The 57671-nt window shown below is 53.9% G+C and carries 52 protein-coding genes and 1 pseudogene (2 of these 53 running past the window's edge); 29 read left to right on the forward strand and 24 right to left on the reverse strand.

What is annotated here, in order from left to right:
• Positions 1-61, forward strand: the 3' portion of a protein-coding gene (locus ACIP8I_RS02480) for a low affinity iron permease family protein (protein WP_007961001.1). The gene continues 389 nt to the left of window position 1, outside the view; 61 of the gene's 450 nt are visible here — the last part of the coding sequence; its start codon lies beyond the left edge, outside the window; the stop codon is at positions 59-61.
• A gap of 324 nt (positions 62-385) precedes the next feature.
• On the opposite strand, the gene ACIP8I_RS02485 is transcribed toward ACIP8I_RS02480, so the two are convergent.
• Positions 386-1054: an isochorismatase family protein gene (locus ACIP8I_RS02485; protein ID WP_007961000.1), complete on the reverse strand. Its 669-nt coding sequence runs from the start codon at positions 1052-1054 to the stop codon at positions 386-388.
• A gap of 251 nt (positions 1055-1305) precedes the next feature.
• Between ACIP8I_RS02485 and ACIP8I_RS02490 the strand changes: the two genes are divergently transcribed.
• The 3 genes from ACIP8I_RS02490 to ACIP8I_RS02500 all read left to right on the forward strand — a co-directional run bounded on the left by ACIP8I_RS02490 (position 1306) and on the right by ACIP8I_RS02500 (position 4246).
• Positions 1306-1569, forward strand: a complete 264-nt coding sequence (locus tag ACIP8I_RS02490) for a hypothetical protein (RefSeq protein WP_007960998.1) — start codon at positions 1306-1308, stop codon at positions 1567-1569.
• A 655-nt stretch (positions 1570-2224) separates the two neighbouring features.
• Positions 2225-3715, forward strand: a complete 1491-nt coding sequence (locus ACIP8I_RS02495; RefSeq protein ID WP_400758384.1) for a diguanylate cyclase — start codon at positions 2225-2227, stop codon at positions 3713-3715.
• A gap of 258 nt (positions 3716-3973) precedes the next feature.
• A complete protein-coding gene (locus ACIP8I_RS02500) occupies positions 3974-4246 on the forward strand; it encodes a hypothetical protein (protein WP_400758385.1) in 273 nt (90 codons plus the stop codon).
• Between the two features lie 199 nt (positions 4247-4445).
• On the opposite strand, the gene ACIP8I_RS02505 is transcribed toward ACIP8I_RS02500, so the two are convergent.
• Positions 4446-4685, reverse strand: a complete 240-nt coding sequence (locus ACIP8I_RS02505) for a hypothetical protein (RefSeq protein WP_081755178.1) — start codon at positions 4683-4685, stop codon at positions 4446-4448.
• Positions 4686-4862: 177 nt separating this feature from the next.
• Here ACIP8I_RS02505 and ACIP8I_RS02510 point away from each other — a divergent pair, with 177 nt between their 5' ends.
• Positions 4863-5192 carry a hypothetical protein gene (locus ACIP8I_RS02510; protein ID WP_400758387.1) on the forward strand — a complete coding sequence of 110 codons (330 nt, stop codon included), beginning with the start codon at positions 4863-4865 and terminating at the stop codon, positions 5190-5192.
• Positions 5193-5383: 191 nt separating this feature from the next.
• On the opposite strand, the gene cydB is transcribed toward ACIP8I_RS02510, so the two are convergent.
• The 3 genes from cydB to ACIP8I_RS02525 all read right to left on the reverse strand — a co-directional run bounded on the left by cydB (position 5384) and on the right by ACIP8I_RS02525 (position 8298).
• Complete coding sequence (gene cydB / locus ACIP8I_RS02515; RefSeq protein ID WP_400758389.1) at positions 5384-6409, reverse strand: cytochrome d ubiquinol oxidase subunit II; 1026 nt, start codon at positions 6407-6409, stop codon at positions 5384-5386.
• Between the two features lie 12 nt (positions 6410-6421).
• Positions 6422-7798 carry a cytochrome ubiquinol oxidase subunit I gene (locus tag ACIP8I_RS02520; protein ID WP_400758390.1) on the reverse strand — a complete coding sequence of 459 codons (1377 nt, stop codon included), beginning with the start codon at positions 7796-7798 and terminating at the stop codon, positions 6422-6424.
• Positions 7799-8040: 242 nt separating this feature from the next.
• A complete protein-coding gene (locus ACIP8I_RS02525; protein WP_400758392.1) occupies positions 8041-8298 on the reverse strand; it encodes a hypothetical protein in 258 nt (85 codons plus the stop codon).
• A gap of 224 nt (positions 8299-8522) precedes the next feature.
• On the opposite strand from ACIP8I_RS02525, the gene ACIP8I_RS02530 reads away from it, so the two are divergent.
• From ACIP8I_RS02530 to ACIP8I_RS02540, 3 genes are all read left to right on the forward strand, one after another.
• Positions 8523-9044, forward strand: a complete 522-nt coding sequence (locus ACIP8I_RS02530; protein WP_400758393.1) for a cupin — start codon at positions 8523-8525, stop codon at positions 9042-9044.
• A 474-nt stretch (positions 9045-9518) separates the two neighbouring features.
• Complete coding sequence (locus ACIP8I_RS02535; protein WP_400758567.1) at positions 9519-10961, forward strand: ATPase domain-containing protein; 1443 nt, start codon at positions 9519-9521, stop codon at positions 10959-10961.
• A gap of 23 nt (positions 10962-10984) precedes the next feature.
• Positions 10985-11347 (forward strand): response regulator, encoded by a 363-nt coding sequence (locus ACIP8I_RS02540; RefSeq protein WP_007960977.1) that lies wholly within the window; start codon positions 10985-10987, stop codon positions 11345-11347.
• 129 nt (positions 11348-11476) lie between these two features.
• On the opposite strand, the gene ACIP8I_RS02545 is transcribed toward ACIP8I_RS02540, so the two are convergent.
• Positions 11477-12616, reverse strand: coding sequence for an ATP-binding protein (locus ACIP8I_RS02545; protein WP_400758395.1), 1140 nt, complete (start codon positions 12614-12616; stop codon positions 11477-11479).
• Between the two features lie 175 nt (positions 12617-12791).
• Here ACIP8I_RS02545 and ACIP8I_RS02550 point away from each other — a divergent pair, with 175 nt between their 5' ends.
• A complete protein-coding gene (locus ACIP8I_RS02550; protein WP_045121948.1) occupies positions 12792-13151 on the forward strand; it encodes a response regulator in 360 nt (119 codons plus the stop codon).
• Between the two features lie 419 nt (positions 13152-13570).
• Here ACIP8I_RS02550 and ACIP8I_RS02555 read toward each other — a convergent pair whose 3' ends face one another.
• Complete coding sequence (locus ACIP8I_RS02555; RefSeq protein WP_400758397.1) at positions 13571-14740, reverse strand: ATP-binding protein; 1170 nt, start codon at positions 14738-14740, stop codon at positions 13571-13573.
• On the reverse strand, positions 14730-15548 hold the full coding sequence (locus ACIP8I_RS02560) for an alpha/beta fold hydrolase (RefSeq protein ID WP_400758399.1): 819 nt from the start codon (positions 15546-15548) through the stop codon (positions 14730-14732). Before ACIP8I_RS02560 ends, ACIP8I_RS02555 begins: the two co-directional genes overlap by 11 nt.
• 174 nt (positions 15549-15722) lie before the next feature.
• Between ACIP8I_RS02560 and ACIP8I_RS02565 the strand changes: the two are divergent.
• Positions 15723-15863: pseudogene (locus ACIP8I_RS02565) on the forward strand (transposase domain-containing protein); the annotation flags it as partial.
• 406 nt (positions 15864-16269) lie between these two features.
• Here the strand turns inward: ACIP8I_RS02565 and ACIP8I_RS02570 are convergent.
• Both ACIP8I_RS02570 and ACIP8I_RS02575 read right to left on the reverse strand, forming a co-directional pair.
• On the reverse strand, positions 16270-16635 hold the full coding sequence (locus tag ACIP8I_RS02570) for a histone-like nucleoid-structuring protein, MvaT/MvaU family (protein WP_007960970.1): 366 nt from the start codon (positions 16633-16635) through the stop codon (positions 16270-16272).
• 168 nt (positions 16636-16803) lie between these two features.
• The gene (locus ACIP8I_RS02575; RefSeq protein WP_400758401.1) at positions 16804-17103 is read right to left on the reverse strand and encodes a hypothetical protein; all 300 of its coding nucleotides are present in this window, start codon (positions 17101-17103) and stop codon (positions 16804-16806) included.
• Between the two features lie 435 nt (positions 17104-17538).
• Between ACIP8I_RS02575 and ACIP8I_RS02580 the strand changes: the two genes are divergently transcribed.
• From ACIP8I_RS02580 to ACIP8I_RS02590, 3 genes are all read left to right on the forward strand, one after another.
• Positions 17539-17970, forward strand: coding sequence for a LexA family protein (locus ACIP8I_RS02580; protein ID WP_400758403.1), 432 nt, complete (start codon positions 17539-17541; stop codon positions 17968-17970).
• The gene (gene umuC, locus ACIP8I_RS02585) at positions 17957-19237 is read left to right on the forward strand and encodes a translesion error-prone DNA polymerase V subunit UmuC (RefSeq protein WP_400758404.1); all 1281 of its coding nucleotides are present in this window, start codon (positions 17957-17959) and stop codon (positions 19235-19237) included. Before ACIP8I_RS02580 ends, umuC begins: the two co-directional genes overlap by 14 nt.
• Positions 19238-19554: 317 nt before the next feature.
• On the forward strand, positions 19555-20340 hold the full coding sequence (locus ACIP8I_RS02590) for an HNH endonuclease (protein ID WP_400758406.1): 786 nt from the start codon (positions 19555-19557) through the stop codon (positions 20338-20340).
• 76 nt (positions 20341-20416) lie between these two features.
• Here the strand turns inward: ACIP8I_RS02590 and ACIP8I_RS02595 are convergent, their stop codons facing one another.
• From ACIP8I_RS02595 to ACIP8I_RS02605, 3 genes are all read right to left on the reverse strand, one after another.
• Entirely contained in the window at positions 20417-21211 is a 795-nt protein-coding gene (locus ACIP8I_RS02595; RefSeq protein ID WP_400758408.1) for a hypothetical protein, read from the reverse strand.
• Between the two features lie 420 nt (positions 21212-21631).
• On the reverse strand, positions 21632-24463 hold the full coding sequence (locus ACIP8I_RS02600) for a TrlF family AAA-like ATPase (protein WP_400758410.1): 2832 nt from the start codon (positions 24461-24463) through the stop codon (positions 21632-21634).
• 266 nt (positions 24464-24729) lie between these two features.
• Positions 24730-25605 carry a DNA-binding protein gene (locus ACIP8I_RS02605; protein WP_400758412.1) on the reverse strand — a complete coding sequence of 292 codons (876 nt, stop codon included), beginning with the start codon at positions 25603-25605 and terminating at the stop codon, positions 24730-24732.
• Positions 25606-25683: 78 nt separating this feature from the next.
• Between ACIP8I_RS02605 and ACIP8I_RS02610 the strand changes: the two genes are divergently transcribed.
• From ACIP8I_RS02610 to ACIP8I_RS02620, 3 genes are read left to right on the forward strand one after another with little or no spacing between them, the layout of a single operon-like run.
• The gene (locus ACIP8I_RS02610; protein ID WP_400758414.1) at positions 25684-26856 is read left to right on the forward strand and encodes a site-specific integrase; all 1173 of its coding nucleotides are present in this window, start codon (positions 25684-25686) and stop codon (positions 26854-26856) included.
• A 40-nt stretch (positions 26857-26896) separates the two neighbouring features.
• Entirely contained in the window at positions 26897-27748 is an 852-nt protein-coding gene (locus ACIP8I_RS02615) for a hypothetical protein (protein WP_400758416.1), read from the forward strand.
• A 4-nt stretch (positions 27749-27752) separates the two neighbouring features.
• Entirely contained in the window at positions 27753-28586 is an 834-nt protein-coding gene (locus tag ACIP8I_RS02620) for an ATP F0F1 synthase synthase (protein ID WP_400758417.1), read from the forward strand.
• A 222-nt stretch (positions 28587-28808) separates the two neighbouring features.
• On the opposite strand, the gene ACIP8I_RS02625 is transcribed toward ACIP8I_RS02620, so the two are convergent.
• The 9 genes from ACIP8I_RS02625 to ACIP8I_RS02665 all read right to left on the reverse strand — a co-directional run bounded on the left by ACIP8I_RS02625 (position 28809) and on the right by ACIP8I_RS02665 (position 38603).
• Positions 28809-29000, reverse strand: coding sequence for a hypothetical protein (locus ACIP8I_RS02625; protein ID WP_400758419.1), 192 nt, complete (start codon positions 28998-29000; stop codon positions 28809-28811).
• Between the two features lie 266 nt (positions 29001-29266).
• Positions 29267-30502, reverse strand: a complete 1236-nt coding sequence (locus ACIP8I_RS02630; protein WP_400758421.1) for a hypothetical protein — start codon at positions 30500-30502, stop codon at positions 29267-29269.
• A 208-nt stretch (positions 30503-30710) separates the two neighbouring features.
• Positions 30711-31673, reverse strand: a complete 963-nt coding sequence (locus tag ACIP8I_RS02635) for an ATP-binding protein (RefSeq protein WP_400758422.1) — start codon at positions 31671-31673, stop codon at positions 30711-30713.
• The gene (locus ACIP8I_RS02640) at positions 31673-33658 is read right to left on the reverse strand and encodes a hypothetical protein (RefSeq protein WP_400758424.1); all 1986 of its coding nucleotides are present in this window, start codon (positions 33656-33658) and stop codon (positions 31673-31675) included. Before ACIP8I_RS02640 ends, ACIP8I_RS02635 begins: the two co-directional genes overlap by 1 nt.
• Entirely contained in the window at positions 33655-34287 is a 633-nt protein-coding gene (locus tag ACIP8I_RS02645; protein ID WP_400758426.1) for a hypothetical protein, read from the reverse strand. The genes ACIP8I_RS02640 and ACIP8I_RS02645 overlap by 4 nt, the downstream gene beginning before the upstream one ends.
• Positions 34288-34531: 244 nt before the next feature.
• Positions 34532-35047 carry a cupin domain-containing protein gene (locus tag ACIP8I_RS02650; RefSeq protein ID WP_400758428.1) on the reverse strand — a complete coding sequence of 172 codons (516 nt, stop codon included), beginning with the start codon at positions 35045-35047 and terminating at the stop codon, positions 34532-34534.
• A 140-nt stretch (positions 35048-35187) separates the two neighbouring features.
• Positions 35188-36297, reverse strand: coding sequence for an alpha-xenorhabdolysin family binary toxin subunit B (locus ACIP8I_RS02655; RefSeq protein ID WP_400758430.1), 1110 nt, complete (start codon positions 36295-36297; stop codon positions 35188-35190).
• Positions 36260-37459, reverse strand: a complete 1200-nt coding sequence (locus tag ACIP8I_RS02660; protein ID WP_400758432.1) for an alpha-xenorhabdolysin family binary toxin subunit A — start codon at positions 37457-37459, stop codon at positions 36260-36262. Before ACIP8I_RS02660 ends, ACIP8I_RS02655 begins: the two co-directional genes overlap by 38 nt.
• 223 nt (positions 37460-37682) lie before the next feature.
• Positions 37683-38603, reverse strand: coding sequence for a helix-turn-helix domain-containing protein (locus tag ACIP8I_RS02665; protein ID WP_400758434.1), 921 nt, complete (start codon positions 38601-38603; stop codon positions 37683-37685).
• A 161-nt stretch (positions 38604-38764) separates the two neighbouring features.
• Between ACIP8I_RS02665 and ACIP8I_RS02670 the strand changes: the two genes are divergently transcribed.
• The 5 genes from ACIP8I_RS02670 (at position 38765) to ACIP8I_RS02690 (ending at position 45088) form a co-directional block, all read left to right on the forward strand.
• Positions 38765-40123 (forward strand): glutamine synthetase family protein, encoded by a 1359-nt coding sequence (locus ACIP8I_RS02670; protein ID WP_400758436.1) that lies wholly within the window; start codon positions 38765-38767, stop codon positions 40121-40123.
• A 156-nt stretch (positions 40124-40279) separates the two neighbouring features.
• The gene (locus ACIP8I_RS02675; RefSeq protein ID WP_400758438.1) at positions 40280-41368 is read left to right on the forward strand and encodes a polyamine ABC transporter substrate-binding protein; all 1089 of its coding nucleotides are present in this window, start codon (positions 40280-40282) and stop codon (positions 41366-41368) included.
• A complete protein-coding gene (locus tag ACIP8I_RS02680) occupies positions 41365-42666 on the forward strand; it encodes an NAD(P)/FAD-dependent oxidoreductase (RefSeq protein ID WP_400758440.1) in 1302 nt (433 codons plus the stop codon). The genes ACIP8I_RS02675 and ACIP8I_RS02680 overlap by 4 nt, the downstream gene beginning before the upstream one ends.
• A gap of 198 nt (positions 42667-42864) precedes the next feature.
• Positions 42865-44520, forward strand: coding sequence for an intermembrane transport protein PqiB (locus tag ACIP8I_RS02685; RefSeq protein ID WP_400758442.1), 1656 nt, complete (start codon positions 42865-42867; stop codon positions 44518-44520).
• A 16-nt stretch (positions 44521-44536) separates the two neighbouring features.
• Positions 44537-45088 (forward strand): membrane integrity-associated transporter subunit PqiC, encoded by a 552-nt coding sequence (locus ACIP8I_RS02690; RefSeq protein ID WP_400758444.1) that lies wholly within the window; start codon positions 44537-44539, stop codon positions 45086-45088.
• Here ACIP8I_RS02690 and ACIP8I_RS02695 read toward each other — a convergent pair.
• Complete coding sequence (locus tag ACIP8I_RS02695) at positions 45046-46356, reverse strand: sensor histidine kinase (RefSeq protein WP_400758446.1); 1311 nt, start codon at positions 46354-46356, stop codon at positions 45046-45048. The genes ACIP8I_RS02690 and ACIP8I_RS02695 overlap by 43 nt on opposite strands.
• A gap of 451 nt (positions 46357-46807) precedes the next feature.
• Between ACIP8I_RS02695 and ACIP8I_RS02700 the strand changes: the two genes are divergently transcribed.
• From ACIP8I_RS02700 to ACIP8I_RS02725, 6 genes are all read left to right on the forward strand, one after another.
• Positions 46808-47350, forward strand: coding sequence for a histidine phosphatase family protein (locus ACIP8I_RS02700; RefSeq protein WP_400758448.1), 543 nt, complete (start codon positions 46808-46810; stop codon positions 47348-47350).
• A 295-nt stretch (positions 47351-47645) separates the two neighbouring features.
• Positions 47646-49367: a lipid IV(A) 4-amino-4-deoxy-L-arabinosyltransferase gene (arnT, locus tag ACIP8I_RS02705; protein ID WP_400758450.1), complete on the forward strand. Its 1722-nt coding sequence runs from the start codon at positions 47646-47648 to the stop codon at positions 49365-49367.
• Positions 49364-50881, forward strand: coding sequence for an ArnT family glycosyltransferase (locus ACIP8I_RS02710; protein ID WP_400758451.1), 1518 nt, complete (start codon positions 49364-49366; stop codon positions 50879-50881). Before arnT ends, ACIP8I_RS02710 begins: the two co-directional genes overlap by 4 nt.
• Positions 50882-51067: 186 nt before the next feature.
• The gene (locus ACIP8I_RS02715; RefSeq protein WP_400758453.1) at positions 51068-52081 is read left to right on the forward strand and encodes an iron ABC transporter substrate-binding protein; all 1014 of its coding nucleotides are present in this window, start codon (positions 51068-51070) and stop codon (positions 52079-52081) included.
• A gap of 3 nt (positions 52082-52084) precedes the next feature.
• Positions 52085-53680: an ABC transporter permease gene (locus ACIP8I_RS02720; protein ID WP_400758455.1), complete on the forward strand. Its 1596-nt coding sequence runs from the start codon at positions 52085-52087 to the stop codon at positions 53678-53680.
• On the forward strand, positions 53677-54735 hold the full coding sequence (locus ACIP8I_RS02725) for an ABC transporter ATP-binding protein (protein ID WP_400758457.1): 1059 nt from the start codon (positions 53677-53679) through the stop codon (positions 54733-54735). The genes ACIP8I_RS02720 and ACIP8I_RS02725 overlap by 4 nt, the downstream gene beginning before the upstream one ends.
• On the opposite strand, the gene xerC is transcribed toward ACIP8I_RS02725, so the two are convergent.
• Positions 54736-55626 carry a tyrosine recombinase XerC gene (gene xerC / locus ACIP8I_RS02730; protein WP_108182683.1) on the reverse strand — a complete coding sequence of 297 codons (891 nt, stop codon included), beginning with the start codon at positions 55624-55626 and terminating at the stop codon, positions 54736-54738.
• A 438-nt stretch (positions 55627-56064) separates the two neighbouring features.
• On the opposite strand from xerC, the gene arnB reads away from it, so the two are divergent.
• The gene (arnB, locus tag ACIP8I_RS02735) at positions 56065-57213 is read left to right on the forward strand and encodes a UDP-4-amino-4-deoxy-L-arabinose aminotransferase (RefSeq protein ID WP_103367174.1); all 1149 of its coding nucleotides are present in this window, start codon (positions 56065-56067) and stop codon (positions 57211-57213) included.
• A protein-coding gene (arnC, locus tag ACIP8I_RS02740) for an undecaprenyl-phosphate 4-deoxy-4-formamido-L-arabinose transferase (protein ID WP_400758459.1) crosses the window boundary here: on the forward strand, positions 57210-57671 show its beginning. It continues 570 nt past the right edge of the window; the window shows 462 of its 1032 coding nt (coding positions 1-462); the start codon lies at positions 57210-57212; the stop codon falls past the right edge of the window. Before arnB ends, arnC begins: the two co-directional genes overlap by 4 nt.

Consider the following 57671-nt stretch of genomic DNA (forward strand, 5'->3'; position numbering starts at 1 on the left):
TATTGTTGCTCCTATTGATTCAACGGATCTTGAATCGGATACGAACCGTATGCAGCGGTAAGGGTCTCGACTTGTCCCCAATTCATGCCACGTGGGGAGGAGATGGAAAGAAGATATAGAGTGCGAATCAATGTTTTGAGCTACGATTTGATCGTTCCCCTCGCTGTTCGCAGCTCGATCAGCTCGTCCCTGATGCGATCGGCGAGGAGGACACTTCCCTCCCCTGTTGACTCGTCGGTTCCAAATGTTGAAAAGGTGCTGTTTAAATATGCACCTCTAGGTCGTGCTCAGTATTCATGTCATGACGGAGCTGAAAAAGGGCGCCGAAGCGCCCAGCGTTGCAAACGTCCTGTCAATACCCCTAGCATCTGAATGATAGGAATTTTTACCGATATTTATCCAGGTGAGTCTCTGCGCCCTCCTTTACCACCGCTTGAGCTTTACCAAAGCTTTCCATCAGACACTTGTATTCTGGGCACACGTGATCAGCGAGTATTTCAGCGAAACGCGAACCTTCTGCGCGATTCCAGGTCTGCATCAATTCAGCCACGATGGCGAATGTATCAGTCGGAATCGCCCCAGCCTGAACTACGCGAGCGATTGTGGTATCAGTTGCCAGCTTGCTCCAGTTCCCGGAAGCGTCAACAACACAATACGCCTTGTAACCCGCTTGAACCGCGCTGACTGCAGGAAAGGCCATGCAAACGCTTGTAAGCGTGCCAGCGATGATGAGCGTCTTTCGACCAGTCTTCTCAACCGCCTCGACAAAGAGAGGATTGTCCCATGTGTTGATTTGGCCTGTGCGCGGTACATATACCGCGTGAGGAGCATGCTGATGGATTTCGGGAATCAGTGGGCCGTTTGGCCCGTCAGGCACCGACGCTGTGGTGATCACAGGGATGTTCAACAGTGTCGCCGTTTTTGCGATAGCTATCACGTAATTACGGAGATCGGGGATGGGCACGTCCCGTACAGTGTTAAATAAACCACTCTGGTGGTCGATGAGCAAGATGACAGCATCGTCTGGGTCTAGCATTCCATTTTGGGTGGTCATGTTATTGCCTCGTCTGTCTGTGTTTGACGCTGAAATACCTCACCAAATGCATGAGGCCATTCAACTCTAGACCAACAAAACGATTGCGTGTGGAAGGCACAATGGAGACATCCTCGGCCTAAAACCATGGCGCCTATGATCGGCAAGGCGAGCAGTACGCTACCCCAACGTGGGTCGTGACTCGTATAAATGCGTGGCATGCTCTAGAGATACATTTGATACCTGCATGTTCGAAATTCTGGAGGGTTGTGATGCCATTGAGCTACAAAAAGCGTGCAACCTACGATGTGATGTCAGGGCACGTTCCGATCGGTCGCATAATCGCCGGGCAATACTATGATTGGCCCTACGACGCTTGGGAGCGAGGTGAAGGGCCGGATCTTTCAACCGTCACGGGCACCTTCGACGGGAAATTTTTTCGCTACAACGGCAGTAAGAATGCTCGCTTCCAGAACGGAGTGCTCATTCGTGAAAGCGACAGTGCCATTTTCAAGCTTGTGGAGTTAGAGCCCTAAGCCGTATGAGCGAGACTCGGTTTGCAATTTAAGAATGCTCGCCCTCGCTTTTGTCTACTACACTGCAAGAAATACGGAGGGCGGATATGAAATTTCTCGTCTGTGGCGTCGAAAGTATAGTGCAGGTAAAATTAAGTGGGTTAGGAGTTGCTGCAATCAAGGATGTCGGAGCTTTCGCATCTTGGTCAATTTTGTTGAAAAGATCGTTTATTCAAAACCGGACTTCAGCATCTGAAATACAAGAAGCTAGTTTGAGCAAATTCCACTCGACACTTAAACTAATCATACATCTTGTTAGGATTACAACGTGCCAATACTCGAAGACCCTCGACATTGATAATTGCATCAAAGCCCATCATTTAGACATTCTTTCAAGCAAGCAGTTACATGTCTCGCGAATCACCTGCAAAAATCAGCACCTTTGCATAAGCAAGGCCAAGCGAGCGACCGCCCAAGCAAAGCCCAACTTTCATAATAAATTTGAGCTACCTTTTATGCATCGAGAATCTTGACGCTTTTTGATACCAAATCATTTTTTTCATGTCAAGAGTAAATTTAGAGATTTTTATAAACCTACACCATGGTAATGATCATGCTGACGGTTGAACGAGACCACGCTAACTTACGCAGGCAAGGTTTTTCATAAGGAAATGATGTGAAGCGTGACATCCATCTTGTTCTTCTGTTATTAGCCATCATTGGTCTCTCCCTTGTTTCTCTGACTACGTGGAAAGTGGGGACTTCAAGAGAAAGGGCCTTGCAAGAGGCTGATACTCATGGCTTGAATATTGCTCAGGCATTGACTACCTACTCGGAAGGCGTTGTTAGACAAAGCTCGCTGCTTTTGCTTGACCTAGTGGAAAGGCTTGAAACCGAGGGTAGTGAGCCAATTACAATCAAGCGATTGAACGCTCTCATTGAACAGCAACAGCCGCTAATGCCCCAATTAAGCGGCATCACTATTTACGACCGACAGGGCCAATGGTTGCTATCTTCAAACCAAGCCATTCCCGCTGGGGCGGACAGCAGTGGTCGAGCCTTTTTTATTCACCACTACTCTGACCCATCTCGCGAAACCTTTATTGGTTCGCCCATTCGCAGTCACTCAAATAAAGAATGGGTCATTACCATCAGTCGCCGCTTCAACGACACCCACGGTGCCTTCGCTGGCGTGGTAGCAGTTACTCTAGGCGTTGAAAACTTTCTAAAGCTTTTTGGAAAAATCGACCTCGGACGAGATGGAGCCATTGGGCTATCTTCCACCGATGGAACACTTTTAGTTCGGTATCCATTTCGAGAGGAAGACATGGGGCGCAATTTTTTGCATTCGCCGATTTATGAACGTTACCTGGTAGATCAGTCAGCAGGAACGGCATCGTTCATATCGAGTCTGGACGGTGTAGAGCGACTTTATGCTTTTCGCAAAAGCGATGAACAACCATTAATCACCACTGTCGCTCTGGGTAAGCGAGAAGCTTTGACCGCCTGGCGAATGGAGGCAATGTTGTCCTTTGTAGTGGTAGGAAGCCTGATGGTTATCACCGCTATTATCTGTTGCTTGTTGATTAGGCATATTCACAGACGGATCAAAGTGGAAGCGGAATTGCGGATCACTCAGCAACAGCTTGTTTCATCTAATCGGCAATTGGAATTGCTGGCAATGAAAGACGCATTGACGGGACTCGCGAACAGACGCTGCTTTGATGAGACTCTGGCAATAGAAACACGTAGGTCTCGCAGGGAAGGCGTTTCCTTGGCGTTATTGATGATCGACATCGACCATTTCAAGCTTTTCAACGATTCCCTTGGGCACATTGCAGGTGACGCTTGTCTACGATTGGTCAGTAGACTGCTAGAAGAATGCGTACGTCGCCCGCAGGACTTGGTCGCGCGTTATGGTGGAGAGGAGATGGGCATTATTATGCCCAATACTGATAGGGCAGGTGCTACGGTCGTAGCAAAAATGATTTTGAATCGGCTGTTTAAAGAGAATATTTTCCATCCCAGCAGCCCTTTCGCGCGCGTGACGGTGAGTATTGGCATTGCGGTTGCCGATGGAGGCCTGATCCAATCACAGCAGTTGGTCGAAGCAGCAGATGCGGCGCTCTATGAGGCTAAAGCGGGAGGTCGAAATCAGTTCCAGTAGCTTGGCCCCTACGAAAAAAGCTATTTTGAACTGCCCATGCAAATCCCGAAGATCCGCAAACGTCAGATTTGGGGTTCCTGAGGCATTCAGCAGTCCATTTGCACCTAAGCGCAGAACGCTTGCACTGATCAGCGAGCCACTTTACTTGCAGACTGTTTTTGCTTTCGTTGCGTGAACCTGTTTGAAAGTTGCCAGCACACCCGACACGCTTTCCAAGCGTACGCTATGATGAAAGGGAATTAACCATAAGGAAGTGACATGCCAGCCATCCGGATGACTGCCATTCTCACGCTTGCGGTGACAATCTCAGCTGCGGCTATTTCTGCTCGTTTCGTAGGAGAGCAGATTGAGTACCTTTATGAAAAGCTTGCTCCACCCGCACAGAATTTTGATTTCGCTACCGATTTTTTGCCCACTGTCAAACCTCTTCCATCCCTGGAAGACCAGCTGACGCAATCTTTTCAGAGCACTGCTTCACCAGCAATGGTGGATTTTCGTATAGAAAAAGCCTTGATTCGCTCATCACAATAATTTCACATTTCCTGGTGTACCGTGGCGAAAGCTCCTTCTGGTTGATCGTCGGCCCGCACCCCCTTGCGGGCCTTTTTTTAGCTGAACATCGTTCAATCGCTATAAGCCCTTCCTCACCTCTCGCGGGTTTCACCCTGTGCTGGTCGTACACCGTGCGCCTTTTCTCAAGAAGAGGTTCTGGCATAAGCTAGGTTCGCCTTCAGCGAGGATCCTGCTGTTGATCCATTACAGCATTGTCAGTTTCTTCCTTGATTCGATCAGGATCGAGTCCGACGTCGTCGTCATCAAGCGGGCGTTCACCTTCATTATCGGGAAGTTCGTCTATCCCGCCTTCTTTGCTTGGGTCGACCTCTGTACGGCCTGGACTCAATGGATCGGGCGATGTTGGTACCGGATCATCCTCTTGCTTACCGCCTTGTAGTCTCGGATCATTGCTCATACACACCTCTCATTACCCCCAATATTGGGGGCGTGTAGGTTGGAGAAGCTTACGGATAGGGGCGTTCGATTTATTGGCGTACCGATTGTCGACAAGCATACACCTGCCTTTTGGTCATCTCGCTGGAACGTAACATCTAGCCTTTTCTCTACCTCTTACGTAGGTAGGAGGTGATGGATGAAAATAGTTACACCAGACGGTCGTTATTTCGTTGTCAAGGGCCAGCTGTGGCGTTGCAGCAATCCTTCGCTGACAGAAGAACTTCGGCAGAAACTCGTAAGCGAGCTTATGGCCGCACGGCGTGAGGTAAAAGAAGCTAAGGCTTCGCAGGATACATCGCGAATGAAACACGCTCGGGAAAGAGTACAAAAAGCCAAGGTGGCGCTCGGTGAACGAGGCCCTGTATGGTGGATAGATGGCAGTCCCGATCTCAACAGGCATCGGGTTAGTAAATCCCCTTATGCCGCGTGGCTCAGCACGGTGCCTGAACGCGCGAATAAAGACTGAGTGTCCTATAAACGTTCCGTGCCGGTTGCTGACCACAGCATGGGAATACTTCACCGGAACGGCTTGCCGTGTTCAACGCCGTAATCCCGCCTCCAGTACGCGATTTTGCTTTCGATTTCAGGCAACAGCTTGATATAGCACAAGGCTTGCTCAGATCCGTGAGCTAAAGGCCAAGTTAATCCTCGGCTGCCTCACCGGCGTTCTTGGCTTTCCCGTCTCTTTACACCCACCCGAACCTTGCCGCTAAAAATGCTGAAACCGAAGGTGTTGTAAAGAAGAGTTATAGGAATCAACACAGCAAAACCTATAAGCATGAAAACTTGGCTATTGGGACTCGATGCAGCAGCATCCAACGTTAGGTGTGGTGGAACAATGAGTGGGTAGAGTGTCACGATCATCAAAGCAAAAGCCAATGTGAAAACGCCCAATGCAGCAACCAGTGGAAGAAAATCAAAACGACTTCTCAGTCCCGTCAAAAAACAGATCAATAAAGACATGACTGCTGCAGTTGCGGGTATCCACACACTAGGAGCTGTAAGGCGTTGCGCGTATCGACTGTCCAGTGTCGTAGTCCACCCGACCAAAACCATTAATAAAATGAGCGCGAGAACAGTCAATGCCTCAGCATGACGCCGGGATCGGCGCTGCAGTTCCCCGAACGTGCGCCAATAAAGCCAGCAGGCCCCCAACCATGTGTAGCCGACTACCAACACCACCCCGCAGTAGAGTGGAAAGGGATTAAGCCATTCATCGCCACTTCCCGCGTATTGGCCAGCGTCATCGGGTACACCCTGTACAAGCGTACCTAGCACAATGCCCTGCGCCCCGCCAGCGAAGAGACAGCCGCACATCTGAAAGCAGTCGACCATACGTTTGATACGCTCATTGGGTGCGTGATCACGATACTCCAATGCCATCGCGCGCAATATCAAAGCCAAAAACATCACGATAAAGGGGATATAGAGGGCGGGTAGCAAGATAGCGTAGGCCATCGGAAAAAGCGCAAGCAAGCCGCCTCCTCCCAATACAAGCCACGTTTCATTTGCATCCCATATCGGCAAGATCGTAACAGCCATCGCTCGCCTCTCCTCAGGCCTCGATGTGAGTCCCATCAACACCCCAACACCAAGATCGGTGCCATCGAGCAGCACATAGTTGAGCGCCGAAAAAACTAGGGCTCCGGCAGAGAGCAAGATTACCCAGTCGTTATCCAACATGGGATTGGCTCCTCATGAGCGATCAGTCTCGTCTGCGAGGGACGGTTGCGGCCCTACTTCGTCTTCACCCGGTGGCTCTCGCAGTGTTCTTATCAATACCCAAAAGCCAATGCCGAAAATAAGTAGGTAAAAAACCAGAATGATCCAGGTTGAATGAATGACTTGGTGACGTGAAACTGAGGACAAACTATCCGATGTGCGCAGCAAACCGAAAATGGTGAATGGCTGACGTCCTACTTCGGTCACTACCCAGCCACTGAGCATTGCAAGAAACCCGGCGGGAGCCATCAGCACACATCCTTTAAACATCCAGCGCGCCGAATACAATCGCCGCCGCCACCGTAACACCAGGCTGACTAAACCCATACCGGTCATCAGCAGACCAAAACCGACCATAACGCGAAAGGCAAAAAACACCACCGGCACTGGAGGAATCTCGTCAATCGGGAATTCATCCAGTGCAGCAATGGTGCTAGTCAGATCGTGGTGGAGGTAGAGAGAACCAATGCGTGGAATTGCCAATTCCCAAAAATTGCGTTGCTCAACCATGTCTGGGATGGCGAACACCCGTAGAGGTTCGCCCTCACCCTCTGCTGGGCGCGTCCAGGAGCCCTCTATGGCTGCGACTTTCTGCGGCTGCACCTTGAGGCTGTGCTGCCCGTGAAGGTCACCCACAATCATCTGCAACGGGGAAAATGCAACGACCATCCAAAGAGCCATTGAAAACTGCAGCCGCGTTCGGGAGTTCTGAGATTGGCCTAATAGTTGCCAAGCGCTTATGCCGGCCACCAAGGTGGCAGTACCCAGAAACGCAGCCAGCGTCATATGAACTAATCGATAAGGAAATGAAGGATTGAAGATGATTGCCCACCAATCATCTGCAATGAACCGTCCGTCTGCACCGATGGTGTAGCCAGCAGGCGTTTGCATCCAGGAATTCGCCGCAAGTATCCAAAAAGCGCTGATCAGCGACCCGACGGCAACAGCGCAGGTGGAAAAAAAATGCAGGCGGGGGCCAACCTTCTTCAGGCCGAACAGCATAATGCCGAGGAAGCCTGCCTCCAGAAAAAAAGCAGCTAGTACCTCGTAAAACATCAACGGCCCTAAAATATCGCCAGCTTGGGTCGAAAGCCGTGACCAATTCAAACCAAACTGATATTCCAGAATCAAGCCGGATGCAGTACCAATTGCGACGTTGAGGGCAAACACTTTCAGCCAGTAAAGGTAGACGTCCAGATAGATCTTTCGCCCGCGCCAAAGCCAAAGTGCTTCGAGCACCATCAAAAAATTCGCCAGCCCGATCGTTAGCGCAGCGAGCACGATATGAAAACTGATAGTTATCGCGAATTGCGCCCGTGCAGCAACCAACGCCGAATCAATCGAATTCATATTTACGCTCACGTGGGGTCATCGAAAGCTTCCCTTACGATCAAAGGTGGGAAAACGACGTCCACTGTCTACGAGCGAGACGTCTCCGCTCAAGCTCGAAGGGGGCGACTGCGGCCTGAAGGGGATAAGTTTCCAACAAAGGTATATCCGCAGTCATGCAGCCGGTGCGTGCCCACAGAGGTCACATGCTCATGCCCTACGCTCCTTCCTGAAATCGTAGAACGATTCAAGCCCCCTCCTTTTCACTCCCGCTTGGCAAAAGAATCGCAGCCCGCGACGGCTTGGAGATACGCCTGATCTGCCTCTTTTCGCAGATCTCTGTGCTCCTCCCAACTGACGAGATGTTGTCGATCCATCTCATCGGCCTGGCGTAGCAATTCTTCGTGATAGGCATCCGGGCAGTTCATTCGCAGAACGCTATTTTCCAACGCCCGATGCCATGATTCCAAGGCATTCAGTTTTTGTTCCTGCTCTCGTGTCAGGGTGTTGTAAGCGTTCATGACTGAATGCATTCCGGAGTGTTTTTGTTTGGATGGGACGGCAGCGATAGGCGTTCAAGCCGCCTGACCAAAGGTGTCATCCATCGGCTGGTATCAACTCATTTGAATTTTCATTTCAAATGCTCGCTCTCATGGATATATCAATAAAAATTCGGATGGCCTTCATGACGTTCCTCCCAGGTTCTGCCAAATAAAGACTATCGAAACCAATCGGAGAAACTTTCATGGCTAGAGCGCAATCCATAAATTCGCATGTGCAGGCACTATTATTGGAGCGTAACGACTGGGTGCCTAATAACCCAAAGCTTGCGGTACTCATTTATTTCCAAGCCGTGCGCTATGACAAAGTCGATCCAGCAGGTTTTTTCGAGGAAATCTTTGAGTCAAATGGATGGCCTCCACAGTGGCGATATGGCATCTACGATTACCACCATTACCACACAAAGGGACATGAGGTTTTGGGTGTCGCAAAGGGCAATGCACGTTTGATGCTAGGTGGCCCTGGAGGCCAGGTATTGGAGGTCACCGTTGGCGATGTCCTATTGCTCCCTGCGGGCACAGGCCACTGCAATATAGGATCGAGTGATGATTTTCTGGTAGTCGGGGCATATCCTCCGGGGCAGAGCGCGGATATTTGCCGAGAAGCGCCGACATCAGATCAATTGGCGAACATTGCAAAATTACCCTACCCCAAACGAGATCCCGTTCAAGGCTTCGAAGGTGCGGTGCTCCGATACTGGACTTGAATGACTTTTTTGATTTTCAAACCCAATTACATCAAGGTCACATATTATGTGTATTTATACGGATACCTTGTAATTTTCAACGCTCATCTCTTCTGCGGCTAACCATTTTTCAGACTGCACGGTGAATACGTCACTTCCACATGTTTTCGGTCATTTCCCCAACACGGCCAAACACAACCTTAGGCGTGTGCAAACATTTCGACGTTGAGAGCATTGGCTCTTTTGGCTGGCTTCTGGACACTTTTTTGCCTCAGGTTGCCCTTCCCAACACCTCCCTTGTGGATAGATATCCAACGCTGGCAAAGCGACGATTGAAGCATAACCGTCGCTAACCGACCGAAAGTAGTGTTCACGTGCCCATTTCACGGGATCAAAGGGATAGGTAGCTCACGCTTTCGAGACGGTCTGAATAGCTCCCAAGCGAAATTGGCGGTAGCATCCTATAAATAGATAGTTTTTTTGGATCAGGGTCGCATTGTGGAACAGCTAAAACGCCTTCAAAGTGGAATAGAAGGGCTCGATGCTCTGCTCAAGGGCGGCCTAGTCGAGGGAGCTTCATACATAATCCAAGGACGCCCGGGGTCTGGAAAAACGATCCTCGCCAACCAGCTCGGGTTTCATCATGCAAAGAATGGCGGACGGGTTCTGGTCGCCACACTGTTGGCTGAATCCCATGATCGCCTTTTTCAGTACCTCTCGACGTTAAGCTTTTTCGACTCTTCAAAAGTCGGGGCTGAAATACAATTTGTCAGCGCATTCGATACTCTGGAAAACGAAGGGCTAGGCGAGGTAGTGAAATTGCTTCGGCGAGAAATAAGTCGCCAAAAAGCCACCGTTATGGTGGTGGACGGTCTGCTCAATGCCCGCTCAAAAGCTGACTCGCACATAGATACCAAGAAATTCATTTCAGAGCTGCAAGGACATGCCGCTTTCGCTGGCTGCACGGTGCTCTTTCTTACCAGCTCTCGTCTCGACGATGGCAGTCCTGAGCATACCATGGTCGATGGTGTGATTGAGATGGGCGAGGAGCTATACGGTACTCGCTCAGTGCGGCGAATTCAGCTCCGAAAAACTCGTGGCAGCGCAGCAATGACTGGGCTTCACGAATGTGAAATTACCGAAAATGGTTTTGTGGTTTACCCTCGACTCGAAAGTCTTTATAGCCACCCGTCCTCCCCCGACAGTGCGGACATGACGCGCATAGCCAGTGGCATTAAGTCATTGGACGACATACTAGGTGGCGGTCTGCACAGTTCGAGTGTTTCCTTGGTAATCGGCCCCTCGGGTACAGGTAAAACAACCCTTGGCTTGAAATTTCTGGCTGAGTCTACCGTGGAAGCTCCGGGACTACATTTTGGTTTTTATGAAAGTCCGCAACGATTGAGACTCAAAGGCCAATCATTGGGTATTGATATCAAGGGTATGGAGGACAGTGGTGCCCTGACTATTGCCTGGCAACCCACGACGGAAGGACTGCTGGATGGATTGGGCGCGCGACTGCTCAGTCTCGTTGAGGAAAAGGGTATCAAGCGGCTGTTCATCGATAGCCTGAGCGGGATGACGCGAGTTTCGACGAACCCTTCGCGAATTACTGACTTCTTCAGTGCTCTGATGAACGAGTTGAGATCTAGGGGGGTTACCGTCTTCGCCTCTTGGGAAATGCGCGATTTGTTTGGCTCTGAGCTCAGCGCTCCGACCTCTGACCTGTCTAGCATCGTAGACAACCTAATGCTGATGCGGCTCTTTGAGAATCACTCTGAACTTAGCAGGACGCTTTCTATTCTCAAGGTACGAGATAGCTCTTACGACCCTTCGCGATTTGAGATCGTCATACGTGATCAAGAAGTTTTCCTGAGAAAGGTTTCAAGAAATGAACCATCAGTCCTCGCTGAGTCATTGCCTGGTTCAACATCTTAAGCCTTCGTGTGGGTTGAATTGACATGACTACCATCTTGGTCGTCGACGACGAGTATTTGATCGCTGACGTTCTCGGCCTCGCGCTGGAGGATGAGGGTTTCATGGTGGTTACTGCCAGCAATGGGCGTAAAGGACTTGAGGTTCTGGAGAGAGAACGGCCTGCCCTGATCATTACCGACTTTATGATGCCGGTCATGAATGGGCTAGAGTTCGCTACAGCTGTTCGGGCTCTCCCTTCCTTTAGTCAATTGCCCATCATCCTGATGAGCGGCGCTCAGGCGCACATCGGTATGCAGAGATCTGATTTGTTTAATACAGTATTGCCGAAACCATTCAAAATCGACGTAATCATTGCCGAAGTTAAAAAGCTATTACCTCCTGATTAAGCAACAGTGCTTATAAGCGCGTCAGCAGGTGCGACTGCTTCAGTCGAACGCGTTCGCTAGCGAACGCCCTGTCAGTCAGACTATGCATGGTAGCTGCATGTAGTGATATAAATCGGCTTCGGATGTGGCTCATGAAGTCTCCTGTTGATGAATGGGGAGACGAACGCGGAACAGCGTGCCATGCTCGACTGTTGATTCCACCTCTATCGTGCCTGCATGCCTTTCCACAATTTGAGACGCGATGAATAATCCCAGCCCTAACCCGGAGTAAGCCCCCGACTTTGTACCAGGTGCTTTCGAATAGCGAGCTTCTGGATTGAATAGGGACGGCAGCTCGCCTCGGGGAATGGGCGCTCCATGATTTTGCACACAGAAGCAGGCAGTGTGGCCATCGCTATTCAGCGTCACGCTGATCGGATGCTGGATATTGCCATGCCAAGCTGCGTTTCCGATCAGGTTCGAAAATACCTGTGCAATTCGGGAAGGGTCGAACTTGCCAGTTATGGCACTCGTATCAAAAAATGCGATCCGCGCATTCGGGTGAGCAAGAGATACTTCGTCTACTACCGCTTGGCATACGGCAGTTAAATCGGTTGTCACTGGCTGCACAGGTATGCCTGTGCCCAAGTTGCAGCGCGCAAGATCAAGAAGGTCGTTCACCATCTGGTTAGCGCTTTGAACGCTTTTTGATATCTGCGAAATAATCATATTTCCACGGTCGCCGAGTCCTTGATTCTGGCTCAGCAGCCCCATGCCTAACGTCACCGCTCCCAATGGCGTGCGTAGGTCGTGTCCGAGCACACCCAAAACCGTCCGACGTGTGGCTTCCACCGCTTTACCATAGGTCGCGATCGACTCTACCATTGCTTGATCAATGGCTTCGTTAAAGCGAATCATGTCCGTGAGTTGCTCGTCGCTTTTGTCGGCGCCCTCAGCCAACCAGAGTCTGAGCACACTTGAACGAAGGGCTCTATATTCCGAGACTAATTGATCCATCGAAAAGCCGGCTAACAGTCGCGTGAAAGCATGCCTTTGCGCAGCGGTTTCCTCCGTGATTTTCGGCCCTAACCCATGTGATTTTTCAATCTGCTGTTGCTCGCTCTGTGAGGTACGCAAGTCAAGTGCCACAGCTCTCAGAATGTACTCGGCATGGTTTCTCAGTCCTCTGGCGTCCATGGTGGGATTAGGAGTTTCAACCGTCCGGGCGAAGTTCTCCCATGCCTGCAGAATAGGCTCGCGGTTGTCGAGGATGAAATCTGAAAGACGCATAACGATCCTTTATTTTCAAGGGTACATGAGAGTGTCAAGCAGTCGAATTTGAATGAAAAAAGTACACGGACACAAAAAAGCGCTGCTTTCGATGCAGTTAGAAGCCGCTGGTCTGGCTGAAGAAACGTTTGAGATTATGACCGTACTAAGAAAAAAATGACTGAGTTCATTGATCATGACGTGCAGTGTTTTGATTGTAGAGGATGACGAGCTATTGCGCCCTTTGACCGAGGAGGCAATCTCGTTACTCGACCTGGAAATTGTGGCGTGCCCCACGGCAGACGATGCGCTGTCGGTGCTAGAAGGCGAGTGCTCGTTGAGTCTTGTGATCACTGACATTTGCATGCCGGGGAGTATGGATGGACTTGAGCTTGCGAGGATCATTTGGAAACGTTGGCCGTATTTGCCGGTTATCCTCACCTCTGGCAATAAAGCCGTTGATGAGAAGACGTTACCCTCCAACGCAATGTTCATTCGTAAACCGTGGTCACTGGACGCCTTACATGACGCGGTTAGAAAATATGTGCCAATGTAAATCTCACTCCCCTTATACAGCGCTCGACTGACCGGCTCTCCTAGTTTCTTGCAATCCTCGCAAAAAAGGATGCTCAAGTTGAATGCTAATTTAGTGACTCGACTAAAAGTGCGAATTGGCGTGACTAGCAGAAGGCATCGACTGTGCGCTGCGTATCTGCAATCTACCGGATTCGACTTAATCGCTCGCCCCATTGCATGGCAATAATGGTGATGTGGGCAGTGCCGGAGGAACTGCACGAGCATGGTGAACCCGAAATACTCGACGACCTGGCCTCCCATCGTGGCGCCCACTTTTTGCTCGGTCAGAGCAAAAGGACATTGCCTTGGCATGTCTGGGTAAAGGTTAGGATCGCCTCGTTGCGATTTGGTTGAGATTCTACCGCCCTATTTTGCCAAAAGCGGATGTTCAATCCATGGTTAACTCAACCGAAATGTCGCAGTGAAAGTCGTACCATGCTCTAGGGAAGAATGCACTGAAACATCACCTCCATGTGCCGTGACGATTTCTCGAACGATGAACAGGCCGAGCCCCACGCTACGTAAGTCGCTATCTTTTTCTGTTCCACGTGTCATTGGCTCAAAAAGGCCATCGAGGGCTGACGCAGAAATTGCCTCGCCGAAGTTATGAACCGATAGGCTCGCTTGATCGCTGTCGACGCGAGATACCACTGTTATCGGTCGTTGCAGATCGCCGTAAGCCACACTGTTGGCGACCAGATTACCAATGATTTGTTGTAGACGATCGGCGTCAAGTTTGAAGCTTCCGTTCTCGGATCCTTGATGGATGAGCGTTGCTTCGGGAAAGGTTACCCGTAGCTCAGCAATGCTTTGAGCCGTTACGGAGTGCAAGTCGATTGTCGAGGCGGAAATTGATATCCCACGCCCCACTCTTGCCAGTGCAAAGTCCAACAAATCCGCAATCATTCGATGCGCTCTATCCGCAGAACTACTTATATGACTGAGCATCATCGCATCTTTACCGGTGGGCAGTCTGCGAGTGAGAATTTCTGCCGCCATTTTGATTGCCGTTAGCGGGTTTTTAAGGTCGTGACTGACGATTGCGACCATTTGCTCTGCGAATTGAGCCCGACGATGTGATTTTTCATAAGCGTCATTCAGCTTTGCCTGCGCTACCGACAAGGCTACGTCAGCGGCCAACTTCTCTGCCAAGAGTCCTTCCGCCAGTTGTCGAGCTTTCAGCAGCTCGCGTTCGTATTTGTCCCTATCTGCGGTACAGAACAATGCCAACTCATAGAAAACGCCCGACTCATGCTCTCGACGCACGCCATTGAGCAGCATTGAAACAATGGTTTTGTCGCGATGGATTAGGTCGAGTTTTACCTCAGCCACTGACCCCTGCATGCGCATCAACGGCGACCAGTGAGTTTGATGAAAGATGCGTCCACCCATCGTCAACAAGTCTTGAAAACGCAAACCTTCCAATTCGTTTGATTCACGACCGACCCAAGCGCTGAAGATGTGATTCGCACGCAGGATGGCGCCATCTTCTTGGGTGATGATCAATCCGCAGGGGGCGCCGTCAAAAAGCGACTGGAATTCGGGTAAAACAGGTCTATCAACTGTCATTGCCGCCTTCCGTCCAAGGTAACAGAAAGCTGTCCATCGCTTCGGAACAAGCGCTCGGCGCACTCATGTGAGGACAGTGACCAACATTCGCAACCAGACACAGTGTGCTATTAGGAAGCACTTGGTGCAGGTATTCACCGACAGCAATGGGAGCAATAATGTCGTCTGTGGATTGCAGAATGAGTATCGGCGTCGTCAAACCAGTTACATCCGCGCGGTTGTCAGACATGAAAGTCACCCGGGCAAACTGCTTTGCGATTTCCGGATCAGTACGGCAGAAGCTGTTGGTTAGCGACTCGCTCAACGCAGGTTGGCCAGGCGCGCCCATGATGACCGGAGCCATAGTGCTAGACCAGCCGAGGTAGTTGCTGTCCAGAGTGTGCAAGAGTGATTTGATGTCATCGAGCTTGAATCCCCCAACATACTCGCCTGAATCAACATAGCAGGGCGAAGGGCCAATCATCACATGAGCAACAATACGATCGTGTTGGCTACGATCGGCCAACGCACCAATCATCGCGCTGACTGAGTGACCGACCAGAATGACCGGGCCTGTAGAAAATTCGTCGATGATTTCGACTAGATCCTGGGCGTAGCCATCCAGTGAGTTGTATTTCTTGGCATCATACTCGCTCAGGTCAGATTGTCCGGCCCCTACCAGGTCATAAAGAACCACCTTGAATCGGCTCGTGAAGTGGTCAATAAGGTACGACCACATGGTTTGATCACAGCCAAAGCCGTGGGAGAAAATCAGCGTGGTAATGCCGTCACCCACTACGCTTACATTGTTGCGGCTTTGAACAGACATACTGGACGCTCCCGATGACCCAAACGAAGAATTCAGGCGCAGCACGCAGTGTAGAGAGTGGCGTCCCACGCGTCACCGGTATGATGCGGTAGTTACGAAAATTCAGATCGGGTGGTATGGCTTTTTCAGGAGCATATACTGCTGGTGACTCCTCGGCCCTGAGTGCAAAAAGTGGCGATCAAGAGTTTGATCCTGTCCGCGCGGCTCAACGGGCATGATCCGTATGCTCAGTTGAAGGATGTTCTTACACGCCTGCCGACCCAACGGACGAGTGAAATTACCAAGCTGTTGCCGCCCAGATGGGCGCCCATTTAACCGGGCAAGATCTGTTCGTCGAACGCTTGCTCCATCAAAGCGATTCTCTTCAGGCATTGGCCGAGGCAAGCAGTAGGTACGAGGATTTAGAGATTGCTACATTGATCTCATCCTGAGCGTCGCCATCCCACTCTTCGACGGGCGCCAACTCTAGTTTTAGCGCCTTTATGCGCTCTCTGATATTTGCAATTTCTTCGTCCCGGCATCGGGTGGCAATTGCCTCCCAGCTTGCTTCAGCACTACTTTTTAGATTGAAGATTCAGTCCTTGCTTTCTAATAGCTGGGCTGAAGAGCCTTTTTCAGCACAAAAACAAACGCCCCGAACAAGCCGGGGCGTTTGGTCTAAGACCTATCAGTGTGTTTTCACGCAGTCTAATCACAGCCCTTTTTTGTACTCGAACCAAAATCACTTGGTCAGCCAAGACTCAACGGTCGCGGAGCCGTGTTCAGCTTTCCAATCTTTCAACGTCTTGTGGTTACCACCCTTGGTTTCTACGACCTCGCCGGTATGAGGATTTTTATAAACCTTCAACTGACGAGGCTTGCGGCTGCCTGCTCTGGACTCGACAGCTGGAGCGCGACGGCCAGCTTGTGGGTCAAGCAGGTTGATCACATCCTTGAGGCTATAGCTGTATTTTGCGAGCAAATCGCGCAGCTTCGTTTCGAACTCAATTTCTTTCTTGAGGCCAGCATCGCCCTTGAGGGCTTCGAGAGCCTGGAGCTGTTCGGCGAGGTGTTTTTCAAGCTGGCGGAATTCGGCAAGTTTTGACATAGAAATTCTCGATGTGAGTAATACCTTGAGGTTACACCATAAATCACGGGGCGCACGTGTAAGGAGTGGCTCTTGAGGCCTTATACACGGCCGACCGATATTAATATCTGTTTGCAAGCGGCAGTAGGTCTTGGATTGGTTCCTTGTGTATGGCCGAGACTCTTATTGTTATAGATGAGTATCCGCCTCCTCAGCCGGATAAAACTCCCCCTCCTTCTCCATCCTTTCTAGCTGTTCGCGCACGATCAACTCCACGTTGGCAACTGCGGCTCGATCTTCAGGGTTGACCAATTGCAAGCACAAGCGTTGGACATTCTGATCGTGGGTGCCCTCGCTCATCATCTCGTGGGTGAAGACTTGTTTGCCACGCCAAAGGCATAGCTGGGTATGAGTTTCGCCGAGCCATATCTCATTGATTGATCTTATGTCAGTGGTAGCCAGTTGATCGACGGTGATTGTCTTATCCATGTTTTGTACCTAACCAATGAACATGTACAAATAGACTTACGGTCATAGCAGGCGTTCCAATTGCCGGCAATTCACTCGATCAACCGTCTCCCAGACTGCAGCTGGAATTAAAATCGACGTCTTGGGCTAGCGAGCGGGACTGAATTAAACGCGCCTCATATAACCTCATCGACACTCAAGCCCCTCCCACTGACCGGATAATTTCTACCACCATAGAAGGCTCGACGTTGTACCCCTCGACTGGCTAGGCGTCATAGCCGTTTATCACCAGCAACCTTGGCGCAAGCTCTTTGAGGCATTGATTCATCGACTCGTAAATCGGGTAGCGTCCGCACATGGTGTCACCCGTCGAATTGTCGTGCCTATGAGATTGACCGCAAGCGAACCAAATCGTTAACTGTATGCATATACAGTCAACTTCCTAAGGCTTGCATCATGAGCATCACCATCCTCGGCCCTCTAGCGTCTGGCGGTAGGAAGCTGCCTCTCTATTCATCCAGGGTGCCGGCAGGCTTCCCCTCCCCTGCGGCTGATCACATCGAGAAACACATTTCCCTCGATGAGCTGTTCGATATCCGCGCGCCGCACGTCTACCTGGTGAGAATTGATGGAGACAGCATGCAGGGCGCCGGAATTTATTCAGGGGATCTGGTGGTCGTTGATCGGAGCATCGATGCGGTCAGCGGTGACATAGTCATCGCAGCGCTGAACTCGGAGCCATTCTGCAAGCGCCTGCTTCTGCGTGAGAGCGCCGTGATGCTTGTATCGGAGAACCCAAAATATCCGGCAAGGCATGTCATGGAGGGCGATGAGTTGGTGATCTGGGGTGTAGTGAAATACAGCGTGCGCGATCATGACAATACGTGAGCCCGTCTTTGCCCTGATTGACTGCAACAGCTTCTACGCGAGTTGCGAGCGAGTGTTCAGACCCGACTTGGCAAAGACGCCCATTGTGGTTTTGTCCAACAACGACGGCTGTGTGATTGCGCGCAGCTACGACGCCAAGCCTTTCGTGAAAATGGGCCAGCCGTACTTCCAGATCAAAGACCATCTACGCCAGCATGGAGTCGTGGCCTTCAGCAGCAATTACGCCTTGTACGGCGACATGAGCGAGCGCGTCATGACGATCATCGAGTCGATGGTGCCGGCAATTGAGGTCTACAGCATTGATGAGGCATTCGCCGATTTGACTGGCATGCATGGAGATCTGTCCGCGTTTGGCAGGCACATGCGCTCCACGCTTCTCAAGCGCACAGGCATTCCTGTCGGAGTGGGGATAGCGCGTACGAAGACTCTCGCCAAGCTCGCTAACCACACAGCCAAACGTCTGCTGGATATTACCGGGGGCGTGGTCGATCTCTGCGATCCGTTCAAACGTGACTGGACACTGCGCAATACCGATGTCGGCGAAGTCTGGGGCATTGGCAAACGCATGAAGGCTCACCTCGAAGTCATGGGCATCAAGACAGCCATGGACTTGGCGAAAGCCAACCCGTGGATGCTTCGGCAGAAATTCAGTGTGGTGATCGAGAAAACTGCTCGCGAGCTTGCCGGCACCTCCTGTCTGGAACTGGGTGAAGCTGAACCACCCAAGCAAGAGATTTGCTGTAGCAGGATGTTCGGCACCAGGCTCACGCAGATCGAGCCGATCAAGGAGGCCGTCGCTACTTACACCCAACGTGCGGCGGAAAAGCTCAGAGCGCAAAATTCGCTGTGCAAGAAGATCCGCGTGAGTATCAGGACAGGCATGTTCAATCCCGAAGAAGCGAAATATGCGAACGGCGCGCTGGTCGAACTACCCTACCCGACAAACGATGTTCGACTCATGACCAAGGCTGCGACCGAAGCCGTCAATCGTCTGTATCGACCGGGCTTCAAGTACAGCAAAGCGGAGGTTCTGTTAATGGATCTCCGACAACCTGGCGAATTCACCGACGATTTGTTCGCGCATTCACAGCCAGTGATGGCCGACAAGGTGATGAGCGTTCTGGATGAAATCAATGGCCGCTGGGGAAAGGGAGTTCTTCGGCTGGCCAGCGTGCCGACGGCGCCTGAATGGGCTATGCGCCGGGAGTTGATGAGTCAGAGCTACACGACGAAGGTTGATCAATTGTGGACGGTGAAAGCCAAGTAGCAGGCCAACACTCTACATAAGCGGGATATCTTGACCGGCTGCTAACGGCCAAAAGCTGCCATTCACAAGAGGCTGCTTTCGACCCAAAGCTGACGGTGGGGACAGGCTGAAGTCACCCAAAAAAGGACGGTTGGGTAGCGCTTAGCAGGCCTCACTTGTGGCCTGGAGCCGCTACAAAACTAGTGGCGATTAACACATCTTTTTTATAGGAGAGCTTTGACCAAGACGGAAAATGGCTGATTGATAGCGTAGACATACTGCGAATGAGGAACTAATGTAGGTGCAAAAATAAGGATCTACTACAAGATGGTAAGTTTATGATTGAGTATTTAACAGCCTGTCATGTTTTTAATTTTTCTGAGTCGTACGCATATGCTGATAAGGTGCGAAAAGCTATTTTTGAAAATGAATATCCGGTTGACCCATTAGATGTTGCTAGTAATTTGGAAGTACAAGCCGCGAAACCTCAGCAGAAAACTATTTTGCACGATTACATTGATTATGTAATTCGTGAAGACTTGAGTTTTTATTTTGGCGGCGGTGGATGGGAGTATGAAGATGTAACTCCTGTTTTTGCCATGCTGAATTCGTATGGCATTCACTATATTACATTAGAGGAATATGTAGCGGAACAATATCGCGACGATGAGACTGGAGAAACGGTAGCAGTCACAAATGATCTTATGGATAAGATGAAGTTTCAGTACCTTAGTGAGTATTTAGAAGATATCGCTATGGACAGCCTCTCTTCTCTATTGGTGACAGAAGTTTTTACATTGCTTTTTGCTGATCGTGAAGCAATGAAAGTTTTTAATCTCAGGATAGCTGATAGCCTGGAAGATCGAACGCCTCGATGCACGTACTGGCCGAAATGGCTAGAGCGGGCGTTATTTTGTAGAGAAAAAGGTCTATGTGCAATTTGTAAGGCGGATTTAACATCTTTGTTCCATACCTATGGAAAACTGGCTATTCATCATATAGTTCCTATCGCCCTTAAAGGGGTGAATGATCCTACCAATTTGCAAGTTCTTTGCAGAAAGTGTAATGGTGAAAAAAGTGGAATGACAGTGGTTACGTCAAACTCTATGCCGGTATTTTGGTAGTGATTTTTCTTAAAAATCATACTTCTATCCAATTTGGCGTCGACTCTATGGCGCCAAAATGCTAAACCGCAGACCTTTAACTGCTGCGAGTTTCCTCGCGTGCAGGGGCACCGCTGGACCCTGAATTGACATACATTTTCAATAGATCAAAAAACCGCTGAGATTCAGTAGGTAATGGCGACTGCGCACAAATTCCATCATAATAAACCCCGACAACCTCACGTGCCGCTTCTAGGCTGGAAGACTTTAGATATTCATTTTTCAAAAGTTCGGAAAATTTTGCGCGACTCATTTTCATTTCAACTTCGCTGTAGGCGAGACGCACAATTGTAGTTAATGCGTTTGTAAGTTCAAAATTAAAGTAAATCGAAAATAGCGCAAAGAGTCCACTCATTTCAGCCGTAATCTCTCGGAAATCTGTGTAAGCTGAGTGTGCTTGTTCCATATACTCTTGGTGCTTATCCCAGTACATTTTGTACGCGACCCCGTTTTCTTCATCTTTCGCAATGCCTGCCGCAGCCAGCGCTAACTCTCGCTCAGAAATCAGCATTTGATATTGTTTAACTAAATTTATAACTTTCGCCACGTCAGTTACAGATTTTTTGAATGTTTCGATTTTTAATTTTGATTCTTCACGCGCCCAAAGTTGTGCTTGTTGCTCTTGCCATAATGTAAGTTTGTAATTCTCAAACTGCTTGGCATGCTCACCTTTAACTGATTCGATTTTATCGGTAATTGCTTCTATGTCTTCCTTGGTAGCTAGGTTTTTTCCTTTCTCTCTTGAGTAGCTAGTTAGGTAATACTGCATGATCAGAAGTATTGCGCCGCCGCTCAAAAAACTCATAATTTGGGTCAACTGTTCCGAAGCCATCCAAATATCCTTTAAATTACAAATTGCCGTGATCGCATGACAAATGCCGAAGCAATACTAGACTCTGCGTCAAAAGCACGCAGTCGGGCCGAATACGCACGCCGGCTGCTCCGGCGCATCCAGCACTACCACTGGCGCCTCACCTGTGGTTGCCGCTCGTCTCGCCTTAGGCTCTTTAGTTCTAAGCGATCTACCGCGAAAGATCGCTATGGGTCGAAAACGGCTATTCATACGGTTGCTCTTGGCCGATTGCTGGCTGTCGCGCATGGCTGCAGTCGACTCATAGCTGCCCTTAATGGAGGACAGTTCACTAGTCCATGGAGACGGCGAACCTCAAGTTGCCATAACCATTTGCTAGAGGATGCTGGGAGTCAATTTTTTCTGGCCCTCTACACTTTAGGTAGGCGCCCAAGACCCTAATCAGAGCGCCCCCCCCAAACGCTGGTATCGCCGTTCAAACGCCTCCGAGCCTCCCTCCATCACTTGGCAAACCTCTTGCCGCATGTCCTGCTCCTGTAGTGAGCCAGTCTGCTTCACATGACACTGGTTGTTAAAATCCAGCACATGAATCAGCTCAGCATCTCCATTTACCACGATGTTGGGGTTATGAGTGACGATAATCAGCTGGCGGCGCTGCTTGTTAGAGCGGATCTGCTGAACGACCAGTCCATAGATAAGATGGTTGTCCAGGTCATCCTCGGGCTGGTCGAGCACCAAAGGCTCACCTCCATGCGCTAGCAGAAAAGCCAGCATGGCAGCTGCGCGCTGACCCGCAGAGGCTTGACCGATAGATTGGAAGTCCCGTCCGTTGCCTTTGCGACTATATTCAACCTGCAGACCATCCTCAGGGAACCAGCACAGCAGGTGGTCCATGTATTCAGGTCGTTTGTCCGTTTCACTTTTCAAAAATTTATTGAACCAGCTCCCAAATTCTGGTTTGCCACGGCAGGCCTGGGATAATCGCGTCCTCAAAATCTTCAGCAACTCTTCAAAACTGGGCGTGTCCCCAAGCAACTCGTCTGCCACCATGAGATCTGCTATGAGTCCCTTAGGAGTCGAAGCCTCCTGCTCCTGATACAGGTCTTCCGCATATTTGCCGTCTCCCACACCCAGCGCTTCGCGCAAAGAACGCTCGATCCCCCGCGAATCGCGGCTATAGGGAACGAGCTCAATCCTTACGTAGAGGTTGTCATGTAGGGTTGCCTGGAGGAATTCGCTGCGTCGATGACTGATTGCCCGGCGTGCCACCTGGATTTGCTCCAACTGTGACATCGCAGTGTTGCGCAGCTCAGCATGTTGCGACTTCAACGCGTTCAAGTTCCTCAACTCGGTATCCAGTCGCTGAGTTTCTTGAACCAATCGGTCGTACTCGTTGGGATCGTTTACCCCCTGCTGCTGAAGACTCTGCTTTAGCTGGTGGTAAGCTTCTTTAGCAGTTGCGATTCGGGTAAACCAAGTCGATGACTCAAGGTCAGTTTTCAGCGTTTTCCCAAGCTTTGCCAACTCAGCAGCGGAAGCCTCGATGTCCTGTCTTACTTTGCCGATAGCCGCGTTCAAGGCCTGAATGCAGGCCAGAGCCGGACTGTCATCATCGGCATCAAATAGCCCTGCTTGCAGGGCATCAGGCTGCAGAGTGGCAGCGACATTTTCAAGTTCTGTAACAAGCTTTGTCACCGCCTGAAATTGACGTTCTAGCTCCCGATTCTGTTGGCTAGTGCGTTGGTAGTTTTTCAACACAACCGTGTGATCGGAGCCTTCGAACTGTTCAAGTTTTCGCTTTATGTCTTGCAATGCGAGCGTTAAGGACTCGAGAGCTGATAACTCCCCTTCCATTTCGCGCATTCTTGCTCGGGAAGCCAGAAATGCGCTTTTTGCGTCTTCAAGTGCGTTTCTTTGCGATCGCGTGTCAGCGGCATCATCGATCACTTTCAGCAAAGCCTGCTGACTGTCGCCGGCCAAGGCAGCAATTTGCCCCTGACTAAACAGCCTTACAGGAAAACGCTGCTCATTGATGACCTGGCTGTCAGAGGGCATGAAATTAGTAGATAGGATGTCCCATTCTTCCACAATGTTTTCGGTGTCATCCTTTCGCCAGTTAAGGCGATAGGGCGAGCCATTGCGAAGAACCTGCACACGGATCTCTGTGTCGTCGAGTAAGCCGCCGTTGTCGTTTTTAGTCTTCGCGACAGCGTTGAATTTATTGAAGGTCTGTCCAGCTTCGGAAGCCTGCGACAGCTCACTTTCCCTCCGATAAGCCAAGCGAAGGGCGTGCACGATGGTTGATTTCCCTGTTCCTCGACCGCCGATCAGCGCATTGAAATATGGATTGAGGGGGAGAGATGCACTATTTTTTCCACGCCCCATGTAGCGTGCATTTCGAATTTCAATCGATTCGATGAAGTGATCGGGGGTAGTGAATGGTGCGAAGCCATCGCTTTGGTCGCTACGGCGTACTGAGACCTCCTGCCCATCCAGTAGCGCGAGGCGCAGACCTTCTATGTTGGGTTTGGCCATTTTGATCCAGGTGAAGCGCGAGCCAGGAACCGCCGTCCCTTTGAAACTGTGGCAATCACTACCAACCACATTGGCGAAGCGAAGCTTCAGTTCTTCAAGCACTTTGGGAGTTGAGCTGCTTCCTGAGGTCCACTCTAGGGCCAAAATGCCCGGTTCTTCTAGAACTTGCTTGACGGTGTGCGTATCGAGCAAACATTTTCGGGTTCCCTGCTCAACCTGCAGTAGGCCCTTGTCACCCTCCACATGAGCAGGAATCGCTAATCCTCCCTCGGCAATGACATGCTCGATCACCTTGGCAGCGCCCTCACGTGTCACACCGTCGCTATCCCCACGCGTTCCCGCGTAATGCACTTTCGCCAGCAAATCGCTGACGGTTTGGCTGGAGGCAGATGGGTCGAAAATGGCGAGCAAGTGGAAGCCGCCCTGAACAGAAATCTCAACGCCAGGGAATAAATGGAGTTCGCGAAATCCCTCAGGTGGACTCCCGGAATTTGCTTCACGCTTCATGTCCGAGTAAGCGGCCTTAAGCCCATCCACCCATTCACCGCTGTTGTGATCGGTGACAGCCACACAGTCGATCTCAGCAGCCATGTACTTGAGCAACCATTTTTGCGGCGTCAACTCATCGGGGGTACCAATCGCAGCTTGCCAAGCATTCGTATCCTTTGATGCCGGGGTGTGAGTGTGAAAATCGAATTTCCACCAGCGGGCGCCAGCGTATGGCCAAGCCTGACTCATATTCTCTCCTTGTTGGCCATCCTCACCGGCTTATTACTCAATGGCGCTCAGGTCCATTCAAGGGTGGCACTGTGCCAACAATATCGCTCAATGGCCCGATTCGGCTATTGATCGAGGGCGGTTGAGGAATCTCTCGAAATGAGAGAGTGATGTGAATTTTGAATCGCCCCGAGTTTCATAGATGCTTTCGAGCGTCAGGGATACCAGTCTAGTCCCAATGAGACTGTCCGCTTTTGGCCGATAGCGGCCATCTGAGGCGCAGGGGATTAAGCCTTCGGATCATGCAATGGGGCACGTTTTCTGACTCGTGGTTTGCGCTTCGCCTCGGGCAGCTGGCGCATAAGGCTCAGTTGCTGCTCCAATGTTTCTGCTCGAGCCAGCTGCGCTGCGGCAAGTTGCTGCGCTTGGCTGAGCTGGGTTTGGAGCGACTCAAGTCGTCGTACCGATTGTGCGACTTGCCGCCCAGCATCCTTGAGCTGGACTGCCATGGCTTTGCCCTCCTCCCTCGCGCGGTCTACCTCGCGGTGCGCTCGATCCTCTACCCCACGCAGGTAGTTATCCCGGTCGGCACGATCCTGTTCATGTTTTTGTCGCATCGCCTGCAGCTCTTGCTGAAGTGTCTGGTTTTGCTGCTGGGTATCATTCCGCTCGCGCAACAACACGTCACGCTGCTGCTGCAGCTCCTCGCTTTGCGCCTGCCGTTGTAGCAGCAGCATCTCCATGTCAGCTAGACGCGATTCGGCCGCTTGACGCCCGTTCATGGCCTCTATTACCTGTTGCCGTCCCTTTGCCAAATCCTGACGCGCTTGATCTTCGACCAGTGCGAGTCGTTCGCGCTCAGCTTCCAGCACTTGGCGTTGCTCAGCCAAGGCCTGTTCGGCCACACCTTGCGCCAGTCGGATAGCTTGCTGCCATACGGCAACGAAGGCATGCGAGACCTCACCCGGTAATGCCGGCAATCGCGTTTCTCCATTCAGGCGTTCGGCCAAACGCGCCCACCAAGTATCCAGAAGCCCGCCGACTCGCGCAGGACTACCTCGGCCTAGTTGCAGGCGCACGCGCTCGACCGTCGGCCGCTCACCACGGGCCAGCACTGCATCCGCGGCCGTAAACACCTCGTTTTCCGGCACCCCTACTGCCATGGCACACCCCAGCGTATATTAGGTCTGATAATTAAATGTTATCCGACGTTATTTTCTAAAAACTGGAATTATCATACGTTGAACGTATTAAATATTACAGATCAGTTGGCGCTGGTCGACGAAATGCCGTTGGACCCGCAATCCTTGGCGCTCCACGCCCAGGACGCTGCGGCGGCGTTTATTGCCGCCGGCACCGCGGCCAACACGGTGCGCAGTTATCGCAGCGCCCTCGCCTACTGGTCGGTCTGGCTGCAGCTGCGTTATGGCCAGGCACTGGGCGATGCGCCGCTCCCTGCGGCCGTGGCGGTGCAGTTTGTCCTTGATCACCTGGCACGGCCGCTGGCCGAAGGTAGCTGGGCGCACCTGTTGCCGCCCGGCATCGACGCTGCCTTGGTCGCAGTCCGGGTCAAAGGCAAGCTGGGCCCGCTGGCGTTCAACACCGTCAGTCACCGTCTGGCGGTACTCGGCAAATGGCATCGAATCAATCAGTGGGACAGCCCGACCGAGGCGCCGGCTTTAAAAACCCTGCTGCGCGAAGCACGCAAGGCGCAATCGCGCCAAGGCGTCAACGTTCGCAAGAAAACCGCGATCGTCCTGGAGCCCTTGCAGGCGCTGCTCGCCACCTGCGACGACGGCGTGCGCGGCATTCGTGACCGCGCCCTGCTCCTGCTGGCCTGGAGTGGCGGCGGCCGGCGACGTTCGGAAGTGGTGAGCCTGCAAGTGGGTGATGTGCGCCAATTGGATGCCGGCACCTGGCTCTATGCCTTGGGCGCCACCAAGACCGACACCGGCGGTATTCGTCGCGAAAAGCCGTTACGCGGGCCGGCGGCCGAGGCACTGGCCGCCTGGTTGACGGTGGCGCCGGCCGAGTCCGGTCCGCTGTTTCGTCGCCTGTATAAAGGCGGCAAGATCGGGATGACTGGCTTATCGGCGGACCAGGTCGCGCGCATCGTCCAGCGCCGCGCCAAACTGGCGGGCCTGGAGGGCGATTGGGCGGCACACAGCTTGCGCTCCGGCTTTGTCACCGAAGCCGGGCGCCAAGGCGTGCCACTGGGTGAAGTGATGGCCATGACCGAACACCGCAGCGTGAGCACGGTGATGGGCTACTTTCAAGCAGGGGGCCTGCTCGACAGCCGCGCCAGTCAACTCCTCGGACCGATACCGGTCGCGAGCGAACCTGCGTCAGAATCAACAGCCGGGTTAAACGGGACGAGCGCCTTCTGCGCGCAGGAAACTGAGGCGGTTATGTAGGCTGGCGCAGTGCACGTCTGAGGTACATGGGAACAGGTCGATGGTGAAAAGGGATCTGCCGGGAGTGCTGCTGTGGTGGTTCGCTCGCGGCACCAACAAACTCGCCGAAAGCGGGGGGGGGGCGGTCCGCTCTCTTGCTCTGCGCCGTGCTCGCCTTATCGGCCAGAAAGGTTACTGCATTTCGCTAGACCCGCGAATTTTTGAGCCATCCTGGCGCACTTGGCAACGTATTCGTTGTGGACGAGGAATATGGCAGTTTGATACTGTGGAAAAGCCCTATCTCGCAACCACCGACATTCTCAGTCGACGTCATGCCGGAGATATTATGGAATGGCCGAAATTCGACTTCAACGTTCCTTTCCGGCTGTTATTGACCTTCAATGCAACGTCTCTCCTGGTGATCGTATTTTTGGTGCAAAAGGGTTACGCGCTGGGGTACTTTTTTCCTGACCTCGCCCATGTTGTCGCACTGCCCAATTTTCTGTCTTACATCCTCTATCTCTGTGCCCCCATATTGCTCACCGGCTTGAGCTTGGCTCTTAGCTCATCGCTGGGCAAGGATGAGTTCAAATCAGGCCAGGTTGATTCGATTGATCATGCCAACAACAGTTTTTTGCCGAGTTACCTCGGTTATTTTTTTGTGGCACTCAGTGTCCCCAATTGGGAAACGTTAATTTTTGTATATGGCGTTCTGTTTGTTTTTACTTACCGGTCGCAAGCGTTGTATTTTAACCCGCTGTTTTTATTATACGGCTACGAGTTCTACAACATTACCACCACACGGCGAGCGTCAATTTTTCTGATTTCGCGAGCCAAGTATAAGCTGCCGACTGACATCGTGATAGAAAAAGCTTTTCGAATCAATGACTATACATTCATAGAAAAAGGGTGAGCATATGGACTATGTACTGGTAAAGGTGAAAAAGCTTAGAAAAAAACCATTTTTCAAGTTGATCTCCGACTATACGCTTTTCGACAACTTGGATATCGATCCCGCCGCTTGTGTGGTTTACAACCCTGACCACAATCTGGACGAAGATTCCTGGTTCAAAGTTGAGAAGTTCTCCGCCCAAGCGTTTTGTCTCGAGATCGTGAAAGGCGACTTTGATGCCAAGGAATATGACGACTTGCCAAAACGGCTGTTCAATGACATCTCCTACATTGTGGCCAGCCAAGGGGAAGACTTCTACTTTCAGAAAGTTACGCCTTCACTTTTTATCAAACGGAAGACCGTGATATTCGGCGAGGTTGCGGAGATTGAGGAATCCGAGAGTCGCTTAGTGATTAATGTCCAGCCGGATGCTGTCTACCTCAAGGCTTCTGACACCCTCATCTTCAGAAACCTGGCCACCATTTCCAGCATTTTTCCCGGGATCGATGAACTGTACAAAGAGGCAACGCAAGAAGAAGTTGCGCAGTTTCTTGAAAAGCCCTTTATTGCTCTGTCCAACGATTTTGCGGCGGAAAAGGTGTCCAAGCCGAATCGCAAACGTATTGCTTTGGCGATGGCAACGCTAGAGGCGTTACCCGAACAAGATAAAGTAGGAATGCTCACTTACATAGATGGCTATTGCGGTCAGCAACTCGTCTTTGATGCCAACAGTGGACAGTTCGAAATCTCGACAGACAACGAGCTGAAGCTCCTGATTTATGGCATTGAACAACGTTTCTACACCACGCAGTTCGGTCAAGAAAAGCGACTGGCCAACTCAGTTCAGGCCCTTGGCTGATGGGGCCGAGACGATGCATGCACCTGATCAGGCCATACTGAGGACCACCTTTTTTCCGCACACCCTCGCCTAGGGAAGAGTCAACGCGCCAGGAGAGAGCAAAACGGATTCTCGGCCTGAGTGCAACTGCCCGTGAAAGCGGATTTAGTACGAACAGACAGAGCCGACGAATGTTCCGATCCCAAGCTCTCGCCAAACGACCGCGAGACAACTGGGACTCGATCACTCTTTTATAGCGGTTTGATTCTGAATCGCGGACGCCAACTCTTTGAGGACATGCACCATCCGCGAGCGCTCGCGCGGATCTTGCGCAGCTACGCTCTCGGCCAATCGTTCGGGCTGCTCGAGCAAGCGGTCCAGCGCGTCCAAGTCATTGGCATTTAGCTCCAGTTCAATCGACAATTTGCGCGTCATAACACCACCTCCCACGAAAAGATTACAGGTTTCCGCTGAACACCCTATCGGGGAATTATCGCACCTTATTTTCTTCACGGCACCGCACTCGAAGGCGCTCACTAGGTCAAGGTGGGTCTATTGCGCAGCACACCGGGACAAGCAGCAAAACGATATAAAAACCCTAGAAATATAGGCTGCTGTGCCCCCCCCCCCCCGCTCTGCCCTCTGAGTTCCGAGCCAACGATCGCGATGCGGATGGACTCGATAGTAATGATGCCCTCTTCTCATCCTAATAACACGCTTTGAAAATGAGAGCGATCTGCCGTAGCTTCGTTGACCCAATATCGCATGATGATTTCGTCAGAAGGCTCATAAGCCCAATGAAAAACGACCCATGTAGACGCAGGACTGAGCGCTCTATCATGAGTAAGCCGCCCAAGGCAGCGCTGGAATGAATTAAACGATAAATAACTAGGATCACGGATAATAACAGTAAACTCTGCAATCGAGTTTTGCTGACTGGATGTGATAAGCACGCAATGGTCACTTAGTTCGACATGATTGGGATCACTTCGATGGCTCAAAGAAATCTTAAATTTTCCTTTCATAATTGAAGCTCGTTGTAATTCATTCTCTATTGACGCCCATATCCCATAAAACTGAGATAACCAAAGAATGGCAACCTGTTTGAGCATGGGTGGCCTTTCACCTCCAAGCGTCAGTGTAGGAGGTTGGATGTTATCAGACTTATTTCCCGGGACATATCCTAAACTGTACATCCAGCCAAGCATGGCTGAAGACACTGCACAAGCGCATTTTACATCAAGACAATGCAACTGCTTTCTATCCATAGCCATTAGCGTTCGGAGGCACTTCTTGTGCGATCGCAAATATTCACGGTAAATATATCTCCGAATGCTTTTCAGCACTGAGAATGGTTTTGTGTGGTCGAAACGTGCGCAATGCTGAGGGGTAAAAAAGATTTTCTTGCAGCTTAAGGGAGCGACGGATAAACAAGTTGCATGACCAATTTTAGCAGAGCAAATGTTGAAACAGTGTCTATAGCCAAGTTCATTTTGGCTATTGCCGTCATACAGGCAACTAATAAATGTGCTTGCTACCTCGTCGCAATGAGGTACGCGCCTCAGCCAACCTAATATTTCGGAGCTATACACACAGAGGGTGTAATAGAAGTTTTGGTCATTATAGCCAAGATCGTAACCTAGCCTAGAGTCAAACGAAAAGTGCCCGCACGGCAGCCTTAAGCTGAAATAAACCTCATTGTTATCTTTGTTTTTTTTAGGCCCGAGGCCTGCTTGGGACATGGCTTCGCTGCAGGCGCGACAAAAGATCAATCTCTTTTTATGCCAAGGACAATGTGTTATGAATTTTAGATAGAAGAAAACACTGTGGTAGCCTTTCAATAAGCAGTCTGGACAGTGCCTGATTGATACTGCCTGCTTTATGTTTATCGGCATAAGACTGTTGATAAAACTACTTTCCAGCTCTGGTACAGCCATGCAGGCTGCTTGGGAGAATTTATCTATATCAATCCAGTCACTTAGCCAATATCGAACGTTGCTACGGCAGTCAAAAGACCCACTACCAATATAAGAAAATAGCGTCTTCCGGTCGATAACATTAACGGCCATTAACTTTAAAAAAAGCGAAAATGACGACTCAAATGGCATCTTGCGACGTGCGCCAAGACTGAGTGAAATTCTGCTGCTAGGGAGCCGCACGTTTCATCAACTCTACAAACTGACGAACACCGCTCGAATGAATTGCGTCCCTTACAATAGGCTCATCAAGCTTAAAATTGGCACTATCATCTCGTCTATTAGCTAGCAATAAGTGCTCGATAATTCTGAATACATGCTCAATCGGTAAGTGGCTGACGCCGGCCCGGTCAATTTCGGTCAAAGCACTCCAGATTAGCTCTATATAAAACTCAAGCTTAAACCCAACCGCGAAAGCGGAAGGAAAAAAGAATCGAGTGTAAGACCAACCGGTGCCCTCAGGAAACTCCGATTCCTGGTCGAAGCTTTTGAGAATTCCTCTTAAATCGTCTTTGCCGACGCACCCGGGGAATGGCACTGGCTCGCTAAGAAAACGAGCTATTAGATTGGTTGCTTCCCCGACAAATAAAGCACTTCTCCTATTAAGTATTTGCGGTTGTGCGAACCCCACGGTGGTCATGCTTATTTTGCGTTGTCTTAGCCGGTTATGAATGGTAAGCAGGATGCCATAATGATCTCTGCTAATATTCTGCATTTCATCAACTAACAAGACAAAATGATCGCCATCGACTGCAGCTAACTGAGCCTCAACATGTCCAAGGTATCTCTCCAAAAGCTCTGGGTATAGCTCCCTGCTCTTATGGTATATGTGTGCGGCCTTGACTAAGTCCTTCATAAAATTGGCAGACTTTGTTCCATCGGCTTCAATTTGAGATGTGTATTTTTCGGGATATTCGTAATTCAACATCTTCTGAACGGCAGTTAGGCAACTGGTTTTCCCCATGCGAGGCTGAGCATATAAAAACAATCCCGAATGACGCAACCAGACCTTCTCTCTGATTTTTTTGTAAGCGTCTGCGATCATAGGCGTGAGGATTAGCGCCTTGCCCTTTATGATTGGATGCGAGTCCAAAATTTTCTCTCGGACGTCGAAGCTATTCAGGTCAAGCATCACCCTCCTCCCTTCAGAATCGTTGCAAGATTCGGCAGTGGTTTGTTTAATATGCTTTTCGCCCCCTCTGGCTTAGTGGGCTGGGAAACCTCCATCAATACATCATTGGCAATTTTCGCCTCTCCTATAATCAGCTCCAAATCAGCCTCAATAGAAACCCGCTTAGCTTCTGTGGCTTGCGAGGTAGATATCGCTGGCTTTCTTTTCCCCTTAGCTATCTTGGTCGAAAGATAGCTAAGATAGACTTGTATAGGGTCCTGTTGTGAGTTTATAAATACCGTACGCTGTGATAGCAGCGACAGGATAGCCTTACGTGTTCTGAGATCATGTTTTGTATAAGACCACTTGCCAATAGCAAGCAAAATATCTAACGGGTAGCCATTCAGTGTAAAAGCCCTAACCTGCCGCAAATCACTCTCATCAATCGTGATCTTGATCTTCTTGCCGATTAGATCTGCTGAATCCCGTAGTATTGAGTTGGTGTATCTCACACTTTGGTATTGAATATAAGGCATTTTTCCTTTTTTAATATCTCCGCGAACGGTAACAATTTTTTCGTCACAGAACGGCTCTCTGCCGTCCGAATACTTGCAGGATGGCATATATCTAAACAAAAAGTCCCCGCCTGCTAACTCAATTTTTTGCCGTATAAAATCCAGCGGAGATATATAAAAAAGTGCCTCAGATGGCGTCGCATTGTGCGTGGCAATACATACACTCAATAAGTGTTCAATCTCTTCAGCCGTAATATCATAAGTTATAGCAAGCTCTGCACCGTGCCTTGCCCTACCTTTCGACGGTGAACTGCCAGTGGTTGACATAAGCCTCTGAAATAATTCTTTTGAAATGATATTAAAAAAATGTTCAATTCGAGATCGCCTTGCAGGCACACCAGGGGAGCCCCAGTTAATAGAAAACCCAAGTCCCTTCCTTGCCCGCTCTCTTACCTTTATTGCCAAATGCGCCAGCGCCCCATCAAACATAATGGCGGACCACAAAGCGCCTTTACATTCAGGTATAACCTCTTTTGGCAACCCGCCATGCTTTGGATAAATTAGTCCCTCAATGACAGCATGTGGCCGCGTATGTTCGGGGTTTATTGCCTCACGTAGAAGCGCCACAACATCGTCAGCACCGACCTCGCTACGATAGACAACCCTGCACGCAATAATTGCACTAGATGCGCGGCACAGAAGAGCAATTATCCACATTCGCTTAATCAGGATCTTTGTTTTCGTGCCATTAGGGGTTGAGAAAGAAACTGTTGCATGACAGTCAATATGATGAGCGTCGACTTCAAAAATCTCATATGGTTGCTCACATCTGATTAGCGACTTACTCTTTCTTCCAAGATGTATATTGTTTCGTGCTTCATCTTCACCTCGCTTTACGGCCGTTGAGGCAGGCTCGGCGAGCAAAATTGTTCGCATATATTTAGAAATAGTTGTACGACCTTGCCACTTTGTATTGAATGGCCATTCCCTATCACTAACCCCTTTCTCCCTGAGTAGCGAAATGAATATTCCGTGTAACGTTTTTGGCCGAATTTTATGCTCATGAATAATGCTTCTGGATTGCTCTTTCCTGATTCTTCGAAGTAACTCCTGCTCAATATCAGGAAATCTACCAAGTAACGCCGTAAACAACCCAGAACATCCTCCTTGAGCCTCAGGAAGCTTATGTGATTCACTTTTAGTTCTTATATATGGGACAAGATGTCTTCTAGGCAATAGAGCCCTAAACCCTAGCATTTGCCCGTCACTTCCTAATGCTTTGCATCTATTTAGAAAATAATAGATGCTTGATTTTTTTATGCTGCATTTCTCTTGAATTTCACACAAGGGCCTTCCCTCTAGTAGCATTTTTACAGCAATACACCTTTGCTTGTATATTTCCCTATCAGCTGTTTTCAGCGCATCCGAATCAAGGCATGGCCAACTATCAATGGGATCATTGACGAGGTCCAATCTAAGCAAAACTTTCACGCGACTGATTCCCATACGGTATTCAAACTGAAAGGGTGAATTTCTAATGAGATCCTAATCAAGCCCTTGGCATGCTGACGAACAATTACGCCTACTACCTCAGTCCGATCATACTCCCCAAGATGAGAAACCACGTCCCCTACTGTTCCAATTCGAGCTCTATGAAAATAATGCGCAACAGCGTTCATAAGGCTTATGTATTCTTCACCTCTGATGCTTGCGGCAAATCCCAAAGGTTTGGCCCAACGAAGAGCCTCAATCGCAACCGCATCGATTCTTTCATAGTCAAAGCTTTTACAAGGAAAATAGTTTCCATCAACGGGATATAACTCTGGAAGGTCAATATTGCTGCTCTTGACGAAATGTACTTCTGATGAACCGTCACGATAGTGGACAAAAAAGTCTGGAGTCTCTGGCTGCCGCTCTAATATTTCAAACCCAGCAACAGCGCTTTCAGACTCGAGAAAGCGAAGCCAATATATATATTGCAAATCAGAATTAAGAAGCCAGTCTCTATCGGTTTTCGGACTATAGACAAGCCATAAATTGTTGAACCTGTGCCCACGAGCACGGTAGGCCTTGTGCACGAGCTCTCGCGCACTGGACTTAGCCGAAACGTTTTGCTTCATGGCTACCTCGATAGTAGCGCTTCTGTTTCTACACTTTAGTTGAGAGGCGATTTTTTTCTAGAGCTCAGTTATAGGAATTTTAACTAATCCCTAGAACCAGTTAACGTCGGTTGACACGAAAATCAGCTAAAGCACTGAAATTAATAAGGGCGACCTGAGATGTCTTTCTATAAGTTAGTTATGCAGCCAACCTCATTCTGAAACCTCTCGCTCAAGGCCTTCACATTGCTTTGAATTCCTAAGCTCAATCACCATCCCGCGTGAGCTTCTTAATCAGCATCCGATGCTGTGGAAATCGCGCAATCAGTTGCCGCCGATCACCCATCTCCATGTCCGCAAAATCAAATCCCGGCGACACGGCTTCACTGATCAAACCAAATCCATGTTCTCCATTCAGTAGTCGCGAAGCTTTCCAGATTCCGCCAGGCACGTGCATTTGCAGATGTTGTCCCGCCAGAATGTCGTTGCCCATTACCAGCGTTTCCAGCGAGCCGTCAGCGTGGATCATGCTGTACTCGATGGGATCGCCCAGATGGTAGAAATGCAGAATGTCCGATTGATTGAAATGAAACTGGCCCACCGGCGAATCTTCAGTCAGCAAGTAATAGATCGAAGTCATCAGATAACGTGGGCCACCGGCGGTTTGCAACATGGCGCGTTGATCAGCTTGAAAAGTCCGGCGGAAATAGCCACCTTCTACATGAGGCTGCAGGTCCAGCCTGGCAATCACGTCCCTGACATCTGTCTTGCCTCGATTCATCGTCTGCTCCGTTGATTTGCAGGCCAATTCACTGATAGCTCTACTAAACGGCTATTTAGTGGAGTTAAAAGACGATAGCATCTCAATCGCCGAATTTTGCAACAAGCGCGATCAATCACTCGATTAATCGCGCCCCGTCCTTAACTGATCATCATCGCGTTGTAGTTAGCGCTCAATGACTGCAGATGATCACGATACCGCTTGACCATCAAAGACAGATCCCCCGGCACGTAATCCGTCTCCGTGAGTCGTTCAAGTGCCACGGCAAAACCTCTCCAGATATTAGCCACTGTCATAATTTCCTCACCGGCCACCCTGCGGCGGCGGCTGATTTCGACGATCGCGTTGGCATCCGCCAGCACATCTTCAGCCACTTGCAGATCGGTGTTAAGCGCGTCCATTGCTTGGGAAATGCTCTGGATCTCCTTGTCCAGATGATCGCGTGACTTCGCCAGTTCGCTGTACTTGATGCCGTCCGACACTACGCCCAAGACCTTGCGCACCAGTTCAATGCCCTGCTTCACCGCTTCCTTCTTCGGGTTTTCCATGTCGAGGCTGTCGAGTTCCTTGTTCGTCGGAATGTAGTTCTTGTACATGTCCGCCAGGTTGAATTCGCGAATTACATCCTGGGCCTTGATCAAGGTGTCGCGCTGCTCAACGCACGTTGCCTTGTTATGGCTGTGCTCATTCAGATGCGTCAGGATCCGCGCTTTGCGCTCCTTGGCGACATTGAGTGGTTCATTGGCTCGCTCGCCTATTTCGACGTTGTAGACACTGCGCACATCCTGTTCCAGACGCTGCGCACACTCGGCAAATCGCGCCTCGACACGTTCGAGCATCGCTTCGACATTACTTTTCAGGTTGCGCATTTCGCCGTTGACCAGGCTGCGATCTTCGTCAGTCAGATCGTCGCGGCTCAAGGCATCGCGCAATTCATCCAGCGCAGCGAAATAGCTGTCGCCGGATGCATTACTCAGCGCAGTAAGCAGGATCGGAAAAGCTTCGCGTAATGATTGATCAGTGTTGTTCAGGTAAGCGGCGACTTGCTGCGCGCGCTCTTGTAAAACTTCGGACCGAACGTTGCGAAAACGCGCCAGCGTCGAGATATCGCGAATGGTCTGCACAATGTTCTTAACGTCGACCGTCGGGAAATGCGGGGTATTGATAGGTGTCACGCCGTTCATGGCAATAATCCTCACAGCAGATAAGTAATCAGTTGAACGATTTTTTGTATTCGTCCAGCGCTTCATTGAAGGTAACCACCAACTCACCGGCGGTGCTCTTCACGTCACGCCACGGGTCGATCACCAGCGCGAACTCGGCAACAAACGTGGTCAGGCGCTGGGCATCGTTGATGCGTTCGAATTGCTGCGCCGACGAATCGATTTTGCTGAGCATGGTTTGCCACATGGTATTGAGGATGTTCAGCGCCGCCTCTGCGCCCGCCATGCGGATACCGATGTCGCCGAAATTCGACATCGAGCTTTCAATTGCGCTTTGCAGGCTTTCCTTGCCGCTGACACTTTCTTGTAACGCATCGACCTCAGCCTTCAGTGCGTTGCGCTCCTTGCGCGCAGTCTCGGCCTTGGGGCCGAAGATCGAACCGGAAATCGGCCAGAAAATCGGCAGTCCACCAGAAAAAGACATACCGACGTAATAGTCGTAATCCTTGTCCAGCTGGGTGATTCGTTCTTTCTTCTCCTTGATGGTCTGCCTGGTACTGGCGATCGACTCGACCAGGTTGTTGCGCTCCATCAGGTCGTACTTGCCCTTCACTTCCGACTGCAAACCGAACACCCGCTTGCCGCTCGACAAATCGCCACCCGAGAGCTCGATCTTGAAGTTGGAAATGCGATCCTTGAGTTCCCGCGTGGCGCCTTGCTGGCGTTGAACATCGATCTTCATCAACTTGATGATTTCAGTCACCGCCGAGGCCACTTCACCATCGTCCGAGGTGTAAGTAATACCGGCCAGATCATTGCCGGTCATTCGCCCCAGCGTAGCCCTGACCCGATCCATGATGGGCATTTCCTTGATCACCGAAATGATTTCCCCGCCACTGCTGACGATGTTTTTCGCCGCCGAGGAAAGATCGATACTTTGCTGAATGATCTTGCTTTCAACCGCATCCCAACTCGAGGCATGAATGCGGATCTTTTTGAACAACACCTGAATGTCGGCCGGCTCGAGCCCCGCTACGTTGATCGTCTTGTACTTCAGATACGACTCGACTTCCGGCAATTCACTGGGCAGTGACAGGCCTTTTTTCACGTACTGCTTGATCTTGATCACGTCTTCTCTGGTCAACAATCCGGCGTCGCGCGCAACGCCCGGGTATTGTCCGGAGATAAGGTGAAGTACCGCCTGCGGGAGGTTGTTACTGCTTTCCGAGTCTTTCAGTGGAACAGCCATCTTGATTGCCTCTATTCATGAAGGCCGATGCAACCGTTGCACCGACCCGCAGAAAGCTAGATGACGTTTTTGCTTGACTCAAAGCATTGGAATGAATCGTTAAACACAGCGCAAATGGCTGATTACACTGCGTTTTACAAAGAATGATGGCTTGTATGAAACATTGCGCTACACATGTCGGAATTGCCTGACAGGCAACGATTACAAATTCATCAGAAAATACTCAACGCAGTGCGTTTGATTTGTCCGAGCGCTTGAGTGTTTCACTCGGCAGCTCTTTGAACAGCGCCCGATAACTGCTGGAAAACCGCCCCAGATGCCAGAATGACCACTGCATCGCCACCTCGGCCACGGTGGTTTCCGTGGGCCGGCGCTTGAGCAATTCGCGGTGTGCACTGTTCAGTCGGCGCAGGCGCAGCCAGTGACTCGGGGTCATCCCGGTATAGGCCTTGAACGCCTGCTGCAATTGCCGCAACGGCACCCCTGCGACCTTCGACAGTTCGAGCAGATTGACGGTGTCTTCCGGCGAATCCGCTGCCCACTCCCCTACTCGCTTCATGATCGTGCGTTCTTCGCTACGCCGCTGTAATCCGCTGCGATCAAGACGGGTGTGTGCGTTGTCGAGGATAAACAGGCAGTCTTCGAGTAACTGCTGAGTCAGTGAGTCTTTATCAAATGGATCAACAGCTTGCGACAACTTCGTGAGCGTTGAGCTTAACCAGCGACTGAACAAGGCGTTCTGCCCGCAGTTAAGCGGCGCCATGAACAATCCTTCGAGTCTCGCCACCTCCAGACCATGCTGACGGACGAATTCCGGGCCGAACACCACGGCAATTTCCTGGTAGTTCTCCGGGGTGATCCAGATGTTGCGGCTGTCTTCGTTGAGCAGATACAGCGCGTTGTCGCTGCGATCGAAACAGAAGGCCAAGGCCCCCGATGGCGCGCTGAACGTCTGCTCGACGCGAGTGTTCATCTGTTCTTCGTAGACCTGCACACCCTCCAGGTCCAGATAGCGAATCTGCCCGGCGAAATGCCCGGGAGACATCTGCTGGTAATGCTGAACCCAACCCGGCGTGGCGCGGATCTGTTCGCTGACATCAGCGGTATTGAAAGCCTGAACCTGTAGCGGATTACACGTTGTCATGGGAGACCTTGCGCACTCTTTTGGTGCGCTTTGGTGCTGCTTAAAGTGGATAGATGGAACGGCAAGGCACGCCCAAGATAGTCGTCAACGCGCCACAGGGGAAGGGGCGGAAGATGAAACCCGCCCTCCCCGGCGTCTATAAAACCAATAACGAGGTCTTTATGAATGCCCCTTTCGATCAGCTGTTCACGTGGCTGAAAGATCACAAGATTACCGAAGTTGAATGTGTGGTCAGCGACCTGACCGGCATCGCCCGCGGCAAGATCGCACCGACCAACAAGTTCCTGCATGAGCGAGGCATGCGCCTGCCGGAAAGTGTGCTGCTGCAAACGGTAACCGGGGATTTTGTCGACGACGACATCTACTACGACCTGCTCGACCCGGCCGACATCGACATGGTCTGCAAACCGGTGAGCGACGCCGTGTATGTGATTCCATGGGCAATCGAACCGACCGCCATCGTCATCCACGACACCTTCGACAAGTTCGGCAACCCGATCGAACTGTCGCCGCGCAACGTGCTGAAGAAAGTCCTGCAGCTGTACACCGACAAGGGCTGGAAGCCGATCGTGGCGCCGGAAATGGAGTTCTACCTGACCCAGCGCTGCGAAGACCCGGACCTGCCGCTCAAGGCACCACTGGGCCGTTCGGGCCGTGCCGAAAGCGGTCGGCAGTCGTTCTCGATCGATGCCGCCAACGAGTTCGATCCGCTGTTCGAAGACGTCTACGACTGGTGCGAGCTGCAAGGTCTGGATCTGGACACGCTGATCCACGAAGACGGTCCGGCGCAGATGGAAATCAACTTCCGGCACGGCGACGCTCTGGATCTGGCCGACCAGATCACCGTGTTCAAACGCACCCTGCGCGAAGCGGCGCTCAAGCACAACGTCACCGCCACGTTCATGGCCAAACCGATTGGCGACGAACCTGGCAGCGCCATGCACCTGCACCAGAGCGTCGTGGAAATCGCCACCAGCAAGCCGATCTTCGCCGATGCCGACGGCACGATGAGCGAGCTGTTCCGCCATCACATCGGCGGCCTGCAGAAGTACATCCCGAAAGTGCTGCCGATGTTCGCGCCCAACGTCAACTCGTTCCGCCGCTTCCTGCCGGACACCTCGGCACCGGTCAACGTCGAGTGGGGCGAAGAAAACCGCACCGTCGGCCTGCGTGTGCCGACCTCCGGGCCGGAAGCCATGCGCGTGGAAAACCGCCTGCCGGGCGCCGATGCCAACCCGTACCTGGCGATCGCCGCGAGCCTGCTGTGTGGCTACATCGGCATGGTCGAAGGCATCGAGCCGAGTGCCGCCGTCGAAGGCCGCGCCTACGAACGCCGCAACCTGCGCCTGCCGATCACCATCGAAGACGCGCTGACGCAAATGGAAGAGTGCGACACCGTTGCGCGCTACCTGGGTAGCAAGTTCGTGCGCGGCTACGTCGCGGTCAAACGCGCCGAGCATGAAAACTTCAAGCGCGTGATCAGTTCGTGGGAGCGCGAGTTCCTGCTGCTGAGCGTCTGACCAACAACCACAAACCCTGTGGGAGCTGGCTTGCCAGCGATTACGTCGGCACAGTCGACATCACTATCGACTGACCCACCGCTATCGCTGGCAAGCCAGCTCCCACAAGGGGCCGTGCTCACCCGAAAAACTCCAATAACTCCAAGAGGTGTCGATATGCGTCTATTGAAATCCATGGTTCCCGCCGCGCTGGCGCTGTTGTGCAGCACCGCCGCCCTGGCCCAGCCACAGGTCAGCGTCTACAACTGGACCGACTACATCGGTGAAACCACCCTCGCCGACTTCCAGGCCAAGACCGGGATCAAGGTGATCTACGACGTGTTCGACTCCAACGAAACCCTGGAAGGCAAGCTGCTCGCGGGCCGCACCGGCTACGACGTGGTGGTGCCATCCAACCACTTTCTCGCGCGTCAGGTGAAGGCCGGGGCATTCCTCAAACTCGATCGCGAGCAGTTACCGAACTGGAAAAATCTCGATCCCAAGTTGCTCGAATTGCTCGAAAAGAACGACCCGGGCAACCAGCACTCGGTGCCGTACCTGTGGGGCACCAACGGTATCGGCTACAACGTCGACAAGGTCAAGCAAGTGCTGGGCATCGATCACATCGATTCCTGGGCCGTGCTGTTCGAACCGGAAAACCTGAAGAAACTCAGCCAGTGCGGCGTGTCGATGATGGACTCGGCGGACGAAGTGTTTCCGGCGATCCTCAACTACATGGGCATGGACCCACGCAGCGAAAACCCGGAAGACTATAAAAAGGCTGAAGCGAAACTGCTGAGCATCCGCCCGTACATCACCTACTTCCATTCCTCGAAATACGTTTCCGACCTGGCCAATGGCGACATCTGCGTAGCCTTCGGTTACTCCGGTGACGTGTTCCAGGCGGCCAACCGCGCCAAGGAAGCCAAGAACGGGGTGAATATCGCCTACGCCATTCCAAAAGAAGGCGCCAACCTGTGGTTCGACCTGCTGGCAATCCCGGCCGACGCCAGCAACACCAAGGAAGCCCACGCTTTCATCAATTACCTGCTCGATCCGCAAGTGATCGCCAAGGTCAGCGCTTCGGTCGGTTACGCCAACCCGAACCCGGCCGCCAAGCAGTACATGGATCAGGCGCTGGTGAACAATCCTGAGGTCTACCCGTCCCAGGCGGTGCTGGACAAGCTCTACATCTCCTCTACCCCGCCCCAGTCGATCATGCGTCTGATGACCCGGTCCTGGAGCAAAGTGAAGTCGAACAAATGAATCAGTACACGCAAGAACACGCCCGCTCCTATTACGCCGCTTCGGCCCGGGCCAGCACGCCCTGGCCGGCACTCGACGCTGACCTCAGCGTCGATGTCTGCGTGATCGGTGGCGGGTTCACCGGGGTCAACACCGCGATCGAACTGGCGCAACGCGGGCTGTCGGTGGTGTTGATTGAAGCCCGACGCATTGGCTGGGGCGCCAGCGGGCGCAACGGCGGTCAGTTGATTCGTGGCATCGGTCACGAAGTCGAAGGCTTTGCCCGTTACGTCGGCAACGAAGGCGTACGGTATCTGCAACGCGCCGGCATCGACTCGGTGGAACTGGTGCGCCAGCGCATCACCGAGAACGCCATCGAGTGCGACCTGCGCTGGGGCTTCTGCGAGCTGGCCAACACTCCGGCGCAATTCGCGGCGTTCAAGGACGAACAGGTCAGCCTCGACGAACTCGGTTATCAACACCAGACCCGGCTGGTCGGCCCGGAGCAGATCCGCCAGCAAGTGGTCAACGCCGACGGTTACGCCGGTGGTCTGATCGACATGGGTTCCGGTCATCTGCACCCGCTGGATCTGGTGCAAGGCGAAGCGCGCCTGGCAGCGTCCCTCGGGGTACGGATCTTCGAGCAGAGCCCGGTGCTGCAGATCATTCATGGCGAAACCGTTGAAGTGCGCTGCGCCACCGGCAGCGTCCGCGCTGGCAGTCTGGTACTCGGTTGCAACGCACACCTGGATGAACTCGAACAGCAACTCAGCGGCAAGGTCCTGCCCGCCGGCAGTTACATCATCGCCACCGAACCGCTGTCCGAGGCTCGCGCCGCGCAACTGATCCCGCACAACCTCGCGTTGTGCGACCAGAAAGTCGGACTCGATTACTACCGGCTCTCGGCGGATCGGCGCCTGCTGTTTGGCGGAGCCTGCCACTATTCCGGCCGCGACCCGGCAGACATCGCCGCCTACATGCGGCCGAAGATGCTCAAGGTCTTCCCGCAATTGTCGGACGTGCGCATCGACTATCAATGGGGCGGCAAGATCGGCATCACCGCCAACCGTTTCCCGCAGGTTGGCCGACTCAAGCAGCAGCCCAACGTGTTTTACGCTCAGGGTTATTCCGGTCACGGCCTCAACGTCACGCACTGGTGCGCCAAGCTACTGGGCGAAGCGATTCACGCCGGCCACAGTCAGGGCATGGACGTGTTCAGCGCCGTGCCGCACATGACCTTCCCCGGGGGCCCGGCCCTGCGTTCGCCGCTGCTGGCACTGGGCATGTTCTGGTACCGCCTGCGCGAAATCTTAGGCTGAACACTCCCCCCTGTAGGAGCTGCCGCAGGCTGCGATCTTTTGATCGTGATTTTTAAGGTCAAAAGATCGCAGCCTGCGGCAGCTCCTACACAAATCCACGTAATCCCGTGAATTTGCTCTATCGCCAAGCACTTCTATATTGATGAGGTGCTTTTGCGTTCCTGACGCTCAGCATCCACAAAACCGAGGAGGACATGGATGAAGTCGTCAGACGCCGATGAGCCACGAGCACCGGGCCAAGCGCCGATCAAGACGCGACGCTTCAGTATTTCACTGGTGTGGATCGTGCCGATCGTCGCGGTGCTGGTCGGTATTTCGCTGGTGGTGCACAACCTGCTGCAGGAAGGCCCGACCATCGTCGTCAACTTCAAGACCGGCAGCGGCCTGACCGCCAACAAGACCGAGGTCAAATACCGCAACGTGGTGATCGGCCAGGTGACTGACGTCGAGTTGAGCGGCGATCAGAAGAGCGTCGACGCCACGATCAAACTGGCCAAGCAGGCCGAAACCTTTACCCGCGAAGACTCACACTTCTGGGTCGTGCGCCCGCGCATCGGCGCTGGTGGTGTGTCGGGCATCGACACCCTGCTCTCCGGCGACTACATCGGCGCCGACATCGGCCAGTCCGACAGCCGCGCCAAACACTTCAAGGGCCTGGAGAATCCGCCGCCGATCACTTACGGCGAACCGGGCAAGCGCTTCATGCTGCATGCGCCGGATCTCGGCTCGCTGGACATTGGTTCGCCGGTCTACTACCGCAAGATCCCGGTCGGTCAGGTGGTGACCTACACCCTCAATCCCGAGGGCAAAGGCGTGGACATCGAGGTGTTCATCCATTCGCCGAACGACGCGTTCGTTACCGAAAACACCCGGTTCTGGAACGCCAGCGGCATCGACATCAATGTCGGCGCCAACGGCTTTGCGGTGAAAACCGAATCGCTATCGACCATGCTGGTCGGCGGCATTGCCTTCCGCGCCCCGGATTACAGCCCCAACGACGTTGCCGCCGCCGACGACAAGGATTTCGAACTGTTCGCCGATCAGCAGACCGCCCTCGCCCCGCCCAACGGCAAGGCGCAATACATGGTGCTGCGTTTTGACCAGTCGCTGCGCGGGCTCAAGGTCGATGCGCCGGTCGAATTCCTCGGCATGGAGATCGGCCGGGTCGTGGGCATCAACCTGGATTTCGATGCGAAAAAACGCAGCTTCCCGCTGAACGTCGGCATCGTCATTTACCCGCAGCGCCTCGGTCAGGCCTACAAAAAAATGCTCACCGAATTCAAGCACGACCCCGACGACGAAGCCGCCGGCATTCGTTTGCTCGGCACCTTCGTCGACAACGGTCTGCGCGCCCAGGCCCGCAGCGGCAACCTGCTGACCGGGCAACTGTACATCGCGCTGGATTTCTTCCCGAAAGCCGAGAAAGTTGCGTTCGACGCGACGCTCCGTCCGGTGGTCTTGCCAACCGTGCCCGGCAGCCTCGAACAGTTGCAGGAAAAACTCGAAGCCGTGGTCGACAAGCTCAACAAACTGCCGGTCGAACGAATTGCCGGCAACCTCGACAGCAACCTCGTCGAGCTGCGCAAGGGCCTGACCCAGTTCAACGCGAAAACCCTGCCGAGCGTGCAGACCACGCTGGCCGACGTCAGCAAGACCTTGCAGTCCGCCAGTTCGACCCTGGCCGAAGATTCGCCGCAGCGCGAAAAGCTCACCGAGACCCTCGACGAACTCGGGCGCATGTCGCGTTCGCTGCGTGAGCTGTCGGATTATCTCGGTCGCCATCCGGAATCGCTGATTCGCGGTCGCCCCGACAACGCCGCGCCGCTGGATCTGAAAGGACCGCCACGCAATTGAGCACAGGAGCTCCCCCATGGCTTTACCGCTGAAGATCACCGTGCTCGCTGCGTTCATGCTACTTGGCGCCTGCCGCAGCGAGCCGATCAACTTTCACACCCTGACCCCGGTGCAACTGCCGCAATCCCGGGCCGGCATGCAGATTCCGATCGAGGCGATCAGCGTGCCGCCGCAAGTCGATCGTCCGCAAATCGTCATCCGTCAGGGCAACAATGGCCTGGCGATTCTGGAAACCCAGTGGTGGGGGGCGAGTCTGGCGGATGAGTTGCGCAGTGCCTTGAACGATCAACTGAGCAATACCGGCAGTCGCGGCAATGTCTCGGTGCGCATCGATGTGCAACGGTTTGATTCGATCCCCGGCCAGTACGGGCTGATCGACGTCAAATGGCGCCTGCGCCCCAGCGGTGCGGCGGACAATGCGCTGCTGACCTGCCATTCAACCTTGCAAACAGCGTCCGGCCCGAGCATCGACGACCTGGTGGCCGCGCAACAGAACAACGTCAAACGCCTGGCTGCCCTGATCAATCAGGCGGCGGGCAATTCTCGCGTCTGCCCTTCGGCCTCCTGAGCCGCCAACAGCGTGACGGTGAAACGGCAGCCGTTCGGTTCGCGAGTCACCAACTGAACCTGCCAGCGCTGATGGCTACAGATTCGCTGCACCAGCGACAACCCCAGCCCAAGGCCTTCACCGCGCTGCTCGTCACCGCGCACGAATGGCTGGAACATCGCGTGACGTTTCTCTTCCGGAATACCGATGCCGCTGTCCTCGACCACGAAGCTGTCCTTGAGCAGGGTCAAGCGGACAAAGCCCTGATCGGTGTAGTGCCAGGCGTTACGCAGCAGATTGCCCATCACCGACTGCAAGAACGTCAGGTCATAACGCGCAGTGCCCGCCAGTTGCGGCTCGTAGATGAATTCCAAGCCCTTTTCACGAATCAGTCGTCCCCAGATTTCCACCTGGGCGTCGGCGATCGATTTGAGTGTGCAAGTGGATTCGGTGCCAAGCTCTTCCGGCTTGCGCGCCAGCATCAAGAAAGTTTCGACCAGTTGGCGCATTTCAGCGCTGGCCCGGGCGATGCGTGTGACCTGCTGGGTGGAACGCGGATCCAGCGAAGGGTTGGCCAGTAACAGCTCGCAGGAGCTGGCCAGAACCATCAACGGCGTGCGCAGTTCGTGGCTGACATCACTGGTGAAGAGCTTTTCGCGATTCAGGGTTTCGCGTAACCGGCCGAGTGTCTGGTCAAAAGACAGCGCCAGCTCTCCTACTTCATCATCGGCGTAGTCCGGATGCAGGGCCGGCGCCAACGCGATCAACTGATCACGATGCCGCACCTGCCCTGCCAGGCGAATCACCGGCGCCATGACCTGCCGCGCCAGCAGCCTGCCGAGCGCGACCGCCAGCATGACGCTGAGGATGAACCCGACAATCACCACCACGAACAGCAAGTGCTCGCGCTGCTCGAAGCTTTCCTGATTGCGCAGCAGCACATACTTGCGTCCACCGACCGCCTCGACCATCGCGTAGAAATCATCACCGTTGAACGAGATCTCCTGAAACCCTACGGGCAGTGCTGCCAGTTGCGGCGTCAGCGCCATTGGGCCTGGACCGTTTTCGAAAAAAAACAGTTCGCTCTTTTCCGGCTCGTGGCGCCATTGATTGATGTCGTCCATCGCCAACAGGCGGCGCAGTCCACCGCTGAGGGCGGTCATGGTCAACTTGTGCTCGACGACATGCACCGTGGCCACAATGCCCATCGCGAAGACACCGGCCACCACCGCGCTCATCAGGGCGAACACAATCACAATCCGATTGGCGAGGCTTTGCTTGAGGTCCATCCGGTTCAATGACTCCAGGGCTGATGTCAGGGCTGCAAGGGGCGGCGCGACGACGTTGTCCAATGTTCGCAGCTTCGCCTTGCCCGGCGTTGTTGTTAAGTGTTTAAAACAAACAAAACGGGTATTTGAGTTTGTTTATCAAATAGCCGTTTTAGTTAAAACACGCCGGACCTCGCAAATTTTTCACATGTTCTTCACTGCACTGCCACGACTCTGAACGTAGTGTTCAGCAGCCATTCAAGTAGACCACCGTAAAGTAACTAACCTCCTGGAGCTTACGTTGCACTGTGCGTGTACTGAGTGGAACTCGGGAATGACAAGGGGCAACGTCGTGGTTGAATTAGTACACGTACAATCAGCGTCCAGGCGATGGGATCTGTCTCGTCCGCGCACCTGGGCAATCATTGCTGTCGGTTTGCTGTTGATTACACTGATTTGCGGCTTCGTCTGGATGCAACGCTCGCCCGCCAACCTGCGCTATGCCAGTGCGTCGGCTACCCAGGAATGGGTGAAGGCCTGGCAGGCCGGTGAGGTCGTCGCACTGGTGCGACATACCGAACGTTGCGACCGCTCGACCAATCCCTGTCTGGGCCCGGCAGACGGTATCACCCAGGCTGGCAGCATTGCTGCAGCCCAGGTAGGCCGTGGCTTTACGCAACTGGGCCTGGAAAAGACCCAGTTCTTCAGCAGCCCGTTGACGCGCACCCTGCAGACTGCGCATTACATGCTCGGCCACGATGCCGTGGCCGCGGAATGGCTGGAAACCTGTGGCCCGACGATGCGCGATGAGTTGGTGGCACACAAGACCCCAGGGCAGAACATGATCCTGGTGACCCACAGCGGCTGCATCGCCGATTTCGAACGGCAGACCGGTTACCCGCGCGCGGTCGCCGCCGAATATGGCAGCACTGTTTTGGCCCGGATAGATGCGCAAGGAAAACTTGAAGTCATCGGCATCATGAATCCCGAAGGCTGGCAACGACTGGCCAAGTAATCATCAAAACTTAGTCGACAACAAACGGCCCGGCCAATGCTCTGGCACAAGGTATTGCCGTGTATGAAATTTGTAATAAGAAATGTTTTTTACTTTCCAGAACTGGAAAAAATTAAATTTAAAGCTTGTCTTCTCAAGGAGAACTTAACGCTGGAAGCAGACCCGTTCTCTGAATGCAGGACACGCCCATCGGCCGTGCTCGCCTCTGCATTCATTCAACCCAGTGCCGCGCCTGCAACGGAAATTGCCAGGCCGTCACTGAAACGCACACTTTGTACTGCACCAGGGTCCAGTCATGACGTCTGAGAACAAACCGCTGCATCATGCGGCGTTGAATTTGCCGCGCCTCCACCAGAGCAGCCTGATCGAACGCTTTGCGATACCCGGTCTGGTGCTGGCATTCGTGGTGTTTTATCTGCTGCCGCTGATGACTCACGGTCTGTGGATTCCCGATGAAACCCGTTACGGCCAGATCAGCCAGGAAATGCTGCAGAGCGGCAACTGGGTGGCGCCGCACTTCATGGGCATTCGCTACTTCGAAAAACCGATTGCCGGCTACTGGATGATCGCCATCGGCCAGGCCATCTTCGGTGAAAACCTGTTTGGTGTGCGTATCGCCTCGGCACTCAGCTCCGGGGTTAGCGTGTGGCTGGCCTACCTGTTGGCCCGGCGCCTGTGGAACAACCCGCGAATCAGCGCCGCGTGCGCCCTCCTTTATATGAGCTTCGGCCTGATTGCAGGACAAGCCGGCTATGCCAACCTCGATCCGCAGTTCACCTTGTGGGTCAACCTGAGTCTGGTGGCGATCTGGTTTGCCATCGACAGCAACACCCCGCGCGCGCGCCTGGGCAGCTGGGCTTTGTTGGGATTCGCTTGTGGCATGGGCCTGATGACCAAAGGTTTCCTCGCCCTGATGCTGCCGGTGCTGATCGCCCTGCCCTACATGATCTGGCAACGGCGCTTCGGTGAACTGGTGCGTTATGGACTGGTTGCCGTGGCGGTGGCCGCGCTGGTCAGTGTGCCATGGGCACTGGCCGTACATGCCCGTGAACCGGATTTCTGGCGGTTCTTCTTCTGGCACGAACACATCCGCCGCTTCGCCGCCGGTGAAGACGCACAGCACGCACGACCATGGTGGTTCTACCTGCCGCTGCTGTTTGCGTCCACCTTGCCGTGGGCACTGCTGTTGCCTTCGACGCTGCTGCGTACCTGGCGGGAAAAGCGCGATCCGAAAATCGCCTTCCTCGCCTTGTGGTTCCTGCTGCCGCTGGCTTTTTTCAGCGCGAGCAGCGGCAAACTGCCGACTTACATCATGCCGTGCCTGCTGCCATTGGCTCTGTTGATGGGCTACACCGTGATGAACTGGATAGCTGACCAGAACGGCCGCGTCTTACGCATCAACGGTGTGGTCAACGTGATGCTGGCCATTGCCGCACTGGTCGCGCTGATTTATCTGCAAGCGACCCGTGAAATTTACGAACACACCGAGATGTTCAGCCTCTCGCTGGGCTATATCGTGCTGCTCGGCTGGCTGATTTCCGGTTCACTGCAAGCCTTGCGCCCGCTGACGCTGTGGGCGATGCCGGCGTTGGGCATCGGCCTGCTTGTCGCACTGCTGCCAGCGGCGATGCCGGCGACCATCGTCAACAGCAAGATGCCGGATCAGTTCATTGCCGAACACCAACAGGAACTGAGCGAAACCAGCTCGTTGCTGAGTAATGACCTGGGCGCTGCGTCCGCGCTGTCCTGGCGTTTGCGTCGTCCGCAAGTCGACCTGTTCAACACCGTTGGCGAGCTCAAGTACGGCCTCGATGACCCGGCCATGGCTTCACGCAAGGTCAGCTTGGAAGGTGTTGGCCAATGGATGAGCGAAGCACGCAAAAAAGGCTCGGTCGGCGTGGTAATGCGGGTCAACAGCACCTCGGATGCGCAGCAACTTGAACTGCTGCCCATCGACGGCAAGCACTACCGTCGCGGTCAGATCGAGATCCTCATCTTCAGCCAGAGCCAGCCATGACCCGGACCAGGACTGAACGGAGGCAGTTGCTGCTTCTGCTGGCGGCGACTGCCCTGCTGTTATTGCTCGGCCTGGGCAGTCGCGAGCTGTGGGGGCCGGAAACCCGCTGGGCCAACATCGCCTTGCAGATGCTGCAAAGCGGCGACTATTTCGATCCCTATCTCAAAGGCAGTCCTTATTACGACAAACCGCTGCTGTCGTACTGGCTGATCACCGCGACCTCCTGGTTCACCGGCGGACTGGGGCATTGGTCGTTGCGCCTGTCATCGGTGATTTCCGCGTGGTTCAGCGTGTGGCTGGTGTATCTGCTCGGCGAGCAACTGTTTCGCAAAGGCACCGGGCTGATCGCCGGCTGGATGCTGGCGACCACGTTCTACTTCGTGTTCTGGGCGCGGGTGGCCACCGCCGACATTCTCACCGTCTGCGGTGTGCTGGCGGCCGTCTGGTGGTATTGGCGCGGCCCGGATGACACCCGCTTCTGGCGCTACGTGGTGTTCTTCGGCCTGCTGTCGCTGACATCGCTGTTCAAGGGCCTGATCGGTTTCATCCTGCCGGGGCTGGTGTTGCTGCCACACCTGCTCAGCGAACACCGCTGGAAATGTCACCTGAACTTGCGACTGTTCGGCGCGCTGTTGATCGCCGGGGCGTTTTACATGGCGCCGTTCCTGTTGTCTCACCTCTACGGTGCGCCCAACTACGAACAAAGCGGCCTCGGTCTGGTGCTGCGTGAAAACGTCGTGCGGTTTTTCCAGCCGTTCGATCAGTTCGGGCCGATTTACACCTACTTGATCTACCTGCCGGTTTACACCCTGCCCTGGGCACCGTGCTGGTTGATCGCCTTGTGGGTGGCCGCGCGCAACTGGAAGCACATCGAACCGGATACCCGTTGGCTGATTCAAGGGCTCGCGCTGCTGATGCTGTTCTTCACCGCCAGTGGCAGTCGCCGCAGCTATTACGTCTTGCCGCTGGTGCCCTTCGCGCAATTGCTGGGTGCCTGGTGGGTGACCCGGCGCATGGCCGCCCGCAACAGCGAAGGCCGTGGGCTGAAGATCGGTTTCGCTGTCACCACTGTATTGCTTGCTGCGGTACTGGGTGTGCTTTACCCGTGGACCAACAGCGGCGGCGGTGTCATCCGTTTCGGCGAGCAGGTTCGCGAACAGGCCAGTCAGCAGGCACCATTGAATCAATGGCGCATGGTCATGATCGAGGTCGACAACAAAGTACCGATGTACCTGCAAACCGGTGGTGCACCGTTCTACTACGTGCCGGAAACGATCGAGGACTTCCCGCACAATGGCGACACAGCCGCGCTGATCGCCTGGCTGCAACGCACCAGCGGTGAACATTGGGATCCGCAACGCACGATTTTCGTGGCGCAATACCGCTCCGGTGACGCCGTGCCACTCGATGCGCTGAAGGCTGATCATCAGGTCATCACCACCACCCCGACCCGTGGCGAACAGGTATTCCACGGGCGTGCAGACCAGAGCGTGGCTTACATTCCCCACTCCTGAGCAATGACGTTAAGACAAAAGGAGAGAGTCGCGGTAAATTTGAATGGCAATGACAAGTATTAACGGCTTCTTTGACGTTTTTTTCTCATTTGCCACCCTACATTGCCGCGACTCGACACTTGCAAATCGTTCGCATTGTTTCCTGCGAGGGTTTGCTCATAACGTCTGAAAACAGGAGCTGCCCGAATGAATCCACGCCTTCCATCCTTCTTCAAGCGCGCCTTGCTGGCCACCGCGTTGCTCGGCACCTGGCAGGCATTTGCCGCCGACTCGGTGGGTCTGGTGGTTTACAACGCCCAGCACGAAACCCTGACCAAGGCCTGGGTGGCCGGGTTCACCGAGGAAACCGGCATTCCGGTGACCATCCGCAACGGCGATGACACCGAGATGGGCAACCAGCTGGTGCAGGAAGGCGCCGCCTCGCCGGCAGACGTATTCCTAACCGAAAACTCCCCGGCCATGGTGCTGGTGGACAACGCCAAACTGTTCGCCCCGCTGGCGCCCGCGACCCTTGAGCAAGTCGATTCCGCCTACCGTCCGGCCCACGGCAATTGGGTCGGCATCGCCGCCCGTTCCACCGTGTTCGTCTACAACCCGAGCAAACTGACTGAAAAAGACCTGCCCAAATCCCTGCTCGACCTCGCCACCCCGGCCTGGAAAGGTCGTTGGGCCGCCTCCCCGGCCGGCGCGGATTTCCAGGCGATCGTCGCCGCCGTCCTGCAACAGAAAGGCGAAGCCGCCACCCTGGAATGGCTCAAGGGCATGAAGACCAACGCCACGATCTATCGCGGCAACAGCGCGGTACTGAAAGCGGTGAACGCCGGGCAGATCGACAGCGGTGTGATCTACCACTATTACAGCTTCGTCGATCAGTCCAAGACCGGCGAAAACAGCAAAAACACCAGGCTGTACTACTTCAAACATCAGGATCCGGGCGCGTTCGTCAGTACCTCCGGCGCCGGCGTGCTGGCATCGAGCAAGCATCAGGATGAAGCGCAGAAGTTCGTCAAATACATCACCAGCAAGCAAGGTCAGGAAGTCCTCGAAACCGGCACCTCCTTCGAATACGCCGTGGGTAAAGACGCGCCGTCCAATCCGAAGCTGACTCCGCTGAAAACCCTCGACGCGCCGAAAGTCGATGCGTCGACCCTCGACAGCAAAAAAGCCGTCGAGCTGATGACCCAGGCCGGATTGCTCTGAGTGATGCCCGAAACCTTGCCTGCACCGGCCGTTGCGACGGCCGCCGCCAGCCTCCTCCACCCGCCCCGAACGCTGGCCGGGCGTGGCAGTTCGTGGGTGGTGAGCTCGGCGGTGCTGGTGTCGTTGTTGTCCCTGCTGCCGATTGCGTTCGTGATCGGCGTGGCGTGGTACACCGGCTGGGCGACCATCGAAGCTCTGATCTTTCGCCCGCGGGTCGGCGAATTGCTGATCAATACCGTGCTGCTGGTGCTGATCACCCTGCCACTGTGCATCCTGCTCGGAACCACCCTGGCCTGGCTGACCGAACGCAGTAACCTGCCCGGCCGACGCCTGTGGTCAGTGCTGGCGGTGGCTCCACTGGCCGTGCCGGCGTTCGTCCACAGTTACGCGTGGGTCAGCCTGGTTCCGTCGATCCACGGTCTGCCGGCTGGTGTGCTGGTGTCGGTGATCGCCTATTTTCCGTTTCTTTACTTGCCGATTGCCGCGACCTTGCGTCGTCTCGATCCGGCAATTGAAGACGTCGCGCAATCTTTGGGACTCAAGCCGTGGGCGGTGTTCTTTCGGGTGGTGTTGCCGCAATTGCGCTTGGCAATCTGCGGTGGCGCGTTGTTGGTCGGTCTGCATTTGCTGGCCGAGTACGGTTTGTACGCGATGATCCGTTTTGACACCTTCACCACGGCGATCTTCGATCAGTTCAAATCGACGTTTAACGGCCCGGCGGCCAACATGCTCGCCGGGGTCCTGGCGCTGTGCTGTCTGGCGATGCTCACCGCCGAATCTGCCGCCCGTGGCAACGCCCGCTATGCGCGAGTCGGTTCCGGCAGCGCCCGGGATCAGCGCAGCGTGCAACTGAGCCGAGGCGTGACAACCCTGGCTTTATTGCTGCAAACCTTGACCTGCCTGCTGGCACTCGGTGTGCCGTTGCTCACGCTGGGCCGCTGGCTGGTGGCCGGTGGTGTACAGGTCTGGGAAGGCGACGAACTTTTGCCGGCCTTGCTGCAGACCTTGTCTTACGGGGTGGCCGGCGCGTTGCTGACCAGTGTCGCGGCGATTCCCATCGCGTGGCTGTCGATCCGCTCGCCGGGCAAACTGCAGCGCTTGCTGGAAGGCTGCAATTACATCACCAGTTCGCTGCCCGGCATTGTCGTCGCGCTGGCATTGGTCACCGTAACCATTCATTTCGCCCGGCCGATCTACCAGACCACCATTACCGTGCTGCTGGCCTACCTGCTGATGTTCCTGCCGCGCGCGCTGGTCAGCTTGCGCGCCGGTTTCGCCCAGGCCCCGGTGGAGCTGGAAAACATCGCGCAAAGTCTCGGCCGCTCACCCGTGCGCGCATTGTGGCTGATCACCGTGCGCCTGGCGGCTCCCGGTGCGGCGGCAGGTGCGGCGCTGGTGTTTCTGGCAATCACCAATGAGCTGACCGCGACCCTGCTGCTCGCGCCCAACGGCACGCGCACCCTCGCCACCGGTTTCTGGGCGATGACCAGCGAAATCGATTACGCCGCCGCAGCGCCGTATGCGCTGCTGATGATCCTGCTTTCCCTGCCGCTGACGGCCATCCTCTATCACCAATCCAGGCGTACCGCTGGCCGATGAACGCTCTCGAACTGCTCAACCTCAGTAAAACCTTCGGCGCGCAGAAGGCGCTCGATGACGTCAGCCTCAACGTGCCGACCGGCAGCCGCACGGTGATCGTCGGCCCCTCCGGTTCCGGCAAGACCACGCTGCTGCGGATGATCGCCGGCTTCGAGTTTCCCGACAGCGGCAGCCTCACCCTCAACGGCCAGACGCTGGTCGATCGCAGCCACGCAGTACCGGCCTATCAACGACAGATCGGCTACGTCCCGCAGGACGGTGCGTTGTTCCCGCACATGACGGTGGCGGCGAACATCGGTTTTGGCCTGGCGCTGACCGGTGCCGCGCGCCATCAACGCATTCAGGAATTGATGGACAGCGTCGCCCTCGATGCCAACATGGCCAACCGTTGGCCGCACGAATTGTCCGGTGGCCAGCAACAGCGGGTCTCGCTAGCCCGTGCTCTGGCACAACAGCCACGGTTGATGCTGCTCGACGAGCCGTTTTCCGCCCTCGACACCGGTTTGCGCAGTGCCATGCGCAAAATGGTCGCGCGCCTGCTCGAAGACGCCGGCGTCACCACCATTCTGGTGACCCACGATCAGAGCGAAGCGTTGTCGTTTGCCGATCAATTGGCGGTGATGCGCAGCGGCCGGCTGGTGCAGTCCGGGCACCCGATGGATCTCTACCGCTATCCGCAGGATGAACAGACCGCGCACTTTCTCGGCGAAGCGGTGGTCCTGCCAGCACGAATCGAGGCCGGTTGGGCGCATTGCGATCTGGGTCAGGTGGCAGTGAACAGCAACGGCTTCAGCGGCACCGCACAGATCATGCTGCGCCCCGAGCAATTGCAGATCGCCGAACTGGCGTCTGACGGCCCAGGCTGCCATGCGCTGGTCACCGACCGTGATTTCGCCGGCAATACCTGCACGTTGACGGTTGAACTGAGCTCATCCGCGACTCAGGATCCGGCCCGTTCGATTCTGGTGCGCAGCTCCGGCATGCACGCGCCGCCCGCCGGCAGCGCGGTGCAGCTATCGGTACTCGGTGCGGCGCATGTGTTTGGTCTGAGCTGATCAGAGGTCGAAGCGATCCACCGCCCGCCGCCGCTCGTTGTCATCGCGCACATCGTAATTGGCGGTGGTCTGGATGTTGCTGTGATGCGCCAGTTTCTGCGCGATCGACAGGTCGTGCTCCTCGATCACCCGAGTGATGAACGAGCGACGGAAATCGTGGGGCATGATCTTCACCCCGACCTGCGTGCCGCGCTGACGAGCGATGTAGTAAATCGCGTGTTTGGTAATGCGCTCACGGGTGATGTGGCTGCCACGGCGAATGCGGTTGAACAGGAAGGCATCGTCGCTCTCGCCTTCCTTGAGCTGGGAACGGCGCAGTTCGAGCCACGCGTCGAGCTTGCTGAAGGCCCATGCCGGTGCGTATTTGATCAACTGTTTGTTGCCCTTGGCAGTGACGCACAGGCTGCGTTCTGTGAAGTCGACCTGATTCAGATCCAGGTCCACCGATTCCGACTTGCGCATGCCGGTGCCGTACAGCAACGCGATGATTGCTGCATCACGCAGGCCCTGCGGGCGTGGGTCGGCGGCACAGACTTCCATCAATTCGTGAATCAGCGTGCGCTTGAGATTGCGCCCCTGGGACAGCCGCGTGCCGGCGATGCCCTTGACCGAACGCATCTTCAGAAGATGTTCCTGGCTGATCAGACTCATGCGCCAGGCCTCATTCATCACCCCGCGCACCGCATTCACATACAACGAAGAAGTGTTCGGTGCGTAGTTGTCTGCGCGTAATGCAGCGACCAGTGCAACAACATCTTCCGGTTGCAAGGCATGCCAGGGAATCTCTTCGACATTCATGTCTTCAAAGCCCAGGCGATCGGCCGCATCTTGCAGCACGTAACGCATGGTCAATTGGCTGGAGGGCGCCAAACGCGCGAGGTACAGGCTCATCGGGTTGGCTTTTGGAGCGTCGAGGGTTGCAGCAACTAAATCAATCAAACGTTAAACCTTGAGTAAAAAATGTACAGCACTACAACAACTAACAAATGCAATGTACTTGAAGTAAAGAAGGTACTTGAGCGGCACTGTCCGACAAAAAACTGCGATGGACGGCAGAAGCCTGAACAGCGGCTGTATAAGTGACAGATAAACGATTCGCCAACCGGTTTTTCATGTTCCTTTCACAAAAACCGGCATAACCTTAATTCCCATAGGTTCGGTAGTGGCTATGCCCCAACCTGCCGGGCAAATCGTGAAAAGTCAATCAATCCCCGACGTCATGCTTTTTTTGCCAAGTTATTGATGCAGGAGCGCTTTTCTGTGTCTACGCTGTGGTTGGATCCAACAGTTACGTGAGTCCATCCTTTTATTTTTTGCAATGAGGTGCCCATGAGTCAGGCGTTTCTCCCCTTCTCCCGCCCAAGTATTGGCGATGAGGAAATTGCCGCTGTCGAGCAGGTGTTGCGCTCGGGCTGGATCACCACGGGGCCGAAAAACCAGGCACTCGAAGAGCAGTTTGCGCAGTATGTTGGTTGCAAGCACGCGGTGGCCTTGTCTTCGGCCACCGGCGGCATGCACATCACCCTGCTGGCCTTGGGCATCGGCCCGGGCGACGAAGTCATCACCCCGTCGCAGACCTGGGTTTCGACCGCCAACATGATCTCCCTGCTGGGCGCCAAACCGGTATTCGTCGACGTCGACCGCGACACGCTGATGACCGACGCTGCGCGCATTGAAGCGGCCATCACCCCGCGAACCAAGGCAATCATTCCGGTGCACTATGCCGGTGCTGCATTCGATCTCGATCCGCTGTACGCCCTGGCCGACAAGCACGGCATCCCGGTCATCGAAGACGCCGCCCACGCCGCCGGCACCCGCTACAAGGGGCGCCACGTCGGCTCGCAAGGCACGGCGATCTTCTCGTTCCATGCGATCAAGAACATGACCTGTGCCGAAGGCGCGATGTTCGTCACCGACGACGAAGCGCTCGCCAGCCGCGTGCGCATGCTCAAATTCCACGGCCTGGGCGTTGACGCCTATGACCGTCTGACCGGTGGCCGCAAGCCGCAGGCGCAAGTGATGGAGCCGGGCTTCAAGTACAACCTGGCCGACATCAACGCCGCGATTGCCCTGGTGCAACTGCAACGTCTGGACGAAATCAACGCCCGGCGCACCGAACTGGCCACCAGCTACCTGCAAAAATTCGAAGGCCTGCCGGTGCAACCGCTGGCCCTGCCCGCCTATGCCCAGCAACACGCCTGGCACCTGTTCATCCTGCGCATCGACAGCGAGCGTTGCGGCATGGATCGCGAAGCCTTCATGAAGGCGTTGCAGGATCAGGGCATCGGCACCGGTATCCATTTCATCGCCACCCACCTGCACACCTGGTATCGCCAGCGTGACCCCGACCTCTACCTGCCCAACACCGAATGGAACTCGGCGCGGCTGTGCTCGATTCCGCTGTTCCCCGACATGACCGGTCAAGACCTTGACCGGGTGGTCGGTGCCATCGCTCAAATCATGGAAAAACGCCTGTGAAACCTTATCCAATCCGTAGCGTGTCGATCGTCATCCCGGTCTACAACGAACAGGAAAGCCTGCCCGAGCTGCTGCGTCGTACCGAGGCGGCCTGCCGCCAACTGAATCACGATTTCGAAATCGTGCTGGTCGACGACGGCAGCCGCGACGAGTCGGCCAACATGCTTGAAGAAGCCGCCGGGCGCGAAAACAGCCCGTTCGTGGCGGTCATTCTCAACCGCAACTATGGTCAGCACGCCGCGATCATGGCCGGTTTCGAGCAGTGCAAGGGCGACGTGGTGATCACCCTCGACGCCGACCTGCAGAACCCGCCGGAGGAAATCCCACGGCTGGTGGCCGAAGCCGAAAAAGGTTACGACGTGGTCGGCACCGTGCGCGGCAATCGTCAGGACTCGGCACTGCGCCGTTATCCGTCGAAGCTGATCAACCTCGCCGTGCAACGCTCCACCGGCGTCGCC

The organism is Pseudomonas sp. NPDC088414, from assembly GCF_044753325.1.
Classification (GTDB): Bacteria; Pseudomonadota; Gammaproteobacteria; order Pseudomonadales; family Pseudomonadaceae; genus Aquipseudomonas.

Coding starts and splice junctions, on each gene's coding strand:
- ACIP8I_RS02530 (WP_400758393.1), top strand. CDS start 8,523: ATGGCTAGAGCGCAATCCATAAATTCGCATGTGCAGGCACTATTATTG.
- ACIP8I_RS02690 (WP_400758444.1), top strand. CDS start 44,537: ATGGCTTTACCGCTGAAGATCACCGTGCTCGCTGCGTTCATGCTACTT.
- ACIP8I_RS02720 (WP_400758455.1), top strand. CDS start 52,085: ATGCCCGAAACCTTGCCTGCACCGGCCGTTGCGACGGCCGCCGCCAGC.
- ACIP8I_RS02550 (WP_045121948.1), top strand. CDS start 12,792: ATGACGTGCAGTGTTTTGATTGTAGAGGATGACGAGCTATTGCGCCCT.
- ACIP8I_RS02625 (WP_400758419.1), bottom strand. CDS start 29,000: ATGACGCGCAAATTGTCGATTGAACTGGAGCTAAATGCCAATGACTTG.
- ACIP8I_RS02570 (WP_007960970.1), bottom strand. CDS start 16,635: ATGTCAAAACTTGCCGAATTCCGCCAGCTTGAAAAACACCTCGCCGAA.
- cydB (WP_400758389.1), bottom strand. CDS start 6,409: ATGTTGGATAACGACTGGGTAATCTTGCTCTCTGCCGGAGCCCTAGTT.
- ACIP8I_RS02485 (WP_007961000.1), bottom strand. CDS start 1,054: ATGACCACCCAAAATGGAATGCTAGACCCAGACGATGCTGTCATCTTG.
- ACIP8I_RS02500 (WP_400758385.1), top strand. CDS start 3,974: ATGCCAGCCATCCGGATGACTGCCATTCTCACGCTTGCGGTGACAATC.
- ACIP8I_RS02725 (WP_400758457.1), top strand. CDS start 53,677: ATGAACGCTCTCGAACTGCTCAACCTCAGTAAAACCTTCGGCGCGCAG.
- ACIP8I_RS02540 (WP_007960977.1), top strand. CDS start 10,985: ATGACTACCATCTTGGTCGTCGACGACGAGTATTTGATCGCTGACGTT.
- ACIP8I_RS02685 (WP_400758442.1), top strand. CDS start 42,865: ATGAAGTCGTCAGACGCCGATGAGCCACGAGCACCGGGCCAAGCGCCG.
- ACIP8I_RS02505 (WP_081755178.1), bottom strand. CDS start 4,685: ATGAGCAATGATCCGAGACTACAAGGCGGTAAGCAAGAGGATGATCCG.
- ACIP8I_RS02675 (WP_400758438.1), top strand. CDS start 40,280: ATGCGTCTATTGAAATCCATGGTTCCCGCCGCGCTGGCGCTGTTGTGC.
- ACIP8I_RS02555 (WP_400758397.1), bottom strand. CDS start 14,740: ATGACAGTTGATAGACCTGTTTTACCCGAATTCCAGTCGCTTTTTGAC.
- ACIP8I_RS02520 (WP_400758390.1), bottom strand. CDS start 7,798: ATGAATTCGATTGATTCGGCGTTGGTTGCTGCACGGGCGCAATTCGCG.
- ACIP8I_RS02630 (WP_400758421.1), bottom strand. CDS start 30,502: ATGGCTGTACCAGAGCTGGAAAGTAGTTTTATCAACAGTCTTATGCCG.
- ACIP8I_RS02595 (WP_400758408.1), bottom strand. CDS start 21,211: ATGGCTTCGGAACAGTTGACCCAAATTATGAGTTTTTTGAGCGGCGGC.
- umuC (WP_400758404.1), top strand. CDS start 17,957: ATGACAATACGTGAGCCCGTCTTTGCCCTGATTGACTGCAACAGCTTC.
- ACIP8I_RS02580 (WP_400758403.1), top strand. CDS start 17,539: ATGAGCATCACCATCCTCGGCCCTCTAGCGTCTGGCGGTAGGAAGCTG.
- ACIP8I_RS02710 (WP_400758451.1), top strand. CDS start 49,364: ATGACCCGGACCAGGACTGAACGGAGGCAGTTGCTGCTTCTGCTGGCG.
- ACIP8I_RS02715 (WP_400758453.1), top strand. CDS start 51,068: ATGAATCCACGCCTTCCATCCTTCTTCAAGCGCGCCTTGCTGGCCACC.
- ACIP8I_RS02655 (WP_400758430.1), bottom strand. CDS start 36,297: ATGAAGCGCTGGACGAATACAAAAAATCGTTCAACTGATTACTTATCT.
- xerC (WP_108182683.1), bottom strand. CDS start 55,626: ATGAGCCTGTACCTCGCGCGTTTGGCGCCCTCCAGCCAATTGACCATG.
- ACIP8I_RS02545 (WP_400758395.1), bottom strand. CDS start 12,616: ATGCGTCTTTCAGATTTCATCCTCGACAACCGCGAGCCTATTCTGCAG.
- arnB (WP_103367174.1), top strand. CDS start 56,065: ATGAGTCAGGCGTTTCTCCCCTTCTCCCGCCCAAGTATTGGCGATGAG.
- ACIP8I_RS02665 (WP_400758434.1), bottom strand. CDS start 38,603: ATGACAACGTGTAATCCGCTACAGGTTCAGGCTTTCAATACCGCTGAT.
- arnT (WP_400758450.1), top strand. CDS start 47,646: ATGACGTCTGAGAACAAACCGCTGCATCATGCGGCGTTGAATTTGCCG.
- ACIP8I_RS02605 (WP_400758412.1), bottom strand. CDS start 25,605: ATGGCAGTAGGGGTGCCGGAAAACGAGGTGTTTACGGCCGCGGATGCA.
- ACIP8I_RS02490 (WP_007960998.1), top strand. CDS start 1,306: ATGCCATTGAGCTACAAAAAGCGTGCAACCTACGATGTGATGTCAGGG.
- ACIP8I_RS02680 (WP_400758440.1), top strand. CDS start 41,365: ATGAATCAGTACACGCAAGAACACGCCCGCTCCTATTACGCCGCTTCG.
- ACIP8I_RS02695 (WP_400758446.1), bottom strand. CDS start 46,356: ATGGACCTCAAGCAAAGCCTCGCCAATCGGATTGTGATTGTGTTCGCC.
- ACIP8I_RS02560 (WP_400758399.1), bottom strand. CDS start 15,548: ATGTCTGTTCAAAGCCGCAACAATGTAAGCGTAGTGGGTGACGGCATT.
- ACIP8I_RS02660 (WP_400758432.1), bottom strand. CDS start 37,459: ATGGCTGTTCCACTGAAAGACTCGGAAAGCAGTAACAACCTCCCGCAG.
- ACIP8I_RS02635 (WP_400758422.1), bottom strand. CDS start 31,673: ATGCTTGACCTGAATAGCTTCGACGTCCGAGAGAAAATTTTGGACTCG.
- ACIP8I_RS02575 (WP_400758401.1), bottom strand. CDS start 17,103: ATGGATAAGACAATCACCGTCGATCAACTGGCTACCACTGACATAAGA.
- ACIP8I_RS02650 (WP_400758428.1), bottom strand. CDS start 35,047: ATGAATCGAGGCAAGACAGATGTCAGGGACGTGATTGCCAGGCTGGAC.
- ACIP8I_RS02600 (WP_400758410.1), bottom strand. CDS start 24,463: ATGAGTCAGGCTTGGCCATACGCTGGCGCCCGCTGGTGGAAATTCGAT.
- ACIP8I_RS02615 (WP_400758416.1), top strand. CDS start 26,897: ATGGTGAAAAGGGATCTGCCGGGAGTGCTGCTGTGGTGGTTCGCTCGC.
- ACIP8I_RS02670 (WP_400758436.1), top strand. CDS start 38,765: ATGAATGCCCCTTTCGATCAGCTGTTCACGTGGCTGAAAGATCACAAG.
- ACIP8I_RS02645 (WP_400758426.1), bottom strand. CDS start 34,287: ATGAAGCAAAACGTTTCGGCTAAGTCCAGTGCGCGAGAGCTCGTGCAC.
- ACIP8I_RS02525 (WP_400758392.1), bottom strand. CDS start 8,298: ATGAACGCTTACAACACCCTGACACGAGAGCAGGAACAAAAACTGAAT.
- ACIP8I_RS02620 (WP_400758417.1), top strand. CDS start 27,753: ATGGACTATGTACTGGTAAAGGTGAAAAAGCTTAGAAAAAAACCATTT.
- ACIP8I_RS02700 (WP_400758448.1), top strand. CDS start 46,808: ATGCAACGCTCGCCCGCCAACCTGCGCTATGCCAGTGCGTCGGCTACC.
- ACIP8I_RS02510 (WP_400758387.1), top strand. CDS start 4,863: ATGAAAATAGTTACACCAGACGGTCGTTATTTCGTTGTCAAGGGCCAG.
- ACIP8I_RS02590 (WP_400758406.1), top strand. CDS start 19,555: ATGATTGAGTATTTAACAGCCTGTCATGTTTTTAATTTTTCTGAGTCG.